The sequence below is a fragment of the Chloroflexota bacterium genome (genome assembly GCA_016197225.1).
GTDB lineage: Bacteria > Chloroflexota > Anaerolineae > Anaerolineales > VGOW01 > VGOW01.
The window spans coordinates 1-57,040 of the sequence record JACPWC010000029.1 but is presented as its reverse complement, the minus strand read 5'-3'; the positions used below and the strand labels follow the sequence as shown (position 1 = coordinate 57,040).

At 59.0% G+C, this 57,040-nt stretch carries 56 protein-coding genes; 18 read left to right on the top strand and 38 right to left on the bottom strand.

Going from position 1 to position 57,040, the window contains the following annotated elements:
- The first annotated feature begins 34 nt into the window (after nt 1–34).
- From HYZ49_05405 to HYZ49_05355, 11 genes are all read left to right on the top strand, one after another.
- Nucleotides 35–655, top strand: a complete 621-nt coding sequence (locus HYZ49_05405; protein MBI3241713.1) for an ATP-dependent Clp protease proteolytic subunit — start codon at nt 35–37, stop codon at nt 653–655.
- Nucleotides 656–746: 91 nt separating this feature from the next.
- Nucleotides 747–1,541, top strand: coding sequence for an HAD family hydrolase (locus HYZ49_05400; protein ID MBI3241712.1), 795 nt, complete (start codon nt 747–749; stop codon nt 1,539–1,541).
- Nucleotides 1,538–3,100: a tetratricopeptide repeat protein gene (locus tag HYZ49_05395; GenBank protein MBI3241711.1), complete on the top strand. Its 1,563-nt coding sequence runs from the start codon at nt 1,538–1,540 to the stop codon at nt 3,098–3,100. The genes HYZ49_05400 and HYZ49_05395 overlap by 4 nt, the downstream gene beginning before the upstream one ends.
- Nucleotides 3,097–4,149: a 23S rRNA (adenine(2503)-C(2))-methyltransferase RlmN gene (gene rlmN, locus HYZ49_05390; protein MBI3241710.1), complete on the top strand. Its 1,053-nt coding sequence runs from the start codon at nt 3,097–3,099 to the stop codon at nt 4,147–4,149. Before HYZ49_05395 ends, rlmN begins: the two co-directional genes overlap by 4 nt.
- A gap of 187 nt (nt 4,150–4,336) precedes the next feature.
- Entirely contained in the window at nt 4,337–4,765 is a 429-nt protein-coding gene (locus HYZ49_05385) for a transcriptional repressor (protein MBI3241709.1), read from the top strand.
- 54 nt (nt 4,766–4,819) lie between these two features.
- Entirely contained in the window at nt 4,820–5,821 is a 1,002-nt protein-coding gene (locus HYZ49_05380) for a zinc ABC transporter substrate-binding protein (protein ID MBI3241708.1), read from the top strand.
- Nucleotides 5,822–5,883: 62 nt separating this feature from the next.
- Complete coding sequence (locus HYZ49_05375; GenBank protein MBI3241707.1) at nt 5,884–6,750, top strand: metal ABC transporter ATP-binding protein; 867 nt, start codon at nt 5,884–5,886, stop codon at nt 6,748–6,750.
- Nucleotides 6,719–7,564: a metal ABC transporter permease gene (locus HYZ49_05370; GenBank protein ID MBI3241706.1), complete on the top strand. Its 846-nt coding sequence runs from the start codon at nt 6,719–6,721 to the stop codon at nt 7,562–7,564. Before HYZ49_05375 ends, HYZ49_05370 begins: the two co-directional genes overlap by 32 nt.
- Nucleotides 7,565–7,846: 282 nt before the next feature.
- Nucleotides 7,847–8,545: an ABC transporter ATP-binding protein gene (locus HYZ49_05365; GenBank protein MBI3241705.1), complete on the top strand. Its 699-nt coding sequence runs from the start codon at nt 7,847–7,849 to the stop codon at nt 8,543–8,545.
- Nucleotides 8,546–8,547: 2 nt separating this feature from the next.
- A complete protein-coding gene (locus HYZ49_05360) occupies nt 8,548–10,938 on the top strand; it encodes an ABC transporter permease (protein ID MBI3241704.1) in 2,391 nt (796 codons plus the stop codon).
- A gap of 21 nt (nt 10,939–10,959) precedes the next feature.
- On the top strand, nt 10,960–12,276 hold the full coding sequence (locus HYZ49_05355; GenBank protein MBI3241703.1) for an HlyD family efflux transporter periplasmic adaptor subunit: 1,317 nt from the start codon (nt 10,960–10,962) through the stop codon (nt 12,274–12,276).
- A 41-nt stretch (nt 12,277–12,317) separates the two neighbouring features.
- Here the strand turns inward: HYZ49_05355 and HYZ49_05350 are convergent, their stop codons facing one another.
- The 8 genes from HYZ49_05350 to HYZ49_05315 all read right to left on the bottom strand — a co-directional run bounded on the left by HYZ49_05350 (nt 12,318) and on the right by HYZ49_05315 (nt 18,442).
- A complete protein-coding gene (locus HYZ49_05350; protein ID MBI3241702.1) occupies nt 12,318–13,301 on the bottom strand; it encodes a carbohydrate kinase family protein in 984 nt (327 codons plus the stop codon).
- Nucleotides 13,298–13,963, bottom strand: a complete 666-nt coding sequence (locus tag HYZ49_05345; protein ID MBI3241701.1) for a phosphoribosylanthranilate isomerase — start codon at nt 13,961–13,963, stop codon at nt 13,298–13,300. The genes HYZ49_05350 and HYZ49_05345 overlap by 4 nt, the downstream gene beginning before the upstream one ends.
- A gap of 42 nt (nt 13,964–14,005) precedes the next feature.
- Nucleotides 14,006–15,016 carry a molybdopterin molybdotransferase MoeA gene (locus HYZ49_05340; protein ID MBI3241700.1) on the bottom strand — a complete coding sequence of 337 codons (1,011 nt, stop codon included), beginning with the start codon at nt 15,014–15,016 and terminating at the stop codon, nt 14,006–14,008.
- Between the two features lie 64 nt (nt 15,017–15,080).
- Nucleotides 15,081–15,542, bottom strand: a complete 462-nt coding sequence (locus tag HYZ49_05335; GenBank protein MBI3241699.1) for a dTDP-4-dehydrorhamnose 3,5-epimerase family protein — start codon at nt 15,540–15,542, stop codon at nt 15,081–15,083.
- A gap of 88 nt (nt 15,543–15,630) precedes the next feature.
- A complete protein-coding gene (locus HYZ49_05330; GenBank protein MBI3241698.1) occupies nt 15,631–16,107 on the bottom strand; it encodes a DinB family protein in 477 nt (158 codons plus the stop codon).
- A 16-nt stretch (nt 16,108–16,123) separates the two neighbouring features.
- Nucleotides 16,124–16,756, bottom strand: a complete 633-nt coding sequence (locus tag HYZ49_05325; GenBank protein MBI3241697.1) for a DUF4276 family protein — start codon at nt 16,754–16,756, stop codon at nt 16,124–16,126.
- On the bottom strand, nt 16,753–17,907 hold the full coding sequence (locus HYZ49_05320) for an AAA family ATPase (GenBank protein ID MBI3241696.1): 1,155 nt from the start codon (nt 17,905–17,907) through the stop codon (nt 16,753–16,755). Before HYZ49_05320 ends, HYZ49_05325 begins: the two co-directional genes overlap by 4 nt.
- 13 nt (nt 17,908–17,920) lie before the next feature.
- A complete protein-coding gene (locus HYZ49_05315) occupies nt 17,921–18,442 on the bottom strand; it encodes a DinB family protein (GenBank protein ID MBI3241695.1) in 522 nt (173 codons plus the stop codon).
- A gap of 109 nt (nt 18,443–18,551) precedes the next feature.
- On the opposite strand from HYZ49_05315, the gene argS reads away from it, so the two are divergent.
- The 4 genes from argS (at nt 18,552) to HYZ49_05295 (ending at nt 23,674) form a co-directional block, all read left to right on the top strand.
- Nucleotides 18,552–20,360 carry an arginine--tRNA ligase gene (argS, locus tag HYZ49_05310; protein ID MBI3241694.1) on the top strand — a complete coding sequence of 603 codons (1,809 nt, stop codon included), beginning with the start codon at nt 18,552–18,554 and terminating at the stop codon, nt 20,358–20,360.
- A 97-nt stretch (nt 20,361–20,457) separates the two neighbouring features.
- Nucleotides 20,458–21,228: an SDR family NAD(P)-dependent oxidoreductase gene (locus HYZ49_05305; GenBank protein MBI3241693.1), complete on the top strand. Its 771-nt coding sequence runs from the start codon at nt 20,458–20,460 to the stop codon at nt 21,226–21,228.
- 67 nt (nt 21,229–21,295) lie between these two features.
- The gene (locus HYZ49_05300; protein ID MBI3241692.1) at nt 21,296–22,723 is read left to right on the top strand and encodes an FAD-binding oxidoreductase; all 1,428 of its coding nucleotides are present in this window, start codon (nt 21,296–21,298) and stop codon (nt 22,721–22,723) included.
- Between the two features lie 6 nt (nt 22,724–22,729).
- Nucleotides 22,730–23,674, top strand: a complete 945-nt coding sequence (locus tag HYZ49_05295; protein ID MBI3241691.1) for a hypothetical protein — start codon at nt 22,730–22,732, stop codon at nt 23,672–23,674.
- A gap of 130 nt (nt 23,675–23,804) precedes the next feature.
- Here HYZ49_05295 and HYZ49_05290 read toward each other — a convergent pair whose 3' ends face one another.
- The 30 genes from HYZ49_05290 to HYZ49_05145 form a co-directional block, all read right to left on the bottom strand.
- Nucleotides 23,805–24,629, bottom strand: a complete 825-nt coding sequence (locus tag HYZ49_05290; GenBank protein ID MBI3241690.1) for a glycosyltransferase family 2 protein — start codon at nt 24,627–24,629, stop codon at nt 23,805–23,807.
- Nucleotides 24,630–24,640: 11 nt separating this feature from the next.
- Entirely contained in the window at nt 24,641–25,555 is a 915-nt protein-coding gene (locus tag HYZ49_05285; protein ID MBI3241689.1) for a glycosyltransferase family 2 protein, read from the bottom strand.
- Between the two features lie 78 nt (nt 25,556–25,633).
- Entirely contained in the window at nt 25,634–26,608 is a 975-nt protein-coding gene (locus HYZ49_05280; GenBank protein ID MBI3241688.1) for a glycosyltransferase family 2 protein, read from the bottom strand.
- 2 nt (nt 26,609–26,610) lie between these two features.
- Nucleotides 26,611–27,201 carry a VTT domain-containing protein gene (locus HYZ49_05275; protein MBI3241687.1) on the bottom strand — a complete coding sequence of 197 codons (591 nt, stop codon included), beginning with the start codon at nt 27,199–27,201 and terminating at the stop codon, nt 26,611–26,613.
- Between the two features lie 112 nt (nt 27,202–27,313).
- On the bottom strand, nt 27,314–30,538 hold the full coding sequence (locus tag HYZ49_05270; GenBank protein ID MBI3241686.1) for an O-antigen ligase family protein: 3,225 nt from the start codon (nt 30,536–30,538) through the stop codon (nt 27,314–27,316).
- A gap of 86 nt (nt 30,539–30,624) precedes the next feature.
- A complete protein-coding gene (locus HYZ49_05265) occupies nt 30,625–31,716 on the bottom strand; it encodes a glycosyltransferase (protein MBI3241685.1) in 1,092 nt (363 codons plus the stop codon).
- An 11-nt stretch (nt 31,717–31,727) separates the two neighbouring features.
- On the bottom strand, nt 31,728–32,711 hold the full coding sequence (locus tag HYZ49_05260) for a glycosyltransferase family 4 protein (protein MBI3241684.1): 984 nt from the start codon (nt 32,709–32,711) through the stop codon (nt 31,728–31,730).
- Nucleotides 32,695–33,738: a glycosyltransferase family 4 protein gene (locus HYZ49_05255; protein MBI3241683.1), complete on the bottom strand. Its 1,044-nt coding sequence runs from the start codon at nt 33,736–33,738 to the stop codon at nt 32,695–32,697. The genes HYZ49_05260 and HYZ49_05255 overlap by 17 nt, the downstream gene beginning before the upstream one ends.
- A gap of 73 nt (nt 33,739–33,811) precedes the next feature.
- Nucleotides 33,812–34,750 (bottom strand): glycosyltransferase family 4 protein, encoded by a 939-nt coding sequence (locus HYZ49_05250; protein MBI3241682.1) that lies wholly within the window; start codon nt 34,748–34,750, stop codon nt 33,812–33,814.
- A gap of 99 nt (nt 34,751–34,849) precedes the next feature.
- The gene (gene udk, locus HYZ49_05245) at nt 34,850–35,479 is read right to left on the bottom strand and encodes a uridine kinase (protein ID MBI3241681.1); all 630 of its coding nucleotides are present in this window, start codon (nt 35,477–35,479) and stop codon (nt 34,850–34,852) included.
- A gap of 3 nt (nt 35,480–35,482) precedes the next feature.
- Complete coding sequence (locus HYZ49_05240) at nt 35,483–35,725, bottom strand: Uma2 family endonuclease (protein MBI3241680.1); 243 nt, start codon at nt 35,723–35,725, stop codon at nt 35,483–35,485.
- Nucleotides 35,688–36,788 (bottom strand): complex I NDUFA9 subunit family protein, encoded by a 1,101-nt coding sequence (locus tag HYZ49_05235; protein MBI3241679.1) that lies wholly within the window; start codon nt 36,786–36,788, stop codon nt 35,688–35,690. The genes HYZ49_05240 and HYZ49_05235 overlap by 38 nt, the downstream gene beginning before the upstream one ends.
- A gap of 113 nt (nt 36,789–36,901) precedes the next feature.
- Nucleotides 36,902–37,960, bottom strand: a complete 1,059-nt coding sequence (locus HYZ49_05230) for a TrkA family potassium uptake protein (protein ID MBI3241678.1) — start codon at nt 37,958–37,960, stop codon at nt 36,902–36,904.
- A gap of 95 nt (nt 37,961–38,055) precedes the next feature.
- Nucleotides 38,056–38,712 (bottom strand): class I SAM-dependent methyltransferase, encoded by a 657-nt coding sequence (locus tag HYZ49_05225; GenBank protein MBI3241677.1) that lies wholly within the window; start codon nt 38,710–38,712, stop codon nt 38,056–38,058.
- A 2-nt stretch (nt 38,713–38,714) separates the two neighbouring features.
- Nucleotides 38,715–39,536 carry a ChbG/HpnK family deacetylase gene (locus tag HYZ49_05220; GenBank protein ID MBI3241676.1) on the bottom strand — a complete coding sequence of 274 codons (822 nt, stop codon included), beginning with the start codon at nt 39,534–39,536 and terminating at the stop codon, nt 38,715–38,717.
- Nucleotides 39,529–40,419 carry an aminotransferase class IV family protein gene (locus tag HYZ49_05215; GenBank protein MBI3241675.1) on the bottom strand — a complete coding sequence of 297 codons (891 nt, stop codon included), beginning with the start codon at nt 40,417–40,419 and terminating at the stop codon, nt 39,529–39,531. Before HYZ49_05215 ends, HYZ49_05220 begins: the two co-directional genes overlap by 8 nt.
- Nucleotides 40,416–41,828: an aminodeoxychorismate synthase component I gene (gene pabB, locus HYZ49_05210; protein MBI3241674.1), complete on the bottom strand. Its 1,413-nt coding sequence runs from the start codon at nt 41,826–41,828 to the stop codon at nt 40,416–40,418. Before pabB ends, HYZ49_05215 begins: the two co-directional genes overlap by 4 nt.
- The gene (gene mgtE, locus HYZ49_05205; GenBank protein MBI3241673.1) at nt 41,825–43,189 is read right to left on the bottom strand and encodes a magnesium transporter; all 1,365 of its coding nucleotides are present in this window, start codon (nt 43,187–43,189) and stop codon (nt 41,825–41,827) included. The genes pabB and mgtE overlap by 4 nt, the downstream gene beginning before the upstream one ends.
- Nucleotides 43,190–43,402: 213 nt before the next feature.
- Nucleotides 43,403–44,080 (bottom strand): TrkA family potassium uptake protein, encoded by a 678-nt coding sequence (locus tag HYZ49_05200; protein MBI3241672.1) that lies wholly within the window; start codon nt 44,078–44,080, stop codon nt 43,403–43,405.
- A gap of 2 nt (nt 44,081–44,082) precedes the next feature.
- Nucleotides 44,083–44,778, bottom strand: a complete 696-nt coding sequence (locus HYZ49_05195; protein MBI3241671.1) for a TrkA family potassium uptake protein — start codon at nt 44,776–44,778, stop codon at nt 44,083–44,085.
- A 5-nt stretch (nt 44,779–44,783) separates the two neighbouring features.
- Nucleotides 44,784–46,709, bottom strand: a complete 1,926-nt coding sequence (locus HYZ49_05190; protein ID MBI3241670.1) for an APC family permease — start codon at nt 46,707–46,709, stop codon at nt 44,784–44,786.
- A 142-nt stretch (nt 46,710–46,851) separates the two neighbouring features.
- Entirely contained in the window at nt 46,852–47,868 is a 1,017-nt protein-coding gene (locus HYZ49_05185; protein MBI3241669.1) for a flippase-like domain-containing protein, read from the bottom strand.
- A 115-nt stretch (nt 47,869–47,983) separates the two neighbouring features.
- Nucleotides 47,984–49,111: a trypsin-like peptidase domain-containing protein gene (locus HYZ49_05180; protein MBI3241668.1), complete on the bottom strand. Its 1,128-nt coding sequence runs from the start codon at nt 49,109–49,111 to the stop codon at nt 47,984–47,986.
- Between the two features lie 152 nt (nt 49,112–49,263).
- On the bottom strand, nt 49,264–49,965 hold the full coding sequence (locus tag HYZ49_05175) for a zinc metallopeptidase (GenBank protein MBI3241667.1): 702 nt from the start codon (nt 49,963–49,965) through the stop codon (nt 49,264–49,266).
- 116 nt (nt 49,966–50,081) lie between these two features.
- Nucleotides 50,082–51,323, bottom strand: a complete 1,242-nt coding sequence (locus tag HYZ49_05170) for a S41 family peptidase (GenBank protein MBI3241666.1) — start codon at nt 51,321–51,323, stop codon at nt 50,082–50,084.
- Nucleotides 51,324–51,481: 158 nt separating this feature from the next.
- Nucleotides 51,482–51,850, bottom strand: coding sequence for a cupredoxin domain-containing protein (locus HYZ49_05165; GenBank protein ID MBI3241665.1), 369 nt, complete (start codon nt 51,848–51,850; stop codon nt 51,482–51,484).
- A gap of 216 nt (nt 51,851–52,066) precedes the next feature.
- Nucleotides 52,067–52,225 carry a hypothetical protein gene (locus tag HYZ49_05160; protein MBI3241664.1) on the bottom strand — a complete coding sequence of 53 codons (159 nt, stop codon included), beginning with the start codon at nt 52,223–52,225 and terminating at the stop codon, nt 52,067–52,069.
- Nucleotides 52,222–53,004 (bottom strand): CoA transferase subunit A, encoded by a 783-nt coding sequence (locus tag HYZ49_05155; GenBank protein MBI3241663.1) that lies wholly within the window; start codon nt 53,002–53,004, stop codon nt 52,222–52,224. The genes HYZ49_05160 and HYZ49_05155 overlap by 4 nt, the downstream gene beginning before the upstream one ends.
- A complete protein-coding gene (locus tag HYZ49_05150; GenBank protein ID MBI3241662.1) occupies nt 53,001–53,261 on the bottom strand; it encodes a hypothetical protein in 261 nt (86 codons plus the stop codon). The genes HYZ49_05155 and HYZ49_05150 overlap by 4 nt, the downstream gene beginning before the upstream one ends.
- Before the next feature lie 7 nt (nt 53,262–53,268).
- Entirely contained in the window at nt 53,269–53,934 is a 666-nt protein-coding gene (locus tag HYZ49_05145; protein ID MBI3241661.1) for a pyrimidine 5'-nucleotidase, read from the bottom strand.
- 53 nt (nt 53,935–53,987) lie between these two features.
- On the opposite strand from HYZ49_05145, the gene HYZ49_05140 reads away from it, so the two are divergent.
- From HYZ49_05140 to HYZ49_05130, 3 genes are all read left to right on the top strand, one after another.
- Nucleotides 53,988–54,896 (top strand): ROK family protein, encoded by a 909-nt coding sequence (locus HYZ49_05140; GenBank protein MBI3241660.1) that lies wholly within the window; start codon nt 53,988–53,990, stop codon nt 54,894–54,896.
- A 169-nt stretch (nt 54,897–55,065) separates the two neighbouring features.
- Nucleotides 55,066–55,908 carry a DUF2652 domain-containing protein gene (locus HYZ49_05135; GenBank protein ID MBI3241659.1) on the top strand — a complete coding sequence of 281 codons (843 nt, stop codon included), beginning with the start codon at nt 55,066–55,068 and terminating at the stop codon, nt 55,906–55,908.
- An 18-nt stretch (nt 55,909–55,926) separates the two neighbouring features.
- Nucleotides 55,927–56,796, top strand: coding sequence for a DUF2652 domain-containing protein (locus HYZ49_05130; protein ID MBI3241658.1), 870 nt, complete (start codon nt 55,927–55,929; stop codon nt 56,794–56,796).
- Nucleotides 56,797–57,040: the final 244 nt, after the last annotated feature.

Below are 57,040 nucleotides of genomic sequence, written 5' to 3'. Positions count from 1 at the left end.
GCGGAAACGCGCTATCTGAAAGGACTTACGGAAAATGCAGATTCCACAAAACCTTATTCCAATGGTGATCGAAACGTCCGGGCGGGGCGAACGGGCTTACGACATCTACTCCCTCCTTCTCAAGAACCGCATCATCTTCGTGGGCACGCCCATCAACGATCAGGTGGCGAACGTCATCGTCGCCCAACTCCTCTTCCTCAACCAGGAAGACCCGGAGAAACTGATCCAGATGTACATCAACTCGCCCGGCGGCCAGATTTACGCCGGCCTGGCGATTTACGACACCATGCAACAAATGACGGCCCCGGTCTCCACCGTCGCCGTCGGCGTCACCGCCTCGTTCGGCACGGTGCTTCTCACTGCCGGAACCAAAGGCTATCGTTACGCCTTGCCCAACGCCACCATCCACCTGCACCAGCCGCTCGGCGGGGCGCAGGGCCAGGCCACCGACATCGAAATTCAAGCCAAAGAAATTTTGCGCCTGCGCGAAAAGCTCAACGGCATCCTGGCCACGCACACTGGCCAGACGCTCGACGTGATCGAGCGCGACGTGGAGCGCGACTTTTACCTCGACGCTGAAGGCGCGGTCAAGTATGGCCTGATCGATCAAATTCTCACCGCCCCGGAACGGTCGGATAACGGCAAGAAAGCATAGCTCGCAACTACACAGTTTCTTTGTCCGACGACAGACGACGGACGAATGACGACATTGGTCTTTCGTCCGTCGTCTGTCGTCTTTTTTTTCAATGCCCTCCCTCACCTCCATCCGCCATCTCATCATTGATATGGACGGCGTGCTCTGGCACGGCGAAACGGCCCTCCCTGGCCTGGTCGAATTTTTCGCCTTCCTTCGCCGCCGGGCGATTCGTTTTATTCTGGCGACCAACAACGCCAGCCAGACGCCGGATCAATATGTGGCGAAGCTTGAGCAGATGGGTGTGGCCGTCACCCGCGATGAAATTTTGACCTCGGCCCAGGCCGCCGCCATCTATCTGAGCGGGATAGCGCCAAAAGGCGAACCGGTGTATACCATAGGTGAAGCCGGCGTCACCCAGGCCCTGGCCGAGCAGGGCTTCACCCTCAGCGACGGGGAGGCGAACTACGTGGTGGTGGGCATGGATCGCGGGCTGACGTGGGAGAAGCTGGCGCAGGCGACCTTGAACATTCGCGCCGGGGCAACCTTCATCGGCGCCAACCCCGACACAACTTTGCCAACCGAGCGCGGCATTGTTCACGGCAACGGCGCGGTTCTGGCATTATTACAAACGGCGACCGAGGTCGCGCCCGTCATCGTGGGCAAGCCTCAGCCGATCATGTACCAGCAGGCCCTGGCTCGCCTCGGCGGTAGTCTGGCCGACACCGTTGCCCTGGGCGACCGTTTGGAGACTGACATCCTGGGCGCAGTGAACGCCGGCCTTCGCAGCATCCTTGTTCTGTCGGGGATATCGTCTCGTGAACACCTGGCCGGGGTGAACTACCGGCCCGACTGGATTTTTACAGACATTGCCGACCTGACCATGCACTGGCAAGCCGAACCATGACCCGACCCAAACCCGCTCCCGAACTGGAAAAACGCCTGGCTGAGGCCAACGCCAAAATCTCCCGCAACCCCGGCGACTGGCAAACGTTCATGGCCCGGGCCGTCATCCACAAACAACTGGAGAATTACCCCGATGCCGCCGCCGATTACACCACCGCCCGCGACATTCAACCGGGCAACGCCCAAATTCTTGTGGAGCGGGCCGCCATCTACCGCCTGATGAATGAGACCAAAATGGCGCTCGCCGATCTCGTTCAGGCAATCGAGATCGATCCCAATTTGGGGCAGGCGTTTTATCAGCGCGCCCGTTGCCTGGAAGACCTGGGCCAGCCGGAGCGGGCCATCGCCGACTACGGCAAGTGCATCAAGCTCATGGCCGACAAGCCGCACGGCTATTACGGTCGCGGCGAAGCTTTCATGAAGCTCAAGCAATACGACGCCGCCGTGGCCGACTTGAGCAAGGCCATCACCCTCGCGCCTAAAGTGGCGGCCAGCTACAGCTTGCGGGCCTTGGCCTATTACTGGCTCAAGCAGTTGGACAAATCGCTGGCCGACTATCAAATGGCCGTTTCCCTGGAGCCGACCAATCCGCTTTACCTGCACAACTGCGGCGTCGCCTGTTTTGAACTCAAGCAATACAAACAGGGCATCGTCGAATTTGACAAGGCGGTTCAGGTTGCGTCTAAACAAGTTGAAAGCTATTTCTATCGCGGGCGTTGTCAGGCCGGCCTCGGCCAACTCCGGGCCGCCATCAAAGACTTCGACAAGGTGCTGGCCTTGAAAGACAATCACAAAGAAGCGCTCTCGATGCGCGGCAACGCCTTGCTGGAGTTGAAAGACTACAACGCCCTGGCCGCCAACGACGAGCGGCTGTTGGCTATTGACCGCCGAAACGCCGACGCCCATTACCGGCGCGGCCTGGTGAACATGGCCAACCGGCTGATCGATCAGGCCATGCAGGATTTCAGCCAGGCCATCATCAATCGTCCGACCTTTGCCGCCGCTTACGAGGAGCGGGCGCGCATTCATGCCATGCGGGCCGACAAGCTTTCGGCCCTCTCCGACCTCACCGCCGCCATTGAACACGGGCTGGACGACCCGGTGGTGTTTGCCCTGCACGGCAAGCTGGTGAGAGAGAAGGGCGATTTTTCGTCGGCGTTGACGGATTACGACAAGGCCATTGAGGGCTTGCCAGAGGCGGTTGAGTTGTATCGCGACCGGGGCGAGATTCACTATCGCCTGCGCAACTACAAACAGGCCGTTGAAGATTTTCTGCACTGTGTTCAAATCCGGCCCAACGACTCGGTGCTTCGCTTCAACCTGGGAAGCGCCTACTACGAAAACAACCAGATGGACGAAGCGCTCGAAGCCTTCACTCGCGCCATCGCCCTCGACCGCAACGACCTGCCCAGCTACCTCAGCCGGGCCGACATTTATTTTGTGCGCGGCGATTTCAAGCGGGCGACCGAAGACTACAGGAAGGTGGCCCAGAGCGCCCGTGACCCTCGGAACAAACAACTGGCCGAGGAACGTCTGGCCCAGATTGCGGCCATGAAATGACTTACCTCTTCGATCTCTCGCTAGCTGACCTCGCGAGTCTGCTGGCTGGGTGGGGGCAACCCGCCTTTCGCGCCAAACAAGTGTGGGGCTGGGCATATCAACGACTGGCGCCTTCGTTTGAAGCCATGACGGATTTGCCAAAACCCCTTCGCCAACACCTCAGCGCCGAACTGCAATTCAGCCGCCTCACTCCTGCCATCAATTTGCATTCCACCGACGGCACAACCAACAAGTTGTTGTTTCGCCTGGACGATGACCGCCAGATCGACAGCGTGCTCATGGGCTACAACCAGCGCCCGACGGCCTGTATCTCGAGCCAGGCCGGGTGCACCATGGGTTGTGTGTTCTGCGCCACCGGTCAGATGGGTTTCGACCGCCACCTGAGCGCCGGCGAAATTGTGGAGCAGGTGTTGTGGTTTGCCCGTGAGCTAAAGAAAAAGGACGACGCGCTGTCCAACGTCGTCGTCATGGGTATGGGCGAGCCGTTTCATAACTACGAAGCCACCCTGGCCGCCGTTGACCGCCTCACCGACCCGACCGGATTTAACTTCGGCGCGCGCCGAATCACGATCTCCACCGTCGGCCTGGTTCCGATGATTGAGCGTTTTGCCGACGAGAAACGGCAGGTGAATTTGGCCGTCTCCCTCCACGCCGCTACCGACGAGTTGCGAACTGAGCTTCTGCCCATCAACAAGAAATACCCGCTCAAAGTTTTGCTTCCGGCTTGCCGGGAGTACGTTGCTAAAACGGGCCGCCGCCTCTCGTTTGAATGGGCGCTCATTCAAGGTCAGAACGACACACCCGCTCAAGCGCACGCACTGGTAAAGCTCATCACCCAACCCAAACTGTTGTGCCATGTCAACATCATCCCGCTCAACCCCACGCGCGATTACGCCGGGGCGGCGGCCACCCGCGAACGGGTCGCCAACTTCAAAGCCATTTTAGAAGCCGGCGGCGTCACCTGCACCGTCCGCGTCCGGCGCGGCATTGACATCAACGCCGGGTGCGGGCAGTTGCGGGTAGCCGCTGGCAAGTCCGCGCCGGCGTAATTGAAATAAAGCCTTGTACATCCAACGCTTGAGCGGTTGACGCTCAGGCGTTTTTTTGTTATGCTGTCTGCGCTATTGCAAGTATTTGCAATAAGCCAAGAGCGGGTTCCCTGGACAGGTCTTCGGGCTTGGTGATTTCAACTCCATGTAACAAGAAAGGGGAATGTTAGACTAATCGAGAAGCGGTATGTCACACCATGCCTTTGATTACGCCGCCCTCATGCGCGAACGCGGGTTTCGCGTAACACCTCAACGCCAGTTGATCCTGGATGTGATCTGCGAGAGCGGGGGGCATATTACGCCTGAGGAAATTTACAAGCACATCCACGCCAAAGCCCCGGCTATTAACCAGGCCACCATCTATCGCAACTTGGATTTTCTGTGCGATATGCGGCTGGTGGTGGCCGCCCAAATTGGCGGGCAGATGCATTACGAAATCGCCGGAGAAGTTCCTCATCACCATTTGATCTGCCGCAAATGCAATAAGATAATGCAAATCGGTCACGATGTTGTGAAAGGCTTGTTTGACGAGATTCAACGCGAGAAAAAATTCGTAATAGATATGGATCATGTTACTCTGTTCGGTTTGTGCCAGAAGTGCCAGCGGCTTAAATAACGGATCAGCCCCGATATTGCCTTTACATCCCAAAACCCAAAGGAGAATTACACCGTGCAATTCAGAAAGTCGCTTGTAGCAGTGATCCTTGCCGGTTTGCTGTTGGTCGCCTGTGGCGGAGCCTCAACCCCGATCGCGGCCGGGAATCTAAGTGTCGTCACCACCGTCTCGCCAATTACGAATATTATTTACAATATCGGCGGCGATAAGATCAATCTGTCGGGCATCGTCCCTGAGGGCACAAACTCTCATACATTTGAGCCTGCTCCGTCGGACGCTAAGAAATTGGCAAAGGCTGATTTGATCTTCGTGAACGGATTGAAGCTTGAAGAACCTACCCTGAAACTGGCTGAAGCCAACAAAAAGCAAGGCGCTGAAATTATTGTGCTTGGCGAACAGACCATTAAGCCTGATCAGTATAGGTATGACTTCTCGTTCCCCAAAGAAGCCGGTAGCCCTAACCCGCACCTGTGGCCGAACCCGATCTATGCTTTGCGCTATGCTGAGATTGCTCGTGACGTTCTTGTCCGCCGCGACCCGGCCAACGCCGATTACTACCGCGCGAACTACGATGCGTTCAAGGTCCGGATCGAAGCGCTGGATCAAGCAATCAAGGCTACAATTGCCAGCATTCCCGAAGGCAACCGCAAATTGCTAACGTATCACGATTCCTTTGCCTACTTTGCCCCGCGCTATGGAATGACCGTCATCGGCGCCATCCAGCCCTCGGACTTTGCCGAACCCTCGGCCCAGGAAGTCGCGGCGCTCATCGAACAAGTGAAACAGGAGCAGGTTCCAGCCATCTTCGGCTCAGAAGTATTCCCGTCCCCGGTGCTGGCGCAGATCGGTAAGGAAGCAGGGGTGCAGTACGTTGACACGTTGCGCGACGATGATCTGCCCGGCAAACCGGGCGATAAGAACCACTCGTATCTGGGCCTGATGGTTGAAGACCTCAAGATTATGGCCGCCGCCCTCGGGGGCAACCCTGACCTCATTGCCAGCTTTGATACCTCGAACTTGCCCGGCCTCGACAGCACAGTGGAACAACAACAGTAAATCGCACAGTTGACAGGGCGCTCGAGACTCGAGAGAGCGCCCTGCTAAGAAAGAGCCGCACCTTGCAACCACTTGTCGAACTCAATCATGTCAGTTTCGGCTACGGCGCTGAGCCAGTGTTGGAAAATGTTTGCCTGCATCTGCACCCCGGCCAGTTCGCCGCGCTGGTTGGGCCAAGCGGCGCCGGTAAGACCAGCCTGCTAAAACTAATTCTTGGCACACTCCAGCCCACGCATGGCGAGGTCTGCATTCACGGCCAGGCGCTCAATGGCCAGCCTGCGCCCCAGGTTGGGTACGTGCCGCAGTTGGAGACGGTGGACTGGAATTTCCCGGTCACCGTTGAGCAGGTGGTATTAATGGGCCGGGTACAGCGGTCGAGCATTTGGCCCTGGCCGAGCGTCGAAGACAAGCATCGTTTGCGGGCTGTGCTGGAAAGGCTGGATATTGCCAAACTGGCGGGGCGGCATATTCGCGATCTGTCCGGCGGGCAACAGCAACGTGTTTTTCTGGCCCGCGCCCTGATTTCCGAACCTGACTTGCTGGTGCTGGATGAGCCGACTTCGGGTGTGGATTTGCGAACGGCGGAAAACATTTTGCATATGCTGGCCGACCTGAATCGGCAGGGCATCACGGTGCTAATCACCACCCACGATCTCAACATGGCCGCCTCTCACCTGCCCTGGGTGGTTTGCCTCAATCGCCGGGTAGTTGCTCAGGGCGCGCCGGATGATGTCTTCACGGTCGAGACGCTCAACGAAACTTACCAGGGCGACATGCTTGTGATTCGCCAAAATGGAATGCTATTCGTGCAACAGAAGCCGCATAGTCATGGCTATCATGATATTGTGCTGAATCCGGTGGCCGGCGAAACCCCGGCCACAACGCTGGAGCCGGAAGATGGAAATCTTGTTAGAACCCTTTCAATTTGAATTTTTCCGCAACGGGACGATTGCCGCAGTGCTGGTGGGCGGCCTGTGTGGCCTGATTGGCGTTTACATCGTCTTGCGGGGCATGAGCTACATTGGACATGGCTTGTCGCACGCCATCTTCGGCGGGGCGGTGGTGGCTTTTGTGATGCAATGGAATTTTTATATTGGCGCGGGGCTATGGGGTTTCCTTGCGGCGCTTTTGATCAACCAGACAGTGCGCCGCACAAAAATTAACGCCGATGCCGCCATTGGCGTCATCACCACCGCCAGTTTCGCCGCCGGGGTGGCGTTGATCAGCCGCTACCGCCGTTTCACTCGCTCCTTCGACGCGGCTTTGTTCGGCAACATTCTCGGCGTCACCTGGCAGGATGTATTGGTGGTCGGCGCAGTAACATTGATGGTTGCAGTCATCGTCTTCTTTTTGTACAAGCAATTGCTGTTCACCACCTTTGATTCTCAGGTGGCAAAAGTGTACGGCGTCAAAACCGAGTGGATAGATACGATCTTTGCCCTGATGCTGGCCGCGGCGCTCATTGCTTCCATGCAGATTCTCGGCGTTACTTTGATTGCCGCGGCGCTGGTCATTCCGGCAATCACGGCGCGCCTGCTCACCGATAGCTTTAGCCGGATGATGCTGTCGTCCGTTGGCATTGGCGCGCTGACCGGATTGGTCGGCATGTACCTCAGCTATTACGTGGATGTGTCGTCTGGGGCGTCAATCGTTTTGCTTCAGGCGGCCGTCTTTGGCGCAGTGCTGGCCGTTACCTCTATTCAAAAACGCAGTGCTCGACGATTGATACACACGCACGTTTGAAGTCGTAACCCCATAACTTTCCCGAAGATGCTGGCAATTTTATAGGCGGGTCGGGCCTGGAATCTGCCTCCACAGCCGTGGCGGTTGCCCCTTTGTCAGCGTGGCTGAAACTTTCCCTCTCCAAGTCAATCTAATAGTCTGAAATGCGTTCCCTGGCTTGATATAATTGGGCTTTATCGGAAGTTGACCAAGGACCTGACAGGTCTCACATCTGGGAAACCCGTTTTCTTTCGGAGTTGACAGAGAGCGGGTTTCTGCGCGAAAGAGCGGGTCTTCATCGTTATGTCTGAAAATAAACCTTTAGTGCATGTTGAGAACGTCAACAAAGACTTTCAGGGGCCGGCGGGTGTCATCCACGTGCTCAAGAGCGTGAACCTGGAAGTGAACCAGAGCGAGTTTGTGGGTGTGCGCGGGCCGAGCGGCTCTGGCAAGTCTACGTTGATCAATATGATCACCGGCATTGATCGGCCTACCGGCGGCAGTGTGCGTGTGGCCGGGGAGCCGATTGAGAAGATGAGTGAAAACCAGTTGGCCCGCTTCCGGGGCAAAAACATTGGCGTCATCTTCCAGTTTTTTCAACTTCTGCCGACGCTGACTGTGGCCGAGAACGTGATGCTACCTATGGACTTCTGCCGGGTGTGGAAGCCGCGCGAGCGGCCTGAACGGGCGATGAATTTGCTGGAGCAGGTGGGGCTGGCCGACCAGGCCCACAAATTGCCGAACACGCTCTCCGGCGGCCAGCAACAACGGGCGGCCATTGCCCGCGCCCTGGCCAACGACCCGCCTTTACTGATGGCCGACGAGCCGACCGGCAACCTGGACAGCAAGACGGCTGACATGGTCTTCACCCTGTTTGAAGAGCTAGTGAAGAAAGGCAAGACCTTCATCATGGTCACTCACGATGTTGAGTTAGCCAAGCGGATGCCGCGCCTGATCGAAGTGTTGGATGGCGTGCTGTACGAAAACGGAAACAAGATTTAGCTATGAACACCGCCTTTCGCAAAGTCTGGCGCGACCTGTGGAACAATAAGGGCCGCACTGTGCTGGTCGTGCTCAGCATTGGCGTGGGCGTGCTGGCCCTGGGCATGATCTTTGCCAGCAACACCCTGCTCACTCGTCAGATGACGATCTCGCAGGAAGCCAGCCGGCCCTCGAATGTGATTTTATATTTGCGCGGCCTGGTGGACGATGAAACAGTGAAGAGCGTCGCCCGCCTGCCTGAAGTTGTGGACGCTGAAGGCTTGGCCAGCCTGAGCATCCGCTGGAAACCCTCGCTCGACGCCGAATGGGAGCAAGCCACCGTTATCGCCCTCGATGACTACGAGAACCAGAAATTTGATCTGATTGAACTGCGCTCCGGGGTCTGGCCGTCGTCAGATGCAGTTGCGGTCGAGTTCAATCATGTTACGCCCCATCATGTGCCGGCAGTGGGCGGCGCGATCTATTTTGAAGTCAACAACAAACCCAAGGCCATGCAGATCGGCGGCACGGTGCGCGACCCGCAACAGTTTCCGCCGCCCTTCAGCCAGGATGTGACGTTTTACGCCACGCGCGACGCTCTGGTGACGCTGGGCGGCAACCGCGAGTTTTCGCAGATCAAGTTCACCATCCCCGATTACACCAAAGAGAAAGCTGACTACGCCGCCGACGCGGCGGAGACCCGGCTCAACAAGATTGGCGTGGGCGTGAGCTTTGTGCAAACGCAAGACCCCAGACGCCACTTCTTGCAGGACACGATGGACGGCGTCGGCCTCATTATGGCTGTCATGGCCGTCATGTCGCTCGGCCTCAGCACCATTCTGGTGATCAACACCATCAACGCTCTCATCGCCCAACAAGTGCCGCAGATCGGGATCATGAAGACTGTGGGCGGACTCTCGAATCAGATTGCGACTCTGTATCTGGCCGGGGTGGCCGTCTACGGCATGTTGAGCCTGGCGCTGGCCGTGCCCTTCGGCGCGATTGGCGCTGACGCCCTGGCCCGTTGGATGCTAGGCCTGATCAACGTTCCGGCGGCGCCGTTTGAGGTTCTGCAACTCGCACTGCTGGCTCAGGTCGGCGCCGGCCTGGTGACGCCCCTGCTGGCCGGGCTGTGGCCGGTGTTGCAAGGTGTTGCCATCTCGGTTCGCGAAGCCTTGAATGCTTATGGCCTCGGAACTGGGCGTTATGGCGGACGTTTGCTGGATCGAATTTTGGGCCAGGTACAAGGCCTCCCCCGCATGGTGGCGCTTGCCCTGCGCAACACGTTCCGGCGGGCCGGGCGCGTAGTCCTCACCGAGATCACCCTGATCGCCGCCGGGACGATCTTCATGATGGTCATCAGCACCCACTACTCGTTCAACGAAACCATCCTGCAAATCTTCAAAGGCTTCGGCTACGATGTCATCATCGGCTTCGAGCAGTTTCAGCGGATTGAGGAAGTGGTGCCGCTGATCGAATCGCGGCCAGACGTGGATCAGGCCGAGATGTGGGTATTTTACACGGCTAACGCCCAGGCGCCGGGCGCGAGTGGCCCGGGCAGTGAACACGAAATCTTTCTGCGCGGTATTCCCAAAGACACGCAACTCTTTGAGCCGCAATTAACGGCGGGCCGAATGTTGAACCCGGCGGACGGGCGGGCGCTGTTGTTGAATCAGAAGCTGGCTGGAAAGATGGGACTGGGGGTGGGCGACCAGATTCAACTCGACCTGGGCGACAAGGGGAAGTCGTCGTGGACGATTGTGGGCCTGATCTTCGACCTGGCCGGGCGCGATCAGAACACGGCGTATGTGTACCGCGACCCGCTCAACGAAGAACTGGGTCTGGTGGGCCGGGCCTCGGTGGCTGAGATTCGCGGAACAGTGAAGACGCTGGAAGCGCAGACAGCCATTGAAAAAGACATGCGCAACTACTTCAAGTCGCAAGGCATCAACTTGAGCTTCACCGACACCGCCCTCAAAAGCCAGCAACAGGCCAACGCCCAGTTCAGTATCCTGACCACACTTCTGCTGATCATGACGTTTTTGATCGCGGTCGTGGGGAGCTTCGGCCTGTCGGGAACGCTGTCTATTAACGTGCTGGAGCGCCGCCGCGAGATCGGCGTGATGCGAGCGGTGGGCGCGTCGTCGTTGGATGTGGGTTTCATTTTTATGGGCGAAGGCCTCCTGCTGGGCGTGTTGAGTTGGGCGCAGGCTGTGCCGCTCAGCATGCTGGCCGGAAGATTTTTTGTGGACGCGCTGGGCGAGGTGATTGATTTCCCGGCGGTCTATCATTACTCTTTCACCGGCCTATGGATCTGGCTGGGGGTCGTGGTGGCGCTGTCCTTGCTGGCCAGCGGCCTGCCCGCCCGCCGGGCCACCCGGATCAGCGTGCGCGAAAGCCTGGCTTACGAATAACAGTATATGGAGTTAACCACAATGAAAAAAACCTTCTTCATGCTTCTGGTGAGCGGCCTCATGCTGGCCGCCTGCAGCAACGCCACCCCGACTCCCGCCGCCGAGGTGCCCATCGTCGTTGACAACTTTGCCGTGAGCGCCGAGGGGCGGCTGGTGCCGGCCAATTTTGTTCAGCTCTCGTTTAGCGCCGGCGGCAAAGTGGTTGAGGTGCTGGCCGCCGAGGGCGGAGCGGTGGCCGAGGGCGACGTGATCGCCCGGCTGGGAAACAGCGAGGCTTTGCAGGCCGAAGCGGCTCGAACAGAGCTTGAGGTGCTCAACGCCCGACAGGCGCTCGACGATTTGAAAGAGAACGCGGCGCTGGTAAAAGCGCAGCTGGAAGCCGAAGCGGCTCAGGCTCGGGAGGCGCTGGACAAGGCCCAGCGGCGTTTGCGAAACCTGAGCAACCCGGATATTGATTTTTATCAGGAACGGGTGGAAGACGCCCAACTGGCGCTGACTCAAGCTCAACAGGAATCCGAGATCACCGACATTGGAGCGGCCACAGCCGGTTTGCAGGCGGCCCGCGATGGTTTGAAGTTGGCCGAGGAGTATTTAGGCCGAGTGAAGTCGGGGAATGACGGCTGTGGCAACTGCGATCCTCAAAGTGTTGAGGACGCCCAGGATGTTTACAATGACGCCGCTCACGCCGTCCGCATTGCCGAGATACGTTTGCAACAGGCGCAGACCGCGAACGCCAATGCCATTGAAGACGCGCAAAAAGCGCTGGAAGATTCTCAACAGAATTTAGCCGCCGCCCAGCGTTCGCCGGATGCCCTCAAGCTGGCCGTGGCCCAGGCCGAGGCGTCTCTGGCTGAGGCCCGCCTGACCGACGTCCAGAGGCGGCTGGGCAAAGTGCAGTCCGGCCCCGACCCGGATCAACTGGCGCTGGCCGAGGCCCGGCTGGCCACGGCTCAATCGGCGCTGACGGCGGCGAAGGTGGCGCTGGACAATACCGAACTGCGTGCCCCGTTCACGGGCACGGTGGCCAAGCTTGGCCTGAAAGTTGGCGAGCAGGTTGCGCCGGGCCAGGCGGTAGTTACCCTGGCCGACTTCTCCAGTTGGAGGGTTGAGACCGACAACCTGACCGAGATCGAAGTGGTGAAGATCACAGAAGGACAAGGGGCGGATATTGTGTTGGATGCTCTGCCGGATGTGACATTGAGGGGCAAGGTTGAATCCATTGGCACGGTGTTTGAGGAAAAACGCGGCGACATCACCTACACCGTTAAAGTCGTTCTCACCGAAGGCAACCCGCTGGCCCGCTGGGGCCTGACGGCGGCAGTGACGTTCGACAAGTAGGGGCAACGTCTCGTCGCCCGATGACGGCCCGGCTCTCTACCTCAAACCTTCGCTAATACTTCCTCGATCCACCTCGTTCGCTCATCCTCGGCAGTTGCCGCCTCCGCAGCCAGTCGTTTCCTCACGGCTTCGCGCCCTGGTAGGGCCGGGCCGGCTCCCCAGGTTGCGGCGGCTAAACTGCCCAGCGTGTTCGCCAGCGTGCCGGCGGCAGGCAGGCTCAGGCCACGCAACTGCCCGTAGATCAATCCGGCGCTAAAGGCGTCGCCCGCGCCGGTTGTGTCTACCGCCTTCACTGAAAACGACGGCACGTTAAACAAGCCCGACGAGTCGGCCAGCAAACAACCCTCCGCGCCCAGCTTGAGGCCCACCAGCTTTACGCCGCGCGCTACGAGCGCCCGGGCCAGGTCGGCGGGCGAGTCGCCGACTGCCAGCGCCCGCGCCTCCTCCACGCCCAGCACGCAAATTGACAGGCGCGGCAGGAGTTGGCCGATCTCGTCTGTTCGAGCCAGCGCCGGCAGGAGGCCGGTGTCGAGTGAAAGTGCGAGGCCATGTTGCCCGGCCAGTTCAATTGCCTGTAGAGCCGCCTCGCGCTGAGGCGGCTCGAGCAGGGCATAGCCCGACAGATGTAGAAATCGCGCGCCTTTGAAAATTGTTGGGTTGATGGCGGAGGGTTCGGTGTTGACGTTTGCGCCGCGATGGCCGAACATGGTGCGCTCGCCGTCGGGCGTGATGGGGATGAAGAACAACCCGGTTGAGGCGGCCTCGTCGTGTTGAACCGCGCTGACTTCCACGCCAGAGTCTGTCAGGGCGCGCAGTGCCAGACTGCCCCAAACGTCCTCACCCAGCCGCCCCACCATGCTGGCGGCCACACCGAGCTTCGCCAGCGCAATGGCCGTATTCGCCGCCGAGCCGCCTGCCTGCGTCGTCATCTGCCCGGATAGCGCGTCGCCGCCGGGCCGGGGGTAAGTTGAGATCGGCATCAACACATCCACGTTGATGTCGCCCAACACGATGGCTTCGCTCATGTCCCCTTCACGGCGGCGACAAAGGCGCGGATGCGATCCATATCTTTTGCGACCGGGCTACCCGGCATGTTGGTGGCCGTGTTGGAATCGACTCCCGACGGTTGAACCGCCTCGATGGCCCCTCTTACGTTTTCTGTTGACAGGCCGCCGGCGAGAATGACCGGAACGCTGACGCTTTCGGCGATGCGGCGGCTGAGGCGCCAGTCGTGCGCGCGGCCGCTTGCGCCCACGCCGGGCAGGCCGCGCACTTTGGTGTCGAGCAGAAACCAGTTGCTTACTGGCGCAAACTGGTGGGCGAGGGCGATACTGGATTCATCTTCAACCGGCACAGCCTTCATCAGTTGGACAGATGATGGCAACTGCTTTCTCAGTTGGGACATCGCCTCCACGCCCACCTCGTGAACGTCGGTGGAAATGTGAACGATGTCCGGCTGAACGGCGTCAGCCATGCGCCGAATTTCGTCAACGCCGGTCGCCATCGTCAGCGCCACGCGCTTTGTGCCCGGCGGCAGAGAGGCGGCCAGTTGCCGCGCTTCGGCGAACGTCAACTCGCCGTGAACCAGACCGTACTTGCCGGCCACAAAGCCAATGTGATCCACGCCAAGTTCGGCGGCGGCTTGCGCCTGCTCAATGTTCGTGAAGGCGTAGATTTGAATAAGCATGCACTGGCGTGAAAACGTGGAGCGAGTTGGCAACTCGCGCTACTAAAACAACCTCACCTCCACCATCTCGCCCTCGCTCACCCCGTTCGCGTTGAGCGGAATGTGGATGATGCCGTCGGCGCGGATGAGGGTGAAGATCAGGTTCGACTTGCCGAAGACCGGCTCGGCCAGCATTTCGCCGTCGCGCTCGACGAGGCGGGCGGGCACGTAATCTTCGCGTCCGGCCTCGGAGGCAATGTTGCGCGTGAGTTTGGCTCGCACGCGCCGCGTCAGGCTTTCGCGCAAACCCAACATGCGCTCAATCGTTGGCTTGACAAACAACTCGGCGATGACCAGGGCGCTCACCGGATTGCCCGGCAGGCCAAAGACGGGTTTGCCGTCACACACCGCCAGCAGGGTCGGCTTGCCCGGTTTCACCGCCACCCCGTGCACCAGCACGCCCGGCTTGCCCAGTCGGTTGATCACGTCGCCGGTCATGTCGCGCACGCTCACCGAACTGCCTGCCGACAAAATCAGACCATCGCATTCGCTCAAAGCTTTTGTGGAAGTGGTTATTAGTGTATTGAAGTTATCGGGGGCGATGCCGTAACGGACGGGGAGGCCGCCAGCCCGTTGAACCAGGCCGCCCACTGAATACGAGTTGATGTCCCGAATCTGGCCTGGCCCTGCGTGAGACTCTGGCGGCACGACTTCATCGCCGGTGGCAAGGATGGCGAACGTTGGACGACGGGCGACCATCACTGACGTGATGCCTAATGCCATCAAGCCACCCAGGTCTTGCGGCCTCAAACGTCTCCCCGCCTCGATGACGGTTGCCCCGGAAGCAGGCAAAGTTGCGGACGCGCCAAAAGTATCTTGGGCGCGGACGGCGTAACCGTCCATCGTCGAGCGCGGGAAGGCCGGGAGCGCGGCGGGCGAGCGAACCGGCTCGGCCGTGACGCGGTCGAGCGCGTCAACCGTGAGGATACTTTCAGGGTGGACGCTGGCAGGCAGATGCTTGAACAACTCGGCCAGCGCGAGAGCGGGTGGCAGGACGTTGAAGAACTCAGCCATGCGGAATTCTCCAATTCTCCCATTCTCTAATTCTCTGAGAATCAGAGAATTAGAGAATGGGAGATTAGCGATTCTGGATAGACCAGTCGAAGCCGATCTCTGGATCGTCCCACGGGATGCGTTCTTCATCCGGGTTCTTGGGGTCGTAGGCTTTGGTGACGTGGTAGAACAGGATGACGGGCTGGTTGCCCAACACCTGGTAGCCGTGGGCGATGCCGATCGGGATCAGGATGATGACCGGGTTGTCCTCGCCCGCGTAAACCACCTGAGTCACGCCTTTGGTGGGCGAGCCTTCGCGCCGGTCGTGGAGCACCACACGGGCCATGCCGCTGGCGACGTACCAAATGTCGTCCTGGTGGTTGTGCCAGTGGAAGGCTTTGATCACGCCGGGGTAAGTTTTGGTAATGGAGGTCTGGCCGAAGTGACGGAGCAGGTTGTCGTCTTCGCGCAAAATTTCGCGGAAGTAGCCCCGGTCGTCAGAGTGGGTAGCGAGTTTTTTGACTACAACGTCGTGGATGGGTGGCATAAGAGGCAGTCGGTTGGTAAAGTAGGGCGTAGTGCATATTCCGTATTCCGTAGAGCCATTACGCTATACGCACTACGCAATACGCAGGCTAACCTGATAAAGCTCGCTTCAGTTCTTCGGCGTGCTGAACCCGGTGCTCGGTGGTGCGGATGAAGAATTGCTCAATGGTGATCACGTCGCCGCGGGCGTGCCTGCCGCTTTTGTCGAAGTCGGCGTCGGCGACGGTATCAAGCGTTGCCAGCACCTGGGCGTGGCCGGTTTCGATCATATTTAGAAAGTCGGCCACTGACTTTTCGGCCTGTTTTTGCACAGAGCGGCGATTGAAACGGTTGAGGTCAAAGTCGTCGGGCACGGGGGCTTCGCCTTTGAGGCAACGCTCGATCTGGCCGAGTTGGCCGCCTTCGGAGACGGCGAGGTGGGCCAGCACGTCGCGGGCCTTCCACTGCGCGCCCTCGTCGGACGGCGCGGGCATTTCCCACTGCTCGGCGGTGAAGCTGTTGAAGATTGACATGCTGGCGGCGTGGTCGGCAGTAATTCTTTGGTGGATGGAGTCTTTACGGGACATGGGTTTACCTTTCTCTTTAAGAACTGGACTGATTGCCGAGTGCTTTCTTGACTAACATCAGCATCTCGTCCATCATCAATTTGAAGTTGGGGCACTTTTGATAGACGAGAACCGGATCAAGTTTGGGCAACAACGTACGGGCCATAGTCGTTTTCTTGTAGCCTCGCCCGTCTCGACTTTGGCTGAAGAGGCGATCTAGCAATTTGGATGGAGGTTCATCGAAATTTACATCTTCGGGGCGGGCAGAGTTTGCGGAGAGCTTGAGGGCTGGGAACAAACGGGGATCGCTTAATAGCCAAGCCTCTGTTTCATGCACGGCAAAGTGTTGGCGGAAACGTGAGCGATCTGCTTCAGGAATACGTTTCACTATCTCGGCGCGGGCGTGGGCAATCTTTTGATCGCGGTCAGCATGTTTGGAATAGTCGAGCTTCAAGCCATAGAGGTCGAGCAATCCAAAAACGGCGATGGTATCATCGTTGGATAAGTGGAACCGAGTTTTGTTGGCGACGTTATCCAAATAATGGGCGTTGCCTTCAAAACGCACAGGCTGGATGCGAATGGGTTGTGGCAATTGGGGATCAAGCCAGCGCTTGAGAAATGGCGGCAGTTCTTTCTCTGTCCATCCTTCTACGAGAAGTACGATTTTCATTCGATACTCTCTAGTTCTCCCGACAACATCAAATCGCCCAATTGAAAATGTTCTAGCCAGCGACTTAGCTCGGCTTCGGGCAATCGTCGCAAACGAGATTTGCCTTCAATCGACTCTACTATTGTTGTAATATCGGCTCGCCCTTTGAATCCATTTAGAAATTGCGGCGAGTGAGTAGTGAAGATCACTTGCGTGTAACGGGCCGCGTCGGTTGCGTATTCGGCGATGAGCGGCAACATGCTGGGGTGCAGGCCGGTTTCCGGCTCGTCTATGGCAATGAGCGACGGCGGGTCCGAACCGGCCGATCCGGCCAATACAGTGAGTAAAAATAGAAAGCGCAGTGTGCCATCCGAGAGGTCGCTGGCCGATTGCTCACGGCGCAGAGAACGCCAGCGTAAACGGAGTTGGATACGACCATCCTCAGCGGGCGGGAAGACTAACTCCTCAAACTCATCACCGAAGGCGGCTTTCATTGCCGCGTTTAATTCATCTTTGAAGTACCGGTCGTTTGTGTAAAGCGTGTGCAAAACTGAGATTAGATTGCTTCCGTCCGGGTCAACGCGCAAATCGCGGCGTGAGACGGTAGCACGTCGCATTTCCGAGTCGCTATCCACGCGCACATCATGGTAAATGTAAAAGTTTGCTATTGCCCTTTGGAGTCTTGAAAAGGGTTGATTCAGTTCCGAAACCGGTCTGAATGCGATTAGAGGCTCATCTTCATCAAATGCTTCAGCATTAAGTTCTAGCTTAACTTGCTGGGCATTTAAAACAGCAGCTCGCGTTCTTGTGCGTTCCAGGACTTTTTGAGCAGGGTCGCCATTTGCTATTAGGAATTCACTTTCGATGTAGAAGGCTCCGCTTTGCCCCAAACGATTTGCGACGAGTTCATAAGTGGCGGCAGGGGACGTGAGTTGCAAACTGAACTTTATTGCATTGACCTGCCCGTCCCACAATAACGGCACCATTCCTCCAGCAGCGCGAACACTTTCTGAGAGTTTGCCATCGGCGGCGCTCTTCAATAGTTGCAGGGCGCGTAGCAAATTGGATTTACCTGAACCATTGACGCCGATCAACACATTGAGAGGGCCAGGTTCCCAAGTTACGCTTTGGAGCGAACGAAAACCTTCGATTTCAAGCCTTTGGATGCTCATAAATTATTGCCTCCTAGCTTGCTGTCGGTGGCGCAACATCCACATGCGGCACAGGCTGGCCGGTTTCAAGCGCTTTGGCGATGTCGCGCTGGTGGATCATGTTGTGGCGATAGATGAGCTTGAGCATGTTCTCCAGCGGAACCCGGCCAAACCAGGGGTGGCGGCCAACCCGGTCGAAGTCGGCGTCGGCCATGCTTTGAGCGATTTCGACGATCTCGGTCCGGGCGGCTTCAAACTGCTGAATCAGGTTAGCCGTCGTCGCCTCTTTTAGCCCGCTCACCTGGGTCGCGTTGAACTCGTCAATCACAAAATCTTCGGGCGCACCGGAGCCGCCAGCCAGAATGTCGTGGCCGTACAACACAAACGTCCGCTCGGCGCTCACGAAGTGCGCCAACAATTCGCGGATGCGCCATTCCGGGCCGGTGGTGTACACCTGTTGCCCCCATTGTGAGTCGGCCAACCCTTTGAAAAAGGTGACGGTCTTTGCGCCCTCCTCAGCCAGTCGTTTGAGAATCAATTCTTTGCGGTCGGGCATGTGCGCTCCTTTTCGTCGGGATTGAATTATACAGGGTGTGAGGCCATTCATGTTACAATTTTGGCAATGCACCGAGTGAACCACTCGGTGTTTCTATCTTGGAGTAGCAATGTTTGAAAGTGATCTGGCAACTATTGGGGACAAAATTACCGGCATCCTGGCCGGGCTGGGCATTTCCGGCGCGGGCGAGGTGAAGTGGCAACCGACTCCGTTTGCCGGGCAGTGGGGCATCGGCACGAACGTTTGCTTTCAGGCCGCCGCCGCCGAGGCGCGCTCAGGTAAGAAGGTGAACGTTCCGGCGCGGGCGCAGGAGTTGGCGGCGCTGGTGACTGAACAGTTGGGTGCGCTCGCCGGTTTTTCGCGTGTGGCCGCCGACAAAGCCTACGTCAACTTTTATTTTGATACGGCCACTTACGCCGCCCGCGTGGTGGAAGCCGCCGTTGTCGGGGGCAACGATTTTGGTCGTGGAGCGCCGAAGGGCGAGCGGGTGATGGTGGAGTATGCCCAACCGAACACCCATCACTCGTTTCACATCGGCCATGCGCGCAATGCCTTGTTAGGTGAAGCCCTGGCCCGGCTGGTGGAGTTCGCTGGGTTCGACACGGTTCGGGCTTCGTATCCAGGCGACGAAGGGTTGGGCGTGCTCACCTGCGTTTGGGCGTATCGCAAGTTTTATCGCGGCCAGGAGCCGCAAGGCGTGCACGAGCGCGGGCGCTGGCTGGCCAAGATTTACACTGAAGCCAATGCACTGGTGACTCTAAAGGAGAATGAAACAGCGGAAGAGAAGGCGCAACGCGAGGTCTACGACGCCGAGCGGCGCGACGTATACCGACTGTGGGACGCGGGTGATCCTGAGATTCGAGAGTTGTGGCGGATGACACGCCAGTGGAGCCTGGACGAACTGGACGACATTCTGAAGATGTTGGGCATCAAGATTGATGTGTTCTTCTTCGAGAGCGAAGCCAGCCTGCCCGGCAAAGAGATTGTGAAGGAATTGATCGAGCGCGGCATTGGTGATGACGAGCGGCCCACGGGCGGCCCGGTGATAGTGAAGATTGACGAGAAGTTGGGCCTGAAGAAGGAAAAGTATCGGACGGGCGTTATCTTGCGGAGCGACGGCACGACACTTTACCTGACCAAGGACCTGGCGCTGGCCAAGCAAAAGTTTGAGAAGTATCACGTTGACCGCTCAATCTATGTGGTAGACAGCCGGCAGAGCCTGCATCTACAGCAAGCTTTTAAAATTCTCGAGCTGTGGGGTTTTCCGCAGGCGGCCAAATGCCATCACTTGGCTTACGGCGTGGTGACACTGCCGGAAGGCGCCATGTCGTCGCGCAAAGGCAACGTTGTCTATTTCACCGATGTCGCCGACGAGGCGTACCGGCGAGTGCAGGCCATCATCGCCGAGAAGAATCCCGACCTTTCCGAGGAACAGCGCAACGGCGTGGCGCGCAAGGTGGGGCAGGGCGCAATTGTCTACGCCATGCTGGAAGTGGATAATTCGCGTGACATTGTCTTCAAGTGGGAAGAGGTGCTCAACTTTGATGGCAAGACCGCACCTTACATCCAAAATGCTTACGTCCGGGCGAACAGCATCTTGAAGAAAGCTGAGAACGTTCCACCGTCTTCGGCTTTGTTTGATTATCCGCTCACCCAGCATGAGGCGGAGCTAATCGATCTGCTTTCGCGTTTCCCGGCTACGGTGCAATTGGCGGCGCAGGAATACAAGCCATTGCACATGGCGAGCTACGCTTACGAACTTGCCAAGACCTTCCACAGTTTTTATCACAGCACGCCGGTTCTGCAAGCCGAGAGCGAGCAGGTGAAGAACGCCCGCCTGCGGCTGGTGGCCGCCGCGCGGCAAACGCTGGCCAATGCTCTGCGCCTGCTCAACATTCAGGCGCCGGATGTGATGTGACTATGTGACTTGAACCGCGAAGGCGCAAAGAACGCGAAGAAAACTTTGCGCTCTTTGCGTCTTTGCGGTGAAAGCTTCTGTTTTGTCTTTATCCATCATGGCCTCAAACTCTTCAACCCTTCAACCCACACAAGGCGCAATCGTCGTCGGCGCGTCGTCGGGCATTGGCGAGGCAGTGGCCCGCCGCCTGGCCCGCGAGGGCTACGCCGTGGCCCTCGTCGCCCGTCGCGCCGACCGCCTCCACCAGATTTGCGATGCGATCAACACTCAACTCGACCAGCGCCGCGCTTTCGCCTATCCACATGACGTGACTCAATTCGATCAAGCCCAGCCGCTCTTTCAATCTATCCTGCGTGACCTGGGTCGTATTGACGTTGTTGTATATGCCTCAGGCGTAATGCCGCCCGCCGGCCTCTCGGAGTTCAACTTCGAGAAAGACAAGGCGATGATTGAGGTGAATGTGCTGGGCGCGATGGCCTGGCTGGATCAGGCGGCGACGATGTTTGAACGAACGGGCGGCGGCCACATTATAGGCATCTCGTCGGTGGCCGGGGATCGCGGGCGCGTCATCAACCCCGTTTACAACTCCAGCAAAGCGGCGCTCACCACCTATCTCGAAGGCTTGCGTAATCGTCTGTCGCGCAAAGGCGTGCATGTGCTTACAGTCAAACCGGGTATGGTTGATACCGACATGCTCAAAGGCGTCAAGCGCAGAATGTGGGTCATCTCGGCTGAGCAAGTCGCCGCCGACGTTTGGTCGGCCATCAAGCGCCGCAAGCAGTCCATTTACATCCCGGCCCGCTGGGGGCTGATGATGTTCGTCATCCGCCACATCCCGTCGTTCATCTTCCGGCGGCTATCTATTTAGACGACGGACGACAGACGGTTGACGACCGTTGTCAGTTGTGTGTCGTCCATCATCCATCATCGCCTTCATGTCCTTTCCCTCTCTTGATCGTCTGACGCTTCTGCAAAACTTTGGCCGCTCGCTCGGCAGTCCCGCTTACCTCTACCGTCCAACTCACGTTGAGCAAATCGCCGGACTGTTTCGGCAGGCGGCGCAAAGCGGTTTCAGCCTCGGCTTGCGCGGGGCGGGGCGCAGTTACGTCGACGCTTCTCTCAACGGCGGCCAAATCGTCCTCGACCTGCAACGCATGAATCGGATTCTGGAGTGGAATCCGGAGACGGGGGTGATCAAAGTTGAACCGGGTGTGACGATTCAACGCTTGTGGGAGCACACGTTAGAGGATGGGTGGTGGCCGCCGGTTGTTCCCGGAACCATGTTCCCCACCCTCGGCGGCTGTCTCGGCATGAACATTCACGGCAAGAACAACTACGTCGCCGGGCCAATCGGCGAGCACGTCCTTGAGTTCACCGCGTTACTGCCGACCGGCGAAGAAATCACCTGCACGCCCGACGACGATTTGTTTTACGCCATGATCAGCGGCGTGGGCGTGCTGGGCGTGTTCACCTCAATCACCTTGAAGCTGAAGCGCATCTACTCCGGCAACCTGTGGGTGGAAGCCTGGGCCTCGCCAAACTTGCGGCAGATGATTGATGAGATGGAGCCGTTGAAGTCGGACAGCGATTACCTGGTGGGCTGGGTAGACGGCACGTGGGGCGGCAGTGGCCTGGGCCGGGGGCAGGTGCATCGCGCTCATTACCTGCACGACGGTGAAGACGCCAGTTCGATGCAAACACTCCGGCGCGAGTATCAGGTGTTGCCCGACACTTTTTTCGGGCTGGTTCCCAAGTCGGTGCTGTGGCTGTTCATGAGACCGTTCTTCAACAACCCCGGCGTCACTTTGGTCAACACGGCCAAATATGTAGCCTCGCGCACGTTGAGCCACCGCAAGACTTTTCTGCAATCCCTCGTGGCTTTCAATTTTCTGCTTGACTACGTGCCGAACTGGGAGAAGTCGTACGGGCGCGACGGGCTGATTCAATATCAGAGCTTTATTCCCAACGCCAGCGCCGCCGATGCCTTTGGCGAGATTCTCAAAACGACTCAGCGGCGCGGCCTCCCGAACTACCTGGCTGTGGTCAAGCGCCACCGCCCCGACAAGTTTTTGCTTTCCCACGCGGTGGACGGCTACTCGCTGGCGATGGATTTCAAAGTGACGAACGGCAATCGCGCCGCCCTGCAAGAACTCACCGACGACTTGAGCGAGATCGTTCTTCAAGCAAATGGCCGCTTCTACTTCGCCAAAGACAGCACACTTACTTCACATGCGGTGGCGAAGTCGCTAGGCGAGAAAACGCTGGCCCGCTTCGCCGAGTTCAAACGCCGCTGTGACCCGAACTGCCTCTTGCAAACCGAACTCTATCGGCGCTTGTTCTGTGCGCCGGATCAAAAAGGATAAATACCCATGACCAAACCTAAAGTTTTAATTTCCGACGGCCTTGCCGAAGACGGCATCAAATTGCTCCAGGGCGTGGCCGAGGTGGTGACGCAACCGAAGATCGCCGCCGACGAACTGATCGCCGCCCTGCCGCAGTATCAGGGCCTCGTCGTTCGCAGTCGCACCAAAGTGACGGCGAAAGTGATTGAGGCCGGGACGAGCCTGAAGGTGATTGGCCGGGCCGGGGTGGGTGTGGACAACATTGACGTGCCCGCGGCCCTGGCCAAAGGCATCACCGTTGTCAACTCACCGCTGGCCGCCACCGTGTCGGTGGCCGAACTGACGCTGGGCCTGATGTTGGCGCTGGCGCGTGAAATCCCTCGCGCCGACTCGGCCTTGAAAAAGGGCGAATGGCTGAAGAGCGGCTTGAGCGGTAGCGAGCTTTACGGCAAGACGCTGGGCCTGGTGGCCGTTGGCCGGATTGGGGCGGCAGTGGCCGGGCGCGCGGTGGCTCTGGGCATGCGGGTGATGGCTTACGACCCATTTCTCTCTGACGATGACGTTCGCCAGCGGCAGGCGCACCCCACCACCCTTGACGAATTGTTGGCCGTCTCCGATTACATTTCCATTCACTCGCCCCTTACCTCGCAAACCAAACATCTCATCAACGCCGACTCGTTCGCCAGAATGAAAAACGGCGTGCGCCTGATCTGCGCGGCGCGGGGCGGGGTGATTGACGAAGCCGCACTGCTGGCCGCGTTGGAGTCGGGCAAGGTGGCCGGGGCCGCCCTTGACGTGTTCGAGACCGAGCCGCCGGGCCTCACGCCGCTCACGACGCATCCCAAAGTGATCGGCACGCCGCACGTCGGGGCGCAAACCGCCGAGGCCCAGACCCGCGCCGGGGTTGACATTGCCGAAGAAGTGGCGGCGGTGTTGACGGGGAAAACGCCACGCTGGAAAGTCACCGCGTAGAAAACCCCAAATCCCAAAAGCCCAACTTCCAAAATGATTTCACCGCGAAGGCGCAACCCCGCAAAAAGAAGCGGGGCAGGCGGACGCAAAGAGATCAAGAAAAATCTTCGCGGTCTTGGCGTCTTCGCGGTTAATTCTTGCTTCCGATCAGAAGCGCCTTGAGTAAGCGCCTGTGCTTTTCAGAGAACGGCGCGCGCAGGGCCGAGCCGAGAGTCGCCAGCAGGCGATGGGCTTGAGCCTGACGCGCGCCGTAATGTTTCTCGATCACATACAGTTCGGAAAGAGTCACTCGCGTCAGCCGATCTTCGCCGAAAGTTTCCCCGGCGGCATTGCCGTGATGAATGACTTGCGCTTCGGGCGCGAATAACACTCGCCAGCCTGCCTGGCGGGCGCGGTAGCAAAAATCCCAATCTTCGCCGTACAAGAAAATAGACTCGTCGAAGCCGCCGATCTGCGCCCAGCACTCGCGGCGGATGAGCATGGCCGCGCCGAGTAGCCAATCAACAGAGACTTCGGAAGTCTCAACAGACTTCCGAAGTCTGCTGAAGCGGGCGGCGATGGTTTCAGCGAAGAAAAGGTGACGCTTCACTGCGCGCCAAAGGGTCGGGTCGGGAAACGTCGAACGCTGGCGGCGACCATCCCCATTCTGGGAGATCAGTGACGGGCCGATTATGCCGACTCGCGAGTCCTGAGTGGCGGCGAGGAGGGGCGGGAGGCTGGTCGGTAACAGTTGAACGTCGGGGTTGAGAAGAAATATCCAGGGTGTGACCGCCGCTTTGATCCCGATGTTGGCCGCCATCCCGAAACCGAGATTGCGCTCGTTGCGAATCGTCGCCAACTCAGCGGAGCCGTCGGTGGAAGCGTTGTCAACCACGATGGTTGGGCCCGGGAGAGTGGCGAGGCAACGTTCGAGATAAGCGCAAGTGTTATAACTGACGACGACGAAGGTGATCACTACGCTCCGTATCAAGCGCGAGTTGAACCCACCACGCGCTTCTCCGGCGGGCTGAGGCGGGCGCGCAGAAGTTTGTACTGGCGCACCAAGCCGATGGCGGCGTAGACCAGCCAGTTGAACGGAGCCGGGTAGTGGCTCTCGTAGTGCTTGCGATGAAAGACGCGCATGGCATCATAGAAAGCGTTGATCATGCGCTCCGGTCGTTTGCGCGTAGACGTGCCCTTGAGGTGCTTGACCACGACTTCAGGCCAGTAGACAACCCGGTAGCCTTGCTTTTTGATTCGCAGGTTGAGGTCAAGGTCTTCGCCGTACATGAAGAAGCTTTCGTCCATCAACCCGGCCTTGCAAATGGCTTCGCCGCGCATCAACATGCACGCGCCGACAACCGAGTCCACATCGGCGGTTTCGTCTTCAGGCAGGAAGGTCATGTTGTAGCGGCCAAAGCGCGAACTCTTCGGAAAAATTTTGGCGAGGCCGAAGATGTAATAAAACGACGTGAGCGGCGTCGGCTCGCCCCGGCGACAGGCCAGGTCGAGCGAGCCGTCGGCCAGCGCGAGTTTGGGGCCGAGCACACCAACGTCAGGATGCGAGTCCATGTGGTCAAGCATTCGGCGGAAGGCGTCGGGCGGTGTTTCAGTGTCCGGGTTGAGAAGCAGGGCGTAGCGAAACCGGGGCGAGTCGGGGAAACCGGCGGCCTTGAGGCCGAGGTTGTTGCCGAACGAGTAGCCGCCGTTTGCCCGTGAGTCGATCACTTCACACCAGCCGTGGTTCTGGCGAACGAACTCTGCCGTGCCGTCGTTGCCGCCGTTGTCCACCAAATAGACTGTGGCGCTCAAACCTTCAGTCGCGGCCCGGACGGTGCTCAGGCAAGCGGTGAGGAATTCTTTGGAGTTGTGGGAGACGATAATAATCGCAACGTCTTGCATCAGTTCAGGAGTCAGAAGTCAGAATTCAGGAGTCAGAAGCGAAAAATATTCTGGCTTCCGTATTCTGGCTCCTGAATTCTAAGCCTTTAGAATTTCCCCATAGCTCCACAATCTCAACCGCAACTTCTCGCCGCTTACCTTACCGGTCAGCCAGCCCTTGAGGGTGCGGGCCAGCCAGAACAGCAGGCCGACGACGGTGAGGCACTTGAGGGCGGTGTATTTCAGCAGGCCGTAGTTTTTGCGGTAGAAGTACGACTGGCTCTTGTAGAACTGGGCCGAGGACTTTTCGGGATTTTTGGATGTGCTGTGCGCGCCGAGGTGGGTGATGGTGGCCGCCGGCGTGTAGAGCAGTTTCCACCCGGCCCGCCGAGCGCGGTAGCACCAGTCGGTCTCCTCAAAGTAGATGCCGAACTTTTCGTCCATGCCCGGCAGTTGCTCGTAGAGTTTGCGGCGGAAGAGGAGAGTTGCGCCGAGGATGTGCTCAACTTCACGCTCGCGGTTATAGTCCTCGGGCAGATAGCGGCCATTCTGTTGCGAGTCTAGCGGGGCCAGCATTTCGAAGAAGCCGAAGAAGGCTTGTTTGAGGTCGGGGAAGCGGAAGGTGTTGTGTTGCAGTGAGCCGTCCGGGTTGACGACGCGCGGGGCGATCATACCTGCTTCAGGGCGCACGTCCGCAAACTCGACCAGCGCTTTCAGCGCGCCGGGATGAACGACGGTGTCCGGGTTGAGCATGAGGATGAGGGGCGCGGTGGCTTGCTTGAAGCCATAGTTGTTGCCGCCCGCGAATAGCAGGTTGCCATGATCTGCCAACAGTCGTGCCCAGGGAAATTCGTTGCGGATGACGTCAACCGTGCCGTCGGTCGAGCCGTTGTCTACGACGATGACTTCGACGGAAGACGGTGGACGACGGACGAAAGATGATAGTCGGTCGTCAGTCGTCGGTCGTCGGTCGTCATGTTCGTCGTCCCAGCCGCAAGGAATTGACTCAAGGCAATCGCGAATGACGGCGGCGGAGTTGTAGGTGACGATGACGATGGAAAGGGCGGGAGGCATACTTACTTGAAGAACTGTGCGATCCACCCAATCGAATTTGCCCCGGCGTAAGCCACAATCCACATCTTGATCACCTTGCCGATCAGCGTGGCTAAGAGGAACTTCGCCAGCGGCATCTTGAGTGTCCCGGCGGCGACACCGGCCAGATCGAAAATGGGAAGCGGTTGAATTGCTAGAACGATGATCGTGAACATGCCGTAGCGATCTGTCAACTCGTGCAGTCGTTGATAGAGCTTCGTTTTTCCCACAATGGCTTGCCCGGAGAACCCGGCCCCGTAGCCCGACAGCTCGCCAATCGTCGCCCCGATACCGGCGGCTACGCCAACCCAGAAAGGGTTGAAGACTAACACGCCCGCCGACGACTTCAAGGCCGCCATGGCAAACACCAGCGCCAGCGCCGGGGCAGGCAGAACAATCGTCGCGCTCCCCAGCACGTTGATGGCAAAAATCCCCGGATAGCCGAATCTCTGCAAGGTCTCTATTTGATCGCGGATCGAATAGATGAACACCGAGATGGCGATCACGGCCAGCAACACACCAATGCGGGCGGCGGTCAGTTTCCAGTTGGTGGGCTTGGTGGCAGACTCAGACAAGGCGTTTTCATGCTTTCCAGTCAACGAATTTTGAAACGAATAAACGAATACTTTGCCTTTGCGGCCATTCGTTTATTCGTTGCCCATTCGTTGACCGGAGCTCTGCCTATCATCAGTTCCCAATCTTCTCAATCAACGCCTGCACGCCTGCTTTATCCGCCTCCGGCGCGGCGGCCAACGCCTGGCTGGCGTAGTCCAATGCTTTGGCTTTGTCGCCCTTTTCCAGATAAATCTCGGCCAGCGTTTCCTGCACCGACCACACATTGTACTCCGGCCCGGCCACGCCAATTAAATCTTCGTAACTCGCAATCGCCGCATCCAAATTGCCAAGCGTCCTCTCCGCCGCCGCCAGCCCCAGCCGGGCGGTGAGCAAAGGCGGCGTGCCCGGTTTGAAGGCTTCGGCAGTGATGGCTTGCTGATAGTAGCCTGCCGCTTTTTCGTAATCGGCCAGTTGTGTCCCCGGGTCGCTCTCGACGGCGCCCGCCTGAGTCCAGTAATCGCCCAGGGCGGCATACGTCTCGTTGAACTTATCGTCCAGGCTCAACGACTTGTTAAATTTCTCCAGCGCGCTTCCGTAATCATTCTTCAAATTCAAATCGAAGCGCGCCCACTCATTCCAGAGGCTGGGGTTGTTCGGGCTGAGCATGAGGGCCGTTTCGTAGTGGCCGTTGGCAGCGTTGATGCGAACGTCGGCTTCGTTCGGGTCGGTTGTCGTGCGCGCCCAGCGTTGCAGTAGCCGCGCCAGGTTCGCGCTGTGATCGGGGTTGAGGGGATTGAGGGCCAGAGCTTCCTGCAATTCGCCCTGGGCCACATTCAAAATTGTCTCCTGCTCCACCCGGTCGGTCGAGCGGTTGGCGGCCTCCAAATAGGCCCGCCCCAAAAACAGATAATACTGATCCTGCTCCGGCGCAAGATTGATTGCCTGCTCGTAAAGCGGAATCGCCACATCCCACCGCGCCTGCCGATCCCAGGGTTGGGCTACCTTGTGAGCCATGTCGGCCTGCACCAAACGCGTATTTGAGAAATAGCCAAACATGATAGCCAGCGCCAGTAGAGCCGGGGCCAGCACCATCTGCGCCTTATTGCCCAGCAGTTCAACCGGCCACTCGGTTGCCAATGTGATTGCGCCAAACGCCAGCAAGACGGTCAGCCAGATCACAAAGCCGGAGATGACGCCGCCCACCAACCGCATCGTGCTCAAAAATTCTTGAATGTTTGCCGGTTCGCGGGCCGCAATCGCGCCCAGCGAACCAAGATAGTAGAACGCAAAGACCAGCCACACCAGGGCCGACCCGGCCAGCGTGATGAGCGCCCAACGTTCGTTTTCGCTCCAGGCAACGCCCACAAACCAGACAACGGCAAACAGCAACAACATCCCGAAACTCGTCGTCCCATTCAACTTCGTCAGCGACTCGGCCAGCATTCCGGCAACCGACGTCGTTTTATCGGCGTTGCCCAAAAAGTTGTAGCTCATCGTCGCCAGAATTAGGCTGTTGATGAAGATGGGGAAAAGGGCCGTGGCGGCGTTGGCGTTTGAGGGGCGTTTTTCGGTGGCGCGAGCCGCTCTCGCCCGTCGGCTTAACTTCGGTTCAGCCGTCTCTGTTTGTTGAGCTTTGGGTAAAACCCTCAGTGGCATCACCCAACCAACCACCAACAGCAGAGCCGCGTAAGTCCAAAAGTGCAAACGGGTCGAGACGGTGGCGATGCCGAAGTGAATCTCGGTGAAGTGGGCCACGATGCCGCCAAGCAGGGCGGTGATGATCAGCGCCTTCCACTCGTCTCCTTCGACTACGCGGCGCGCCTGCTCCGCATGAGCGGAGGCCACGTCGTTTGTGGTCGTAGTCGAAGGGCGCGTGCCGCTCCGCTCAGGATTCGACCTGAGAGTCCGGTTGAGGGCCAGCCAGGCCAGGTAAGCCAGTAAGCCGATCAACATGCCAAACGGCAGGCCAACGCCAAAATAGGCCGGGCCGCGCCAGGCCACCAGCGTCACAGCGCCAAGCGCACCGCCGCCAGCGTACAGCCCGACGTACAACCACTTGTCTTGCGGCGTGATCAGGCCCAGCCATTTTAAGCCGTAGTAAATCACTGCCGCGAACACGGTCAGGTAAGCCACCAGCCCCAGCACGCCGGTTGTCACCAACGCGTCGAAAGTTTCGTTGTGCGAACGATCCGGTGTGGCCGTGCGGGCTTCGTACTGGCCGATCTCGGCCGGGTAAAAACGGTTGTAGGCCACATACATGGACTCCGGCCCGTAACCGACGATGGGCCGAAGCAGGTTGAACGGGTCGGGCCGCCCGCCGGGGTACACAATTGGATCGTGCGGCAGGATCAGGTCAACCGCGCCCTTCCAGATCAACACCCGCACTTTGCTCGTGCCATCTTGCACCTCAAACACTCGACCGAGGCGGCCCAACGACGTTGTTTGCCGCAAGGACTCCAACGGCCCGTTTGGAATATTCAGGGTAATTAAAAACGCGGCGGCTACCCCGGCCAGTCCGAGGATGCCCAGCGTGACTTTCTTCTGTCTGAAGGCGAGTGACATTAAGATCGCCCAGAAAAACATTCCAGCCAGCAACCCCAGCCAGGGGCCGCGACTGCCGCTGAACCAGATCGCCACCAACTGCATCGCGCCGGTGAAGACGTAGACGGCGGCCAGGATGATGTTGCGAGTCAGCCCGGCTTCTTCGCGCAAGATTGCCCGGAAGGTTTGCGCGATGCGCATGGCTGTGAGCGGCACGACCATGATGAGGTAGGCGGCGATGAAGATGGCGTTGCCGAGGGTGGAGGTGATGCGTTGCGAAGTATCTTCGCCCCAGGGCAGAGGATCGATCCGCAGGCGTTGCATGACGCCGTACAGACTCACCGGCAGGCTGGCGTAGATGACGGTGTTGACGAGGCGCTCGACTTGCTCTTTGCGCCGCAGGTTGACGGCGACGGCGGCGAAGACGACGAGATAGGCCAGCGTCGTATACGTGCCTTGCAGGCGCGTGTACGATCCCCAGAAGCTGATGCGGGGCGTGAGGGAGAGCAGGGTTGAGAGGAGGGTGACGGCCAGCAGGGCGGCGACCGGCAGGGCCAGCGGCAACTGCCGGAACGACTCGAACTTGTGGCGCGGGTTGAAGGCGACGACTTCCCAACGCAGGCCGCGTTCTTCAATCAGCTTCACGGCCCACGCAGTCGCGATGATCAGCGCGATGCTTCGCACGAGCGCGATCTTGTCCGGCTCGAAGGTGCGGCTCGAATATGAGTTGAAGAACAGCGGGGCCAGCACTAGCGCCGCTAGCCAGCCCGCTTCCATCAGGCCTTCGCAGAAACGACTTAGTTTTGTGGAATGCATTCAATACTTGGACACGAAGGCACGAAGGCTCAAAGACTCAAAGAAAACTTGGTGTCTTAGCGCCTTGGTGTCTTTGTGTTGAGATTTTACCTTTGGCCGCAAACACTTTGGTATACCGCCTCCACCCTCTCCACCATCGTCTCCTGCCTAAACTCGCGCCGCGCGCGCGCTTGCCCGGCTTCGCCCATGCGCGCCCGCAAGGCTTCGTCGGCCAGCAGGCGGTTGAGGGCCTCGGCCAGCGCGGGCGGGGTGCGCGCCGGGACGACCAGCCCGGTCACGCCATCCTGCACCACGTAAGACGTGCCCGTGCCAAGCTCGGTTGTCACGCACGGCAAACCGGCGGCCATCGCTTCGAGCAAAACGATCCCAAACGCCTCCGAGCGCGCGCTGGCTGGCAGGACAAAAATGTCGGCGCTTCGATACAAAGCGGCCAACGCTTCATCGGGAACCGTGCCGAGAAAGCGCACCTTCTCGCCGAGCGCCAGTTCACCTGCCAGCCGCTCCCAGCCCGGCCTCATCGGCCCGTCGCCGGCCACGATCAAGTCGGCGTCAATCTCCGGCATGACCTTCAGCAAATCGCTCAGACCTTTGTAGTAGCGATGCCGCCCGACGAACAGCAGGGTCGGGCGCTCGCGGCGAGTCCGGGGCGGGGTTGCGAACCGCTCCACGTCTATGCCCAGCGGCAGAACCAGGCACTTGCTCCCCAGCCGCACCAACTCGGGTGACGATACCACATAATTCGGACTCGTCGCCAGGATGGCCTTTGCCCGACGCAGGCCCCAGCGCATCACTGGCCTGTAAAATGCGCCAATCACTTTTTGCCGCACCACCTCGCTGTGGTAGGTGATGATGGTTGGCCCGTGACCGCTTCCGCGCAACCAGTGACTCACTTCTCCAAACGGATAAGGAAAGTGCAGGTGAGTGATGTCAGGGTGTTCCTGCGCCAGCAGTCGCGGCAGTTCGGCGGAGAGCGGCGTGCTGGCAACCGTCCGCGCCCGCGCCGCCCGGATCACGCGCACGCCGTTCATCGTCGCAACTTCGGTGTGTGGCCCGGTGTGGCAAACCAGCACGCTCACCTCGTGCCCCCGCGCCGCCAGCCCTTCGGCCAACGTCCGAATGTGATTCTCGATGCCGCCCAGCACCGGGAAATAGTCTTTGTAAACGTGCAGGATTTTCATCAATACTCAATTCACAATGCGCAATTCTCAATTGTTGCGAGCGTGTTTTCCCATGTGAACCGTTTGACCCATTCAAACCCGGCTTCGATTTTTGACTCTCGCACTGCCAGATCATCTAACTGATTAACTGCCTCAGCCAGCGCCGCCGTCGTCATGTCATCGGCCATCACTGCCGCCTCACCCGCCGCCTCTTTCACCCCCGGCGCGGGCAGGCAGACAACCGGCGTGCCGCAGGCCATAGCTTCGACGACGGGTAGGCCGAAGCCTTCGCACAATGATGGGAACATTAGCCCGCGTGATGCTGAATACACGGCGGGCAAATCTTCTTCGGCAACGTAGGGCAAATTGCCACGCGAAGCGTGCCCTACGATGAGCAACGTCCGCCCCCTCATCGCCTCCACCGCCGCCCCTGTGTTCTTGTGCCATTTGCGCGAGCCGAAGCACAGCCAGAACTCGTCCGGCAAATCATACTTCTGTCGCACTCGCTCAGTTTCATCTCTCGTCGCTGGGCGAAACTTGGGGTCAAGCCCCGGCGGGCAGACATGCATCTTTTCGCGCGGCACGCCCAACGCCGCAATCTCCTCCCGCGCCGACTGGCTCAGCACGATCACCCGCTTCGCCGCAACGCCTGCTAATCGGTGAGCCAGACGATAAGCCAATTTTGCCAGAGGCGGCAAGCCCGGCCCAAGCAACGGCGTGGCGTCGTACAAAGTTACCACTGCCGGACACGGCAACATATAAGGCATCAGGTAGTACGGCGAGTAATAAACATCTGCGCCGCGACTCTTCAACGGCACATCAATCTGCGCCAGCGGCGAGCGCACACTGAAACTCTCGCGCCGCAATCCTCCAATCTCAAATCTCGTATTTCTCAACGCCGGATCAACGATGGTCACACCCACGCGCTCGCCCAGCGCCCACCACAATCCAAACGCATAGCGCCCGATGCCGGGATAATGATCGCCTATCGTCCGCGCATCAAACGCCAGCAACATCTTGCCACACCTGTTCCAGCCGCCGCGTCATCGCCCCCAACTCGAATCTTGCCAGCGCCCGCTCGCGTCCCTCGCGCCCCAGCCGCGCCCGCGTGACCGCGTCCATTTTCAACGCCTCAGCTAATGCTTCAACGTCGCCAGTGGGAACAAGTAAACCGGCGTTGCCCACCACTTCGGCGGTTGCCCCGGCGCGAGAGGCAATCACCGGCACGCCGGCCAGCATCGCTTGAACAAGGACACGTCCAAATGGTTCAGGTCGAGTCGAAGCGTGAATAAAAATATCGCTTGCGGCGAGAATGTCGCGCACGTCCGATCGCTGGCCCAGAAACTGAATCTCGCCGTTGAGGGCCGCCAACTCAGCCTTCAACCCCTTGCCCCCCAATTCCCCTTCCGACTCATCCTCACCGCCGACGATGACCCCGGCCACGTTCGCCAATTTTACCGCCCGCGCAAAAACTGCGTGCCCTTTCCAGCGCACCAGCCGCGCAATCATCACGGCTACCGGCTTGCCCGTGTTTAGTGTGAGCTTCGTTTGTGGTTGTGTGTCAGGTAGGCCATCGGGGATGATGATGGTTTTAGCAGGACTCGGCGAGCAACGACCGGCGATGAACGACGACACGGTGATGATGCGTTTGGGAATGGACGACAGGGTCGCCGCCAGCGGCAGGGGAAACGTGTCGTCGGCCAACCGCCAGACGAGCGGCGCGCCGGAGACTCGCGCCGCCACCGCGCCAATTGCGTGGGTGCGAGCCGTCGTCGTCATCATCACGTCCGCTTGCGCGTGACGGGCAACCGCCGCCAGCCTCAGCCCGGCGGTAATCATCGCCGCCAAATTCTCGCGCACGCGCGGCATTGGCAGGCGGCGAACGTCAACATCGCGAAACTCGACACGACTGGCTGTGTCAGTAGCCATCGTCAGCGTGAACTTCTCGCGATCCATTGCGCCGATCAAATCTGTAATCATCGCTTCTACGCCGCCAAAGATTGGCGCGTGATCAACGATGAGAACTTTCAGTTTGTTGCTCATAAAATCTCACCGCGAAGACGCGAAGGGCGCGAAGGTTTCTTGTAATTCTTTGCGTTCTTCGCGCCTTTGCGGTTCAAATGGATTGCCATAAACCCATCAATTCTTTCGCAATCGTTTCGTGTGACCACCGCTTTACCCGCTCCAGGCCTCGCCGCGATAGCTCGGCTCGTAGCTTTGCATCATCCTTCAGTCTGACGATGGCCGCTCGTAGTGCGGCCACATCGCCCTCTGGCACGATCAGCCCGGTGTCACCAATCGTCTCCGGGATCGCGCCAGAGTTTGAGCCGATGACGGGCAGGCCGCAAGCCATCGCTTCGATCAGAACCCGGCCAAACTGCTCCTTCCATTTTGGCGTGGTGAGCGAGGGCAGAACCAGCACATCCATCTGGCGCAAGTAGTCGTTCACCTGCTCCGGCCTCACGCCGCCCGTTACTTCGCCATTTACCGACTCCGGCCCTTTGCCTACAGCCAGCAGGCGCGCGTCCAGCCCGCGCACGGCTTCGTTCAACACTCTGATCCCTTTCTCCCTCACCAGCCTGCCGACGAAGCCAACAGTGAACTTGCCTTTGCCGCTTCGCGGCTCGGAATGACTTTTGGTGGAATCGATTCCCAGAATCGGGCTGACGACAATTTTGCCTGAGAAGCCTTTTGCTCTCAGTAAGTTCGCGGCCTCGGTGTTGCCGGCTATACAACCTTTGGCTTGGTTCAATGTCAAGCCTTCGATCCAACGCTGAAGCGGCGAGAGACGGCGAGCGAGGTTCTCCCAGATGAAGAAAGTGATTTTGATAGGCAGGCCGCGCGCCGCGAACAACCATTGCACCATCACCAGGCTTACCGGCTCTTGCTCGATGTGCAAAACGTCGGGCCGGGCTTGAAGCAAGATGCGGCGCAAGTTGGCGCGATAGAGAAAGGCGTTGTTGCGCCCGGTGAAGAGGGTCGGGAGCGAGATCAGGTTTTCATCAGGTGACGGCGGCACGTCGAACAAGGCCTCTTGCCAGCGGTCGGCGGTCACAACCGTCAACTCGACCCCGGCGGCGCGGAGCGCGTCGAACTTGATCCGGTTGGTCGGCGCGGCGTAGATGTGCGAAGTGAGGAGGACGCGCAGGGGTGTTTACCGCCTCAGCAGGGCTTCGATGCGAGCCACAACCATTTCGATGGCGACTTGATTGTGGCCGCCTTCGGGGATGATGACATCGGCGTAGCGTTTGGAGGGTTCGACGAATTCCAGGTGCATCGGGCGGACGGTGGTGAGGTATTGTTTGATGACCGATTGCGGCGTGCGCCCGCGCTCGGCCACGTCGCGTTCGAGGCGGCGGATGAAGCGCAGGTCGGCGTCGGTGTCCACGTAGATTTTCATGTCGAAGAGTTGGCGCAGGGCCGGTTCGGCCAGGATGAGGATGCCGTCCACCAGGATGACGGGCCGGGGTTCAACGCGCGCGGTCTGGCGGGCGCGGGCGTACGTCGTAAAGTCGTAGATCGGCACTTTAATAGGCTGGCCGGATTTTAGTTGGCGCAGATGCTCGATCAGCAGTTCTGTTTCGAGCGAGTCGGGATGATCGAAGTTGAGGGCGTCGCGCAGGGGCGGGGCGAGTTGGTCGAGGTTGTGGTAGTAGGCATCGTGGGGCACGGCGGCGATCCGGTCGGCTCCGACGTGGGTGAGGATGGCGTTGGCGACAGTGGTTTTACCGGAGCCGGTTCCCCCGGCAAGGCCGATGACAACAGGGGCGTGAGAGGGAGTCACTGGCTATTGTTTCGCCGCCGCAAACACGGCTTCAACATCCACCGAGAAGCCGTTCAAAAGCGCAGAGGAGGCTGACACGCCCGGCGCAAATTCGCCGTGAACGGCATACGCCACGCCTTCAAGTTTGAGAACGGTAATCTTTTGCTCTTGAGGGTCAATGATCCAGTATTCGGGGATGCCGCCTTCGGCATAGTCTTTACGCTTTTTCTCAAGGTCGCGCTCTCTGTTCTCCAGGCCCTCGCTCACCACTTCCATCACCAGGTCTGCCCCAAGCCAAAAGTCTTCGCCGCGCCGGGCGGCGTTTTGCGCAGACATGAACACAACATCTGGCTCGCGATATTTCTCTTCCCAAAGCTTGATGCGCAAGGGCGCGACAAGCACTTCGTTGCCGCAGTGTATCGCCGACTTTGAATCGGCGCATGTAAGGCGAAATGTTTTCAACCGTGAACGGTTTTGGCTGGGACACAAATCGGCTGAGGGCATTGTTCTTCGTCGTGTTGTCCACGCCCAGCAAGTCGAGCAGGCTGGTGGTGACGGGCGGCGCGGGGAAGATGACCTGCATTAACGCTACGATGATTCGGAGAATGGGAAGGGGCAGGGGGATCATCAGCCGCCGCGCGCCAATTGCTTGAAGCGCGCGCCGTTCAACTTCGGCGATGGTCAGCACCTCCGGCCCGCCAAGTTCAAAATCCTGGCCGAGGGTGGAAGGATCATCGAGCGACTTGACGGCGGCGGTTGCCACGTCCTCGACCCACACCGATTGAAACTTCGCCTGCCCGTCGCCGATGATAGGATAGATGATCGGCGAGAGCGGCGCGAGTCTGGCGAAGGTGTTGGCGAACTCGTCTTCCGGCCCCCAGATCACCGAAGGCCGGAACGCCGTCCACTCCAAACCCGAAGCGGCCACGTATTCCTGCGCTCTGCCTTTGGAAGCGAGAAAACGGTAGGGCAGTTTAGAGTCGGCTCCCAACTGGCAAATGTTGACGAAGCGGTTGACTCCGGCGGCTTTGGCCGCGTTTACAATATTGATCGTGCCCTGGTAGTTGATGGACTCATAGGTGCGACCGCCTTTTTCAATGGCAATCGCCACCGTGTGAATAACGGCCTCTACGCCTTTGACGGCGTTGGCAAGAGTCTCAGGCTTGGTGACATCGCCCTCGACCCACTCGACGTTCAGCCCGACCAGGCGGCCTTCAGCCTCGGCCCAGGCCCGGCTACGCACTAATGCTCGCACAGGTTTGCCCGCCTCTGCCAGCCGTTTGAGGATGTGACTGCCGAGATAACCGGACGCGCCAGTGACAAGAATCATAGAACCCTCTCAAGATTCAGCCAGACCTGCCGGGTCTTGCGAAGCATCTGTAGCGAAGCGAAATGGACGAGACCCGGCAGGTCTGAAAAGTTGAACTGAATCTTATCGCTGAATCAACGATTCGCCCGCGAGAGTTTGTTGAGCGTTCCCGGCTCGGCAAAGACGGCGATCTGATCGCCCGCCGCCAGCGCCTCGTGATTCTTCGGGTGCAGATCGGCGCGACCCTTTCGCTCAAGCAAGACGATGGTGCAATCGAAATTGTCCTCAACTTTTTCGATGGTTTGGCCGATTAGCGACGATTTGCTTTTGATGGAAAAACGGGCCAGACTGAGGGGACGACCGGAGAGGGTGATGGGGCTGGTGACGTCGGACTGGGCCGCCGCCCCGGCGATGGCCGGGGCGGCCAACGTGGAGGCGCTAAACACCTGATCGATCCCGAACTGATTTTCGATCTGTCGGGCGAACTCTTCGTCAAACACCCGCACCAGAATCCGGGTGCTGCTGTTGAGGGTGCGGGCCTTGATCGCCATTTGCAAATTCATAGTGTCATTGGAAGTGCAAACGATGACGACACGGGCGCGGGCGATGCCCGCCGCGTTCAGCGTCTCAGGCTTGGTCGCGTCAGCCTGAATGATGGGGATGTTCATCGTCTGCGCCTCGGCCAGCAAGTCGGCTTTGGGATCGAGTTCGATGACGACCACATCGTCGCCCAGGTTGTGCAATTCGCGCGCCACCCGAAAGCCGAGATGCCCCAGGCCAATCAGAATAATGTGATCGGAATACGTTGATGCGATTGCCATTTGCCAGGCCTCCCCTCGTAAGCGGCGATTGAAAAGCAGAACGCCAAAGTCTGCCCCGCGCGCCAGCAACGCCAGCCCGATGACGGGCATGACGAAAAAGAAAATCTGCCGATACCACTCGTTCGGAAACGACGTGTTGGCCTGCAGGAAAATCATGGACAGGATGAGGAAAGTGGACTCGGCCAATGACAACTCGGTTCCGGCGATTTTGGAAAGCTGAGAATACACCCAGCCGCCGACGATCAGGGTCAGGCTGAAACCGATCAGCGTGTCCTTGAATTCGTTGAGCAAAACGAGAGTGTCGCGGATGCTGGCCCGCAGGTTTCGCAGTTGTGGCAATCGATGTTTGGCGCGATGCCAGATAAGGTTCATGAGGGGAGATTTTACTTCAGAATGGGAAAGTCAAACGTAAAACGTGAAACGTCAAATCTCTAATCTCTAATTCTCTAATCACGTGTTTCCACACTTCACTCATGGCTTTCTGCCACGACGACCCAAACCAGACTGCGAGCCAGCGGCACACGTTCAATCCTGATTTCGAACCCGGCGGCCTGATAGGCTTGCGTCAGCCGGGGCGGCCAGCCGCCGCCGTCCGGCTCGGGTGCGGTGCTCTGGCCTGTCACCTCAAACAGCCATTGCGCCAGCCGGTCGGCGATGTGGCCGGGAATGATGGTGGCCGCCGGGACGAAAATCATGCGCCCGCCGCTCGCTCCGCTCGCCAGCACACGTTTGAACTCGCGCACGGCCTCAGGGTGAACGATGAACTCGGCTGGAAAAGTGGAGACGATGGTGGTGAAATGGCCTGACGGAAACGGCAGGGCGGTGACACTGCCGCGCACAAACGGTGGAAACAGATTGTGCCGCGCTAATTTCTTCTTGGCGATCTGGCCCATGTAAGGCGACAGGTCGAACGCCACCGGCTTGTAGCCTTTCGCCGCCAGATCAATTTGCAGATCGCCCGTGCCGTGCGCCACCTCCAACACGGTTTCGCCGACGATGAAGGGGATGGCCTGCCTCTGCCACTCGCGCCACTGGCCGACGGACACCGTCCAACTGACGAGGTCGTAAGTGAAAGCGAATTCGTTGTAGAGTAATCGAAAGAAGGCGCGGAGCAGTAGTCGCATAATTAGAGCACAGCCCCGAACGTAGCCAGTTCAATCCCATGCTCTTGAATGGCTTCTCTAACTTCAACTGACGTCAAAACCTTTATCTCTTCTTCTCTCTGCCGGTCGTAAGAGCTATTGTTCAAAATATCTTCATCTACGAAGCCGGGGTGACACATGATCTCGGTAACGCCGTCAGGCAAAGTGTTGAGGGTGTCGCACAAGTTGGCAAGAGTTGCGCCTTTACCAAAAAAACCGGCGACGAAATTGTCAGGGCGCTTGATTTGCCTTTCCTGAATCAACCGCCGGACATTTTCAGCGCTTTGACCGGCGAATGCGCCAGCTCCAGCTATGTCGTTTGTGTTGGCGTTAAAGGGGCTGCGAATGGAAACGCGGTATTCGTTGGCCAGGTCGAGCATGACATTGAAAGCAATTTGGCTGAGGTATGACGTGTGATGGTGGCTGTCGAGGTGATCGAGCATCGCGCCTGTCGCTAGAAATTTTCCGATCTGCGCCTGCCACTCGGCCCGAAGCTCAGCGGAATTGATGCGTTTTTCCATCATGACAAATTGAAACATAGAAGGAAAAAGGCCTCGACCAGTCACCAGAGACTGCACTTGTTCCGGCGGCAGGACCGGGTGACCGGCAGTAAGGGTGAGATGCACGCCCAGGCCCAGGCGGGGACATTCGGCCATTGCAACTCGCAAATCTTCTTGAGCAGTGGGGAAATTCATCATGGCCGTAGTGGTAGTAACGATGCCATGCAGATGGGCCTGGCGAATGCCTCTGGAAACAGAGGCGGTTCGACCGTAGTCGTCGGCGTTGACGATCAGGTGTTTAGACATCAGGTTTTCCTTGAGCGGCTTGGGCGCACAGCCCTTGATAGTGTTCGGCCATCATTTGGGTGATCGGCCCAGGCTCACCATTGCCGATCACTTGACTACCAACTCTCACCAGTGGCCGGACTCCGACGACAACATTGGTGAGAAAGGCTTCGCCGGCTTCAGCCAGTATTGTGATTGGAATTTCAGTCTCGACGATACGGCGTGGTGACGTTTCGAGCAGAAGGCCGCGAGCGACTCCGGACAACAAGCCGCAACGCAAAGCCGGGGTGAGGATTTGGCCGCCGACGACCAGAAACAGGTTTGAGGAGGTGGCCTCGGTAAGGTGGCCGTTGATGTTTTGCAAGAGCGCTTCGTCTGCGCCCGCCAGTTTGGCGTTTTTTTGGGCCAGCACTTTGTCGAGCGCGCTCAGGTGTTTGAGGTAGCACAGCGGTGAAGACGGGTCTGCTTTCCAGGGAACGAGGATGGCCCTCACCCCTTGATCGCCTCTCCCGTCAGTTAGCGCGCCGACGGGAGAGGGAGTATTGAAGGCTTGAATAAATAACGATGGGTGTGCGGAGGCCGGCGGCTCAAAGCCGCGTGGGCCGCCGCCTCGTGAAACGACAAGCCGCAGAATGCCCTCGCTCACATTATTCTCGTGGATCAAATTCCGGCTACGTTCGATCAACATGCCAGCATTCCAGACGGATGGGAATGTCAACTGTTCCAGCCCGTCGAGGAGCCGTTGCAGATGGCGGGCCAGGAAAAGCGGCTCGCCTTTGCTGATGCGGATCGTCTCAAACAAGCCGTCACCGTAAGCAAAGCCGCGATCACTCATACCTGCGACCGGCGAATCGTCGGCGAGTAGTTGGCCGATGCCGTTGGCTTCAACCCAGATTTTGCTCATGAGCTAATTTGCCTCACGTCAAAACCGAGCGCATTCGCCAACGCCTGCGCTTTGTGCAAAGTCTCTTCGTATTCGTCTTCGGGCTGTGAATCGGCGACGATGCCGCCGCCGGCATGAAAATAGGCCTGCCCATTGACGAGGGTGAGGGTGCGGATGGCGATGTTCAAATCCAGCGTTCCGTCGAAACCCAGATAGCCAATCGAGCCGCAGTAGACGTGGCGGCGCAGGCCCTCAAGCTCTTCAATGATCTGCATGGCGCGAATCTTTGGCGCGCCGGTGATCGAGCCGCCGGGGAACGTTGCCCGCAGCAAGTCGGCGCGAGTGACGTTGGGGCGCAATCGGCCTTCCACTGTGGCGACCGTATGCCAAACGGTCGGATAGGCTTCAACGCGGCGCAGGTCAGGCACGCGCACCGAGCCGAACTCACAAACGCGCCCCAGGTCGTTACGCTCCAAATCCACAATCATCACCAACTCGGCGGCGTCTTTCTCGCTGGCAATCAGTTCGGCTTTCAGGCGCTCGTCGTCGCCGGGCGTCTTGCCACGCGGGCGCGTGCCTTTGATGGGCCGGGTTTCGACGCGGCGCGCGAGCGGCGCTACAAACAAAAATCGTTCGGGCGAGGCGCTGACTATTTGGAAATCGCCGAGATCGAGAAAGGCGGCGAAGGGGGCCGGGTTGTTGGCGCGCAGTATCCGGTAAAGTGATTCGGCGGAACTGTTCAGCGGCGCCGTAAAGCGTTGCGAGAGATTGACTTGATAGATGTGTCCAGCGCCGATGCGTTCAAGGGCGCGCTCGACGGATTGGCAGTATTGAGGACGGGTGAAGTTGGACCTCACCCTCCTCTCCTGAACTCTAAAAGCGAGTTCAGGAGAGGGGGGAGAGTTTCGTAAGAATTGAATAAGCTCCTGAGCTGCCTCAATGGCTTTCGTTTCACGCCCTGGCAAGGGCAGGGCGATGAGGGCGCCGCTTTGCTGGTGATGATCAATCGCAATGAGATGATCGTAGAAAGCCAGGTGGATTTCGGGCAGTTGCAGATCGTCGTGAGCAGTGTCGGGTAGTCGCTCGATTTGGCGGCCAAGATCGTAGCTGAAGTAGCCGACCGCGCCCCCGGTGAACGGCGGCGACCCCGGTGAGGCCGCCACCGCGTGTTGAGCCAGCAACGTCTCCATTGCTTCCAGCGGATCACCTTCCCATTGGCGAGTCCCCTTGTCATCCCAAAGAGTCAGCACTCGGCCTCGACTCTGAAAGCGCAGAAACGGGCGGTGGCTCAGGAACGACCAGCGGGCAATGTCTCCCGGCCCGCCCTGGCTTTCGAGCAGGAAGCGAAATGGTTCGTGTGGGAGACGGTCGAACATCTCCACCGGCGGCTCGGGGTCGGGCCATGTTTCGAGGACGAGAGGCGTGATCATCGAGTCTGTAAGTATGGCAAGAACAGAGTCGCCAATCCCAAAAACAAACCAAAGCCAACGCAATCGGTCACGGTGGTGACGATGACGGCGGAGGCCAGGGCCGGATCGAGCTTGAGTAGCTTGAGCGTGAGCGGCACCAGGGTTCCGGCGATGCCGGCGGCGATCATGTTGCCAACCATGGCCAGCCCGATGATGAGGCCCAGCACCGGAATGCCTTTCCACAAGTAAGCGCCGATGGCAACACAAATGCCGACGGCCAGGCCGTGCAAGACGCCAATTCCGGCTTCGCGGGTAACGGCTCGCAAGGCGTCTTTAAATTCTATCTCGCCCAGGGCCATGCCGCGCACCATCATGGCCAGGGTTTGGGTTCCAGCGTTGCCGCCCTGGCCGGCCACGATGGATTGAAAGACAGCCAGCACCGCAACTTTGGCAATGGTGGCCTCGAAAAAACTGACGACTGAAGCGGCCAGAAAGGCGGTGAAGAGGTTGACGAGTAGCCAGGGCAATCGCTTTTTCACCGAGAGACTCATGGGGCTGAAGACTTGCAGGTCGCTGTCGGAAACGTTAGCCAGGCGATACATATCTTCGGTGGCTTCTTCTTCCATGACTTCGACAATGTCGTCGTGGCTGATCATGCCCACCAGCCGGCCTTCGGGGTCTACCACCGGCAGGGCAAGCAAGCCGTAGCGGGTGATGACCCGGGCGCACTCTTCCTGGTCGGTGCCAAGCGGGACGCTGATGATGTTGGGATTCATCACGGCTTCAACAGAGGTGGCTGGTTCGGCGATGATTAAGTCGCGCAGGCCGACGACGCCGATGAGTTTGCCGTTTCGGTCTACGACGTAAAGGTAATACGGCGTTTCGGTGTCCGGGTGAAGCTTGCGGATGTGCTCAATGGCTTGCTGGCACGTCATCTGCCGCCGCAGATGAGGAATGTCAGGCGTCATCAGGCCGCCGGCGGTGTCGTCCTCGTAGGCCAACAGTGGTTTGACGTCCTCCGCCTGCTCGGCGTCCATCTGGGCCAGGACGGTGGCGGCCCGTTCCGGTGAAAGGTCGCCCAGCACATCGGCGGCGTCGTCCGGCTCCATCTCGTCGAGCACGTCGGCCAGACGGTCTGGAGAGAGTTGAGCCGCCACTTGCATGGCGTCCTCATCTTCAAGTCGTTCGATGATCTCGGCGGTTTCTTCGGCGTCGAGCCGGGGCAGAACTTCGGCCTGGTCTTCCGGCTCCAGTTCGGCGAAGGCTTCAGCCTGGTCGGCGGGGTGGAGACTGGTGAGGGCAGTGATGGCTTCGTCCACCTGCCCGGCCTCGAGCGCGGCGCGGATACGGTCGAGGGTGCGATCAATCAACAGTTGTTCCATGGCGATCTCCTTTGGCTAAAGAATCGCGCCCCGACTGTTGAGTCGAGGCGCGGCTGAAGCGCGGAACAACTGAATGGGACTCAGCAGTGGGTGATGCCTGGGGGCGCGGTTTGTTGATAAGAGTCAGGGTCGGTATTCATGCAATCAGAAGGCAGTCGGCAGAAAGCAGTAGGCGGCAGCTTCAACAACTGCCTACTGTCTTCTGCCTGGCGCCTACTTAAAGTCGCCGGGCCGGCCCAACAGACGGGCCAGTTCTTCGGCGGCAGCGTCATCCACCAGAGCCAGCACTTCGTCTTCGGCTTGCAGAGTGGTGACGCCACGCGGCAGGATCATTTCGCCGTGGCGGATGATACCAGAGATGGTGCAATTTGGGGACAGGGGCAGGTCTTTAATGGCAACGCCAACTGCTTTGGCCCCCGGCCAGATTTTTTCTTCCACCAGCGAGAATTTGCCTCGCCGTAATTTGAGCATGGTCATCATGTCGCCGAGCGACATCTCTTCTTCGATCATCCGGGCCATCAGGTCGGCGTGGTTGAGGGCCACGTCCACGCCCATGCTGGGGGTGAAGAGCCAGGCGTTCTTGGGGTTGTTGATGCGGCCAATGATCCGCCGCACGCCGTACACTTCGCGAGCCAGCGAACAGACCACGATGTTATCGGCGTCGTTGGCAGTGACGGCGGCCAGCACCTGCGCCTTTTGAATTCCGGCGGTTTCCAACACTTGCGGGTCGGTGCCATCGCCTTCAAAGATCATCTCGGTGGGGAGTTCGCGATGCAAACTGGATAGAGTATCCGGGCGAGATTCAACTAGCCGCACTTCGTGGCCCTGGGCTATCAACAGCGTTGAGAGGTGAGAACCGGTGCGACCCCCGCCTACAATCATGACAAACATGGCTATTTCTCCCCCTTGGCGCGCAAGCGGCTTTCCAAAAGCATGGCGCCTTCAGCGGTAGCGGCCAAATTGACGACATCTTGAGTTTTCAATACAACCTCGAGGCCGGGCAGAGACGCCCGCCCGCCTCGCGTCAGCGCCACCGGCACCGCATTTGCGCCGGCGATCAGACTCTCCAGCGAACGGCCTTCCCATTCCTGAGGAACCGAGAATTCGTAGAGTTGCACTTCGCCACTGCCGGCAGAGAACACGCTTTTCAGGCCCGAGTGCAGGATGAGTTGTTCAAGCCGTTGCGCGCCCCACGACGACGAGGTGACGGTTTGAATGCCAAGCCTTTCATAAATTTGCGCCCGGCGTGGATTGTAGACGCGGGCTACGACGTGCTCGACGTGGAAGATGTCGCGCGCGGCGCGGGCGGCTACAAAGTTGACGCTGTCGGACGTGGTCGCCGCCACAAAGCCATGGGCGGATTCTATCCCGGCCCGTTTGAGCACATCTTCGTCAATCGCCTCGCCCTGAACCGTGCGGCCCCGGAAGTCCGGCCCCAGGCGGTCGAAGGAGCGGGTATTCACGTCAACGATAGTGACCTGATGATTCTGGCGCGCAATGGAAAGCGCCAGTTCGGCGCCCACGCGCCCGCAACCGACGATGATGATATTGTCCTGCGGCTTTTTCTCCGGATGATGTTTCTCTGTCATAAACCTTACTCCTGCTCCACATGATAAGGCACTTCGGTGATGACGATATTCTTTAGCCCCAGCAGGCCGAACTTGAGAAAGAAGGCTGTTTGCATATGGAGCAAGTTGTGCCAGCGTCTGGCCGGGACAAATTCCGGCACGACGATCGTGATGACTTCACTGGGCTGGCGCTGGTCGGCAATGTGCTGAATATAGTCTAACAAAGGCTCAATCAAAAGGCGATACTCGGATTGGATGACGTGCAGGCGCACACCGTCGCCCCAGCGATCCCATTTGCTTCTCACCTTTGTCTCCTCTACAGGATCAATGGCGACGTAGACTGCGGTAACATCGTCCGACACCGAGCGGGCGTAGTGGAGCGCGCTCAAAGCGCCGCTGTGCACACCGCTGATGGGTACGATCACCCGATGCCGTTTGATACGAGTGGGTGCGCCGAAGGAGTCGAGCGACAACCTGGCGGCGAGGTGTTTGTAGTGGCGGTGAATTCGCAAAAAGACGATGACGAGTGTGGGGATGATAATGATGACCACCCACGCGCCGGCAAACTGATCGCTCGGCTTAAACTTGGTAACGGCGAAGACGATCATCACGACAAAGGTGCAGATCGCGCCGAAGCCGTTGATAATTAACTTAAGCCGCCACTTTGGATCGTGATGAAGCACCGAGGCGATTTGAGGTTGCTCCTCACCGGGCTTGAGTTTGCCGCTCTTCCACCAGCGCACGGCCATGCCGGTTTGCGAGAGGGTGAAAGAGAGAAACACGCCGATGGCATAGAGCGGAATCAGGGCGTTGGTTTGGGCCTGGAAGATGATGATGAGCAGGGAGGCAAAAAAAGCCAGGGCGACAATGCCATAGGTGTAAACGAGGCGGCTGCCCCGGTAAGTCAACTGCTTGGGCAGGAAACCGTCGCCGGCCTGGATGGCGCTCAACCGAGGAAAGTCGGCGAACGAGGTGTTGGCGGCCATGATCAAGATTAACGTCGTCGCCCCGAGCAAGATCAGATACAGCGGAGTACCGGCGCCGTATATCATCCGGCCAATCTGCGAGAAGATCGTTTCGGTATGAGAGGGGACGGCCTGAATCTGCCGGGCCAGGAAAGTGATGCTCAGAAACATCACCGACAGGATCGAACTCATCCAGATCAGGGTAAGGCCGGCGTTGCGGCTCTTTGGCTCGGAGAAGGCCGGGATGCCGTTGCTGATGGCTTCCACGCCGGTGAGGGCCGTGCAACCGCTGGAGAAGGCGCGCAGGATCAGGAACAACGACAAGGTTTCAACCGCCTCGTGCGCTGTTTCGGCTGGCGGGGGCAACACGCCCAGCGTTCCGGTGAAATACCGGAACAACCCGACGCCGATGGTGAACAGCGTTGTCCCTAAAAAGAAATAGGTGGGAATGGCAAAGGCCGCTCCAGACTCTTTGACGCCGCGCAAATTGATCAGCATCATGAAGCCTACCATCGCCAGGGCAATCACCACCCGCCAATCGTAAAGCTGTGGAAACGCCGATGTAATCTGAGCCACGCCGGACGAGATGGAAACGGCCACAGTGAGGATGTAGTCGGTGAGCAGAGCCGCCCCGGCCACTTGCGCCGCTACTTCCCCAAGATTGTCGCGCGAGACAATGTAAGCCCCGCCGCCGCTTGGATAAGCATGAATCGTCTGCTCGTAAGAGATGGTGACAACGGCGAGCAAGACAGCAATTGTGAGCGCAATTGGCAGAGAGAGCGAAAGCGCGCCGGTTCCAGCCAGAATTAGGATGAGAAGGATTTCGTCGGTGGCGTAGGCGGTGGACGAGAGCGCGTCGGAGGCGAAGACGGCCAGCCCCACTTTCTTGCTGATGGTTTGATGAGGCGCATCGGCTGTGAGCAGGCGCGGGCCGATGAGCAGTGTTTTCAAAGTGCTAACTCTGGGTGGCTTGGCAGTGGTTGCCATGGGTATTCCTTTTTGGGCGTCGGGCGGGGCTGTCAACCATGCTGGCATGGCAGCGAGCGTCGCGGCGCAAAAGTGCGCCTACACTTGAGGTAGGTTTTGTTGACGGCGCGAAATCATACTCCTGTTTACATCCTTCGTCAAACTAAACCTTTTCAGACGCTTTTACGCGCAACCCGCTGAATTGAAGAATAAGCGCTCCATAAAACAGCGGCAACCACAGGGTGAACCCGCGATAAGCCAGGGCGATGATCACTGCCGCCTCCAACGGCACGCGAAGGGTTTGCAGAGACAGCGCCATGACCCCTTCCACAATTCCGATGCCCATCGGCGTGGGGGAAACGATGGTGAATAAAAACGCCATGCTGAACCCGGCGATCAGCGTGCCGACTGAAAACGGTTGATTGAACGCCAGGAAGAGCAGAAAGAGCAAACTGATGAGCAGGGCCTTACTGCTGAGCGCCACTGCAATGGGAAACAGCCAACTGCCCCGAGGCTGATTCCGCAGAGACTGCAAACCTTCGGCGGCCTCGGCGGCGAACTCGTGGGCATACGGCTCGGAGACCAGATCGCGTTTGAGGATGACGCGCGTCAGCCGGTTGACCAGCCGCGCCATCCACACCAGAAAGCGCTCCAGCGCCTCTGCCGACCGCATGCCCAGGGCCACCACCGAGATCAGCCCGATGGCGGCGCAAAACAAAATCAGCGAGGCAATCAATTCGCTCAGGTGCAAGTTGCCGCGCCGGAAGAGGACGATCAGGCCCAACACCAGCACCACGCTGAACGACATGTACTCGAAGACGATGAACAACACCCCGGCAATCGTCACCCGCGCCCTCGAATGGCCGCGACGGCGCGCGTCGTCCAACAACAGAGCAATGCCGCTCGCGCCGCCGGTTGGCGCGGCCACGTTGAGGAAATAACTCGCCAGCACCAGCGGCAACATGGACCGGACGCTGCGACTCATGCCCAGCACCCGGTAAGTGGCCCGGTACTGCGCTGCAAAGTTCAACAGCCAGGCCGCCTGAACCACAAAGGCAAGCCCGATCCATACCGGCCGGCCCCGTTGAATAACAGCGGCAAATTCTTCCAGACGACCCAATTGCGATATGACAAAGCTGACGGCCAGAAGCAAGAGAAGAGCAAAAACAAGTCGGCGCATGAGCGCGGTGACTATAACACAAAACATCCCGAAGGCGCTCGTGCCAACGGGATGGCGGGATGGTGTGCGCGCACTTGAGGAGCCAGCACCCCCAGGTGCGGCCTCCTCGCCAGTGCTATGCTCTTGGCCGTTCGCCAAGCGTCACCGGAACGGTGAGTGTTTGCCCGTTCCGCCAGACGGTGAGCGGCACCTGCTGGCCGGGCTGGTACTCAAGCAGGGAGTTGATGAACGGATGACTCTCGTCCAGAGTCGTGTCGCCGATGGCGGTGATAATGTCACCCGGCTGTATTCCGGCTTGCCTGGCCGGACCATCGCCGGCCAGGTCAGTTACATAAATACCCCAGGCCACACCGAGATTGTATTGGCTGGCAACAGCGGGGGTGATCGCCTGCCACTGCACGCCCAGATAAGGCCGGGCCACATAACCCTGACGGATGATCTGATCGCTCACCGCTCGGACGGTGTTGGCCGCCACCGCAAATCCCAGGCCTTCGGCCTGGTCGCCGGTAAAGCCGTTGCCGCGAACCACGAGCGTGTTCAAGCCAATCACTTGCCCGGCCAGATTCACCAGCGGCCCGCCGGAGTTGCCATGATTGATGGCGGCGTCGGTTTGGATCAAGTCTTCCATCTGGTAGCCGTTGTCGTTTTCAATGGTTCGCCCGGTGGCGCTCACCACGCCGACGGTGACAGTGTTCTTGAAATCGGAGCCAAGCGGCGAACCGATGGCAATGACCGACTCGCCGGGTTTGAGCGAATCCGAGTTGCCCAGTTCGGCGACGGCTGGAACGGAGACGCCGACTTTGATGACGGCCACGTCGGCAAACTGGTCACTGCCAATAAGTTTTGCTTCGGCAGCCTCGCCATTCTGGAAAATGACCGACAATGCGCGTTGGCCTTCGACGACGTGATTGTTGGTGAGGATGTAGCCGTCGTTTGAGATGATGACGCCCGAGCCCGAGGCCTGACCCTGGCCGGTGTCGTTGATGACGGTGACGACCGCCGGGCCGACCCTGGCTACCGCGTCTGTGATCGCGGTTTGCACATCCACTGTTTGAAGTTGTCCGCCGGTCGGCTCTTGCGCCGGCGGCAACGCCACCGGTTGTTGTTCCACCGCCGGCGCCGATGGTGGATTGCCGCGCGCGGCAAAGTACACTGCCGCCCCGCCTACGGCGGCGCCGCCGAATGCAACCACGCCGACGACGGCGAGGGCGATGAAGCCGATTGCGATGCGTTTGATTGACATTGAAGCCTCCCAAAATTTAATTTGAGATCATTGTGCTTGCTAAGACTTAGAACAGAATGAAAATGCGGGCAAGGTTGAATAAGAAAATAAAAAGACCTGACGGTTGATCTTTCGCAACCCGTCAGGTCTGAACTTATCCGGCGCTTATGAAGTTAGTTGCGCCGACGCCCGCCCATGCCTGAGAGGAGGAAGACGTAGTACAACAGTTGGGAAAGCGCGGCGGCCAAACCGGCCACATAAGTCAACGCCGCCGCGTCGAGCACTGCCTTCACGCCGCGTCCTTCTTCCGGGCTGGTGATCACGCCGGTTTCGGTGAGCAGAACCATAGCCCGCTTGCTGGCGTTGAATTCGACCGGCAACGTGATGAGGGCGAACACTGCGCCCGCCGCGAAGAAGAGCACGCCCAGCCACGAGACTTCTACGATGCGCAGAATCAGGCCGATGAAGATCAGAAACCAGCCCAGGTTCGAGCCAATGTTGACCGCCGGGACAATGGCCGAGCGGAACTTCAGCGGCCCGTAGCCGTCGCGATCCTGCATGGCGTGGCCGATCTCGTGCGCGGCAATTGCCAGCGAAGCCACCGAGGCGCTGTAACCTACGCCTTCGGAAAGCCGGAGAATGTTTTGGCGCGGGTCGTAATGATCGGTCAGTTGGCCGGGCACAGCTTCCAGCCGCACGTCGGACAGGCCGGCGTAGCGCAAGAGACGCTGGGCGGCGTCCGCGCCGCGCAGGCGCAGGCTGTTCGGAATCTGGCTCCACTTGCGATAAGCGCCGTCCACGCGCATCTTCGCCAGCCAGACCAGCAGAAGCGCCGGGGCCATGAAAAGAAGATAGGTGGGGTTAAAGAAAAACATGTGTCATCTCCGTTCTTGAAAATCCAAATCCCAATCCCAATGGCCAAAATCCAAAAACTTACGGCCAGGCTTATTTTGCCACAAAAGGCGTTAGCGGACCGTCAGAATGTTGAAACCTATTTGGAACTGCCCACCGCTTCGCCCTGAAGCACGTTCACGGCGGCGTCTAATTGCGGGTCGAGCAGGGCCTCACGATCTTCTTTAGTCAATTCTATTTCAATGTCAGGGGCGACGCCGATTTTGTCAATCGAACGTCCGTCGGGCGTGAGCCAGCGGGCGACGGTGATTCGGACACTGCCCTGATTGTTGGAAAGCTCCTGCCAGTTTTGCACTGTGCCTTTGCCGTAAGATTGCTTGCCGACGATCTGGCCCCGGCCATAATCCTGAATCGCCCCGGCCACAATCTCCGACGCGCTGGCGCTACCTTTGTTGATGAGCACCACCAGCGGGATGTCGGTGGCCAAGCCGCCCGGCTCCACGTCGAACACCTCCTGCTCGCCGTCGCCATAACGTTGAATCATGGCCGTGCCGTCGCCGATAAACTGGCTGATCACTTCCACGGCCGTGTCGCGCAGGCCGCCGGGGTTTCCGCGCAAATCCAGCACCAGGCCCTGCGGGTTCTGGAGCATCAACGCCTGTAATTGCGACTTCAATTCCTTTGTCGTCTTCTCGCCGAAGTTGTTGATTTTGACGTAGCCGATTCCGCCTTCCAGCATTTTACTTTCAACAGAGGGGATGGTGATTTTGGCGCGGACGATGTCGAACTCCAGCGGTTCGGCCTCGCCTTCGCGAGTGATGGTCAAATGGACGTTGGAGCCTGCCGGGCCGCGCACTTTGCTGATCACCGTGAACAAGTCCTGGCCGCCGATGTCTTCGCCATCCACTTCGACGATCAGGTCGCCGGGCAGAATACCGGCCTTTTCAGCCGGCGAGCCGGGGAGGGGGGAAATGATTTCGACGAAGTCGCCCTTCGAACTGACTTCGGCGCCGATGCCTTCCAACTCGCCGGCCGAATCGCTGAACAGGATTTCGGATTCGGCAGGGGTGCTGTAGCCGGTGTGGCGGTCGCCCAGCGCGGCCAACATGCCTTTGATTGCGCCGTACGCCAGGGCCTTGTCGTCCACCGGCTGGTCAACGTATTCTTGATGGACGAGCGACCAGGCTTCCCAGAAGGGCGCGAAGTCGTCGGCCAGTTCGCCGGGGGTGCCGCCCTGGCGCGGGTTGGCGGCGACGAGGCCGCCGACTACTGGCAGGCCGCTGAAGGTGGTGTTGTGGCCGACGACGAACCCGGCGCTGAAGACGCCGGCGGCGCAGAATGCAATGAAGGCGCCGATAAGAATCGAGCGAAGTATTTTCATAAAAAGTGTCTCCTGAACCGCTCACATCATATCGTAAAAGCATGAGACGGAGGTAAACTCATGATGAGTAACGCCTGACTTAAACGGAAAGTGCCCACCGCAGAGGCGGCGAGCACCTTGAGTCCGAACGCCAGACACCGGGCGTCTGACGATTTGAGCTACGGGGCGACAGTCAGCGTGCCAACCATCAGGGCTTCTTTGTGGCCGGGCACGTTGCAGTAATACTGGAAAGTTCCGGCGGCCGAGGGCGTGAACGAGAAGGTGATCGTCTGGCCGACGGCGACTTTTTGCTCGGCGACCATGTTGTCAATCAGGAAAGTATGTTCAAGCGCGCCGTCGTTGATGTAGGTGACGTTGACGGTTTGATTGACTTTGGCGTCAATGGCGGTGACATCGAAGGCAATGTCTCTGGCATGAATGGTGATGTTCAACGGTTCGGGCGCTGAAGTTCCGCCGCCACAGGCGGCCAGCGCCAGGCTGAACGCGGCAACCACAGCCGCGATGAAAAAGAAACGTTTGATGTTCACTTGTAACTGATCTCCTTAATTTTGTTTGTTGCATATCTGCAAAGATGTCTCTGATTATATCGCCATCGGTGAAAGCGGCACAATTAATCAATCCAGCGTTGCTTTTTGAACCACCACCACAGAATGACGGGCAGGACGGCCATTGCCGCCAGCCCGACGATGAGGAACTCGAGGCGGGAGAAGGGCAGCTATTCAAAGTTCATGCCAGCGTCAATTTCATTGGTGTCGAGATCGTTCGTGGCCGGATTGAATAGGTTCGTTGGCCAGGTCAATCCAGAACAGACCGTCCGCATCATGCAAGGTGATTTTCCAGTGCGTTTCCGGCAAGTCGGTGGTGATGCCGCCTTTGCTGTTGCGATAGATGGTTCGAATCATAGGCCTCTCAAATAGTCGTCGAACCGCTCGGAGTTGCAGGCGTCAATGTATTTGAGGAGTTCACCGCCGCCGAGCGGATAAAGCGGATGACAGGAGGTGGGCCACGCCCCGCGTGGGGCGGCCGCCACCGCGTGGACGGCGGGTGAGGGGATGTCGGCCTTATCCAGCTTGTCCACGATCTCTTCGGCGGTGATGATCGTCGTGCGGGCCAGCATCGCCAGTTCGATATCCACGCCGGGGTTGCCGCCGATGACGGCGTTGCCGGATGGATCGGCTTTGAGGGCATGAATGACGGCCACGTCGCAAGGGATGGCCGGGAAGGCGATGAGCGTTTCACCGTTGTAGGGGTCAACGACGGTTTTCACGTCGGGCCGCAGTTTGGGCAGGTCGGTGCCCAGCCAGCCGCGCCCGGCCATGAAGCCGACGTTGGCCAGCGCCGCCCTCAGCCCGAAGGCGAGGCTGGCTTCCGTCTCTTCGACGATTTCAATATCGCCCAAATTTGCGGCCTGGGTGAACATCGGCGCCAGCCCGAAGGCTTCGAGGCCAAAGTAGCAGGTTCGCACGCGCTTGATCAGGCCGGCGCCGACGAGGAGATCGGACTCGTAAGAGGCCGTGAAGGCGAGTAACGTTAATTGGTAATTAGTTATTGGGGATTGGCGAAGCAGTTCGCGGACGAAGGCGACCGGGCGGCGGTAGAGGGTCATGCCGCCGAGGGCGAGGGTGTCGCCCGGCTTCAGCAGGTTGGGCGTTTCGGAGAGCGGGAGGCGTTTATCTATCATGAGTCGCTTTCTTCTTCGTCATCCTCGGTCTTCGCTTTGAGTTGCTGGACTCGCTGATGCAGTTCGTCCAACTGGCTGTTCTGCTGTTTGCGGATCTCGGCCCCGCCGCCGATGGCCTTGCCCCAGATTTCAGCCTGCTTCTGCAAAACCTTGCCCTGGCCCAGGGCGCTGAACAATGCCAGGTTGATGCCGATGACCAGGCCGGCGACGCACAAGAGGGCGATGAGGGCTTGGGGGTTGGAGAGTAGTTTGTCCATAGTTCCGTCACTCTGCCTCTTCTCTTTCTTTGAACGCCAAACTTTTGATTACTTTTCCCGTTTCCAAAATCGCCTCCACCCGAAAATCCACCGCCGGGTCGGGCGTTAAGCCGTCGCCCACCAGAATCGTCGTCATGCCCAACACTTTGGCCGGGCGCAGGTTGCGCGGGCTGTCTTCGACTAAAATGCAATCGGCGGCCCTGGCGTTGAGGCAGGTGAGCAGAACCTGGTAGGCGTGCGGGAGCGGTTTGTTTTCAAAGTTCATCGCTCGAATGTCCACAATGCTTTCAAAGTGGCGGGCGACGCCGAGCCGGGCCAGCACCCGGTTGGCGTGATGAGCGTCGGCGTTGGTGAAGATGGATTTGAGGCCGGGCAGGGTGGCCAGCATTTCGTCCAGGGCCGGGCTTGGCTGAATGTAGTGCTCAAGGTCAACGTCGTGAACGTAAGCCAGATAGTCGTCCGGGCTGAGGTGAGGGAAGTCGGTCATCAAACCGCGAAGAGAAGTGCCATACGTTTGATAGTATCGCCGGCGAACCTCGTTGACTTGCGCTGGATCAATATGCGCCCGTTCGATCATGAAGCTGTTGATGCGCTCGCCGATCTCATCCCACAGGCCGTTGCCGGGCGGGTAGAGGGTGTCGTCGAGGTCGAAAACCAGGTGGGAAATGGGCACGAGGGGATTATACTGGATTGTAGATTGTGGATTTTAGATTTTGGATTGGGTGTATGGCTAAACTTTTTCTTGCGCTGGATTTTGGCGGAACGAAACACGCGGCAGGTTTGGTTCAAGTGGGTGGCCGCCAGTGGTTGGGGCAACGATGGAGTCCGGCCCCGCCGAACAGTGACGGTCTAACCGACCGGGCGGTGATGTTTGCGTTGGCCGACGAGTTGCTGGCCGGGCATCCCAGCGAGTTGGCCGCCATCGGCGTCAGCTTTGGCGGGCCGGTGGATTGGGCGCGTGGCCGAGTCATTCTCTCACATCACGTTCCGGGTTGGGAAGATGCGCCGCTGGTCGAGATGTTGCGCGAGCGTTACGGTGTGCCGGTGGCGATGGACAATGACGCGAATACGGCGGCGCTGGGCGAGTGGCGGTTCGGCGCGGGCATTGGGTGCGACAATTTGCTTTACATCACCGTCAGCACTGGCATCGGCGGCGGCTGGGTGCTGGGCGGGCAAATCTATCGCGGCGCGGATAGCATGGCGGGCGAGATCGGCCACCTGGCAGTTGACCCAAATGGCCCGGTCTGTGTGTGCGGCAAGCGTGGCTGTGTGGAGGCGATTGGCTCCGGCACGAACATCGCGCGAGCGATGAATGCGCGGCGGGGTGAGTCGGGCTGGACGGCAGAGAAAGTGAATCGGGAAGCAGAGGCGGGTGACCCGTTGGCAGTCGAAGTGATGGAAACGGCGGCGCGGGTGTTGGGGATCGGAATCGGCTACGCCATCACGCTGATGAATTCGCAGAAGGTGATCATCGGCGGCGGGGTGGCGAACGCCGGCCAGGTTTATTGGCGGACTCTACGGGCAACCGCCGCCGGTTATGTTCTGCCTCAGATGCGGGTGGAAATTGCCCCTGCCGCACTGGGGGCGTACTCGCCGTTGTGGGGGGCGGTGGTGCTGGCTGAAGCCCTGACTTAATTCTGGACAGAGTTAGTCGCCTTTGGATATATAATCAGTTTGAGTTGGAGGGCAAGAGCGGGCTGGTGGGAGTGTGGGTGTGGCGGGCGGCCCTGGTTACAAATTGAACACTTTTTGGGCTGGAAAATGATTAGCGAATTGGCGTAAATTAGGCTCTGAGGCAAAGGGCATGGAAATCAAACAAGCCGTTATGGTGCTGGCGGACATTAGCGGCTACACCCGCTTCATGAAAATGCACACTGTGAGCCTGCTCCACGCGGAAGCCATCATCGCCGAACTGCTGGAGGCCGTCATTGACCACACCGAACATCCGCTCACGTTGAGCAAGTTGGAGGGTGACGCGGCGTTTCTGTACGCAATGTTGGATGAGAGTAGCGACGGACGGGCCGCGGCGCAGGAGGTTGTCCAGCAGGTGACGGCTTTTGTTGACGCCTTCAAAGCCAAAGAACGGGCACTGATTGCCTGCAATGTCTGTGCGTGCGAAGCCTGCAACAACATCGGCCAGTTGAAGCTCAAAGCTTTCCTGCACGTCGGCCAGACCGCCATCAAAAAGATTCGGCAGTTCGAAGAGCTGGGCGGCGAAGACGCCATCGTGATTCACCGTCTGCTGAAGAACTCGATCCCGGGCAAAGAGTACATTGTCATGACGGATGCGTTTTACGAGTTGAGCGGCGGCCTGACAGGGCAGACTCCCGAAGGGCGCACCGAGGAATGCGAGGGCATTGGCCCGGTGCCCATCCGAGTCTATTACCCGATTGGCGAGGAGCCGCCCCTGCCGACCCCGCCTTCGCCTTTCTCGCCAAAGTCAGATGAATACGTGGCCCTCATTGATCGTTTCGACAACCACATGCGCCGTCGCATCCAGGGCCGCGAACCTCAGCCTAATTTCGGCCATTTGCCCAACGTCCGGCTCACTCCCTTCGACTGGTGGAGGATCGTGTGGGAAAACTTGGTGTTTATTGTGACCGTCCTCCCCAAAGTCTTGCGCGATCATCTGAGGCACAAGCGTTAGCCCCAAGAGGAGATGGAGATGGAGATCAAACGGGTAGCTTTGGTGATGGCCGACATCAGCGGCTACACCCGTTTTATGAAAATCCACACGATGAGCCTCCTGCACGCCGAGGCCATCATCACCGAACTGCTGGAGGCGGTGCTTGACCATGCCGAGTTTCCGCTTACCCTGAGCAAACTGGAAGGCGATGCGGCGTTCATGTACGCCACACTTGAGGACGACAGCCAGGCCAGCGCCGCCGCCGCTACGCGAGACATTCTGCGGCAAGTGACGGCATTCTTTGAAGCCTTCCACGCCAAAGAGCGCGCGTTGATTGCCTGCGATACCTGCCGTTGTGAGGGCTGCAACCACATCGCGGAACTCAAGCTCAAAGCCTTTCTCCACGTGGGTGAGGTGGCCTTCAAAAAAATCCGGCAGTTTGAAGAATTGGCGGGCGAGGATGTCATTCTCATTCACCGCCTGCTCAAGAACACCGTCCCGGCCAAAGAGTACATCCTGCTCACCGAGCGGTTTTACGAGTTGAGCGGCGGGTTCGGGGAGGGGCCGCTGGAGGCGCGCACCGAAGAGGCCGAAGGCCTCGGCCCGGTGGCCGTGCGCGTGCATTACCCGGCGGAGGACACTACGCCCCTCCCGCCCCGGCCTGCTCCGGCCCCGCCCTCGCCCGACAACCCGGAACTGATGGCGCTCGCCAACCGCATGAACGATTACGCCGTCAAACGGGCCTTGGGCCGCGTCGAGCAACCGCGCTTCAGTCATCTGCCCAACGTAAAATTAGGCCCGGCGAGTTTGCTGAGTTACTTCGTAGTTGGGATCGGCAACAATCTCATGGAAGCGATACATTATCGCTTGCAAAGGAAAGCGCGAGGCTCGCGGCCCATGCTGAGTTAGCCCGCTCGTTGCATCGTAGCACTCTGCAAATTCGCGGTCTCGCCGATAAGGAGGTGACTTGCGCCAAATGCCAGTAATCTTTCCGACAAGTTCTACAACTTATCTAGTTCGTGTCCAAGAAATGGTTAGCGCGACAAGCGCCAGCCCGACTTAACAATTTACAATAAAGGAAGCCTCAGGAGTAAGGTAGTGGTGTGTCCAAACCTATTCCTGGAGGCTTCCGATGTTCATCATAGCATACCCG

What these genes read in the sequence shown, in the direction of transcription:
- HYZ49_05405 (MBI3241713.1), top strand. Translation starts at nt 35, where the DNA reads ATGCAGATTCCACAAAACCTTATTCCAATGGTGATCGAAACGTCCGGG.
- HYZ49_05400 (MBI3241712.1), top strand. Translation starts at nt 747, where the DNA reads ATGCCCTCCCTCACCTCCATCCGCCATCTCATCATTGATATGGACGGC.
- HYZ49_05395 (MBI3241711.1), top strand. Translation starts at nt 1,538, where the DNA reads ATGACCCGACCCAAACCCGCTCCCGAACTGGAAAAACGCCTGGCTGAG.
- rlmN (MBI3241710.1), top strand. Translation starts at nt 3,097, where the DNA reads ATGACTTACCTCTTCGATCTCTCGCTAGCTGACCTCGCGAGTCTGCTG.
- HYZ49_05385 (MBI3241709.1), top strand. Translation starts at nt 4,337, where the DNA reads ATGTCACACCATGCCTTTGATTACGCCGCCCTCATGCGCGAACGCGGG.
- HYZ49_05370 (MBI3241706.1), top strand. Translation starts at nt 6,719, where the DNA reads ATGGAAATCTTGTTAGAACCCTTTCAATTTGAATTTTTCCGCAACGGG.
- HYZ49_05365 (MBI3241705.1), top strand. Translation starts at nt 7,847, where the DNA reads ATGTCTGAAAATAAACCTTTAGTGCATGTTGAGAACGTCAACAAAGAC.
- HYZ49_05360 (MBI3241704.1), top strand. Translation starts at nt 8,548, where the DNA reads ATGAACACCGCCTTTCGCAAAGTCTGGCGCGACCTGTGGAACAATAAG.
- HYZ49_05355 (MBI3241703.1), top strand. Translation starts at nt 10,960, where the DNA reads ATGAAAAAAACCTTCTTCATGCTTCTGGTGAGCGGCCTCATGCTGGCC.
- HYZ49_05350 (MBI3241702.1), bottom strand. Translation starts at nt 13,301, where the DNA reads ATGAGCGAAGCCATCGTGTTGGGCGACATCAACGTGGATGTGTTGATG.
- HYZ49_05345 (MBI3241701.1), bottom strand. Translation starts at nt 13,963, where the DNA reads ATGCTTATTCAAATCTACGCCTTCACGAACATTGAGCAGGCGCAAGCC.
- HYZ49_05340 (MBI3241700.1), bottom strand. Translation starts at nt 15,016, where the DNA reads ATGGCTGAGTTCTTCAACGTCCTGCCACCCGCTCTCGCGCTGGCCGAG.
- HYZ49_05335 (MBI3241699.1), bottom strand. Translation starts at nt 15,542, where the DNA reads ATGCCACCCATCCACGACGTTGTAGTCAAAAAACTCGCTACCCACTCT.
- HYZ49_05330 (MBI3241698.1), bottom strand. Translation starts at nt 16,107, where the DNA reads ATGTCCCGTAAAGACTCCATCCACCAAAGAATTACTGCCGACCACGCC.
- HYZ49_05325 (MBI3241697.1), bottom strand. Translation starts at nt 16,756, where the DNA reads ATGAAAATCGTACTTCTCGTAGAAGGATGGACAGAGAAAGAACTGCCG.
- HYZ49_05320 (MBI3241696.1), bottom strand. Translation starts at nt 17,907, where the DNA reads ATGAGCATCCAAAGGCTTGAAATCGAAGGTTTTCGTTCGCTCCAAAGC.
- HYZ49_05315 (MBI3241695.1), bottom strand. Translation starts at nt 18,442, where the DNA reads ATGCCCGACCGCAAAGAATTGATTCTCAAACGACTGGCTGAGGAGGGC.
- argS (MBI3241694.1), top strand. Translation starts at nt 18,552, where the DNA reads ATGTTTGAAAGTGATCTGGCAACTATTGGGGACAAAATTACCGGCATC.
- HYZ49_05305 (MBI3241693.1), top strand. Translation starts at nt 20,458, where the DNA reads ATGGCCTCAAACTCTTCAACCCTTCAACCCACACAAGGCGCAATCGTC.
- HYZ49_05300 (MBI3241692.1), top strand. Translation starts at nt 21,296, where the DNA reads ATGTCCTTTCCCTCTCTTGATCGTCTGACGCTTCTGCAAAACTTTGGC.
- HYZ49_05295 (MBI3241691.1), top strand. Translation starts at nt 22,730, where the DNA reads ATGACCAAACCTAAAGTTTTAATTTCCGACGGCCTTGCCGAAGACGGC.
- HYZ49_05285 (MBI3241689.1), bottom strand. Translation starts at nt 25,555, where the DNA reads ATGCAAGACGTTGCGATTATTATCGTCTCCCACAACTCCAAAGAATTC.
- HYZ49_05280 (MBI3241688.1), bottom strand. Translation starts at nt 26,608, where the DNA reads ATGCCTCCCGCCCTTTCCATCGTCATCGTCACCTACAACTCCGCCGCC.
- HYZ49_05270 (MBI3241686.1), bottom strand. Translation starts at nt 30,538, where the DNA reads ATGCATTCCACAAAACTAAGTCGTTTCTGCGAAGGCCTGATGGAAGCG.
- HYZ49_05265 (MBI3241685.1), bottom strand. Translation starts at nt 31,716, where the DNA reads ATGAAAATCCTGCACGTTTACAAAGACTATTTCCCGGTGCTGGGCGGC.
- HYZ49_05260 (MBI3241684.1), bottom strand. Translation starts at nt 32,711, where the DNA reads ATGTTGCTGGCGTTTGATGCGCGGACGATAGGCGATCATTATCCCGGC.
- HYZ49_05255 (MBI3241683.1), bottom strand. Translation starts at nt 33,738, where the DNA reads ATGAGCAACAAACTGAAAGTTCTCATCGTTGATCACGCGCCAATCTTT.
- HYZ49_05235 (MBI3241679.1), bottom strand. Translation starts at nt 36,788, where the DNA reads ATGATTCTTGTCACTGGCGCGTCCGGTTATCTCGGCAGTCACATCCTC.
- HYZ49_05230 (MBI3241678.1), bottom strand. Translation starts at nt 37,960, where the DNA reads ATGAACCTTATCTGGCATCGCGCCAAACATCGATTGCCACAACTGCGA.
- HYZ49_05225 (MBI3241677.1), bottom strand. Translation starts at nt 38,712, where the DNA reads ATGCGACTACTGCTCCGCGCCTTCTTTCGATTACTCTACAACGAATTC.
- HYZ49_05220 (MBI3241676.1), bottom strand. Translation starts at nt 39,536, where the DNA reads ATGTCTAAACACCTGATCGTCAACGCCGACGACTACGGTCGAACCGCC.
- HYZ49_05215 (MBI3241675.1), bottom strand. Translation starts at nt 40,419, where the DNA reads ATGAGCAAAATCTGGGTTGAAGCCAACGGCATCGGCCAACTACTCGCC.
- pabB (MBI3241674.1), bottom strand. Translation starts at nt 41,828, where the DNA reads ATGATCACGCCTCTCGTCCTCGAAACATGGCCCGACCCCGAGCCGCCG.
- mgtE (MBI3241673.1), bottom strand. Translation starts at nt 43,189, where the DNA reads ATGGAACAACTGTTGATTGATCGCACCCTCGACCGTATCCGCGCCGCG.
- HYZ49_05200 (MBI3241672.1), bottom strand. Translation starts at nt 44,080, where the DNA reads ATGTTTGTCATGATTGTAGGCGGGGGTCGCACCGGTTCTCACCTCTCA.
- HYZ49_05195 (MBI3241671.1), bottom strand. Translation starts at nt 44,778, where the DNA reads ATGACAGAGAAACATCATCCGGAGAAAAAGCCGCAGGACAATATCATC.
- HYZ49_05190 (MBI3241670.1), bottom strand. Translation starts at nt 46,709, where the DNA reads ATGGCAACCACTGCCAAGCCACCCAGAGTTAGCACTTTGAAAACACTG.
- HYZ49_05185 (MBI3241669.1), bottom strand. Translation starts at nt 47,868, where the DNA reads ATGCGCCGACTTGTTTTTGCTCTTCTCTTGCTTCTGGCCGTCAGCTTT.
- HYZ49_05180 (MBI3241668.1), bottom strand. Translation starts at nt 49,111, where the DNA reads ATGTCAATCAAACGCATCGCAATCGGCTTCATCGCCCTCGCCGTCGTC.
- HYZ49_05175 (MBI3241667.1), bottom strand. Translation starts at nt 49,965, where the DNA reads ATGTTTTTCTTTAACCCCACCTATCTTCTTTTCATGGCCCCGGCGCTT.
- HYZ49_05170 (MBI3241666.1), bottom strand. Translation starts at nt 51,323, where the DNA reads ATGAAAATACTTCGCTCGATTCTTATCGGCGCCTTCATTGCATTCTGC.
- HYZ49_05160 (MBI3241664.1), bottom strand. Translation starts at nt 52,225, where the DNA reads ATGATTCGAACCATCTATCGCAACAGCAAAGGCGGCATCACCACCGAC.
- HYZ49_05155 (MBI3241663.1), bottom strand. Translation starts at nt 53,004, where the DNA reads ATGATAGATAAACGCCTCCCGCTCTCCGAAACGCCCAACCTGCTGAAG.
- HYZ49_05150 (MBI3241662.1), bottom strand. Translation starts at nt 53,261, where the DNA reads ATGGACAAACTACTCTCCAACCCCCAAGCCCTCATCGCCCTCTTGTGC.
- HYZ49_05140 (MBI3241660.1), top strand. Translation starts at nt 53,988, where the DNA reads ATGGCTAAACTTTTTCTTGCGCTGGATTTTGGCGGAACGAAACACGCG.
- HYZ49_05135 (MBI3241659.1), top strand. Translation starts at nt 55,066, where the DNA reads ATGGAAATCAAACAAGCCGTTATGGTGCTGGCGGACATTAGCGGCTAC.
- HYZ49_05130 (MBI3241658.1), top strand. Translation starts at nt 55,927, where the DNA reads ATGGAGATCAAACGGGTAGCTTTGGTGATGGCCGACATCAGCGGCTAC.